Here is a 56,546-nt window from a genome sequence, read left to right as displayed (position 1 = left end):
CACGACGTGCACAGCCTGCCGGTCAACGACAACGTCAACCCGTACGCCTTCTCGGTGGACCTCAACGGTCCGTACTACCTGCAGAAGGGGAAGATGATCGCCTACTACGGCGACATCCGCTTCTCCGGCATCGGCCGGGGCGTGCTCGACCGGGTGCTGGAGCAGAACTTCAACTCCCCGCTGCACGCCTCCGACTGGGTGGTGGCCGAGGGCCGGGGCAAGCTGCTGCTGGCCGACCGGGCGTTCGACCTGAACTCCTACGACCTGGAGAACGGCAACCTGACGGTCCGTTCCGGCAACCTGCTGGCCTTCGAGCCCACGCTGGCCCTCAAGCAGTCGATCATCCCCGGGTTCCTCACCCTGATCGGCACCGGCAAGTTCGTCGCCGCCTCCAACGGCCCGGTGCACTTCGTGGAGCCGCCGATCCGGGTCGACCCGCAGGCGCTGGTCGGGTGGGCGGACTGTCCGGCCCCCTGCCACCACTACGACCACAGCTACCTGCACGGGGTGCTCGGTGGCATCCGGCACCTGACCGGAATCGGCGGGGCCTCCGGCGAGGAGCACCAGTTCGAGTTCATCGGGGCCGGGCAGGTCCTGCTGCAGTCCAGCGAGACGCTGATGGCCGAGCGCTCGGTGGGCGTGGTGGCGAGCGAGCCCGGGGTCCCCGGCGGCGGGGTGCCGCAGCAGCCCGGACACGGCGGGCAGCAGCTGCCCAACATCCCCGGACTGGGCAACCTGGGCAACCTCGGTGACCTGGGCCGACGGTTCGGGCTCTGACCCCCAGCACTTCTAAGAGTACTTATAAGTTTGTACAACATTTAACAACCTCGGTTATGCTTGTCCCATGGACATGCACAGCGCCGACACCGCGGTCTCCTCCTCCCCCCTCGGTGAGGAGGAGACCCCCTGGCTCTCCGCCAAGGAGCAGCAGTTCTGGCGTGCCCATCTGGAGGTGGCCAAGCTCCTGGACTACCAGCTGGGTCGCGAACTCCAGCCGCACAACCTGGCCAGCAACGACTACGAGATCCTGGTCGTCCTCTCCGAGTCCCCCGACCGGCGGATGCGGATGACCGACCTGGCCACCGCCACCCTCCAGTCCAAGAGCCGGCTCTCGCACCAGATCACCCGGATGGAGAGCGCCGGCCTGGTGCTCCGCCAGGACTGTCCCGGCGACCGCCGCGGCCTCTACGCGCACCTGACCGAACTGGGCTGGGAGACCATGCAGAAGGTCGCCCCGGACCACGTCCGCAGCGTGCGCCACCACTTCATCGACCGGCTCAGCCCCGAGCAGATCGACGCGATGTACGCCGCGCTCGCCCCGATCGCCGAACACCTCCGCGCCCTGCGCGGCCGGGCCTGACCCGCCCGGCGGCCCGCGCTTCGGGACGGCCCCGGCGGGCTCAGGCGCCCGTCAGCCCCGAGACCAGCTGATCGGCCGCTCCGTACGGGTCGAGCCGGCCGGCCGCGACCCGTTCGGCGAGCGCGTCCAGGTGCCGGTCGCCGTGCAGGTCGCCGATCCGGGCCCGGAGCGCGGCCAGCGCGATGGCCTCGATCTCGTCGGCGGCCCGGCGGCGGCGCCGGACGGCCAGCTCACCGGTCTCGGCCAGCCAGGCGCGGTGCTTCTCCAGCGCCTCGACCAGCTCGTCCACGCCCTCGCCACGAGCTGCGACGGTCTTGACGATCGGCGGCCGCCAGTCACCGGGCTCCCGGGCCTCGCCGAGGCCGAGCATGTGGTTGAGCTCCCGGGCGGTGGCGTCCGCACCGTCCCGGTCGGCCTTGTTGACCACGAAGACGTCGCCGATCTCCAGGATCCCGGCCTTGGCGGCCTGGATGCCGTCACCCATGCCGGGAGCCAGCAGGACCACCGAGGTGTCCGCCTGCGCGGCGATCTCCACCTCGGACTGGCCGACGCCCACCGTCTCCACCAGGATGACCTCGCACCCGGCACCGTCCAGCACCCGCAGGGCCTGCGGGGCGGCCCAGGAGAGGCCGCCGAGGTGGCCCCGGGTGGCCATCGAGCGGATGAACACCTCGGGGTCGGTGGCGTGCTCCTGCATCCGCACCCGGTCGCCGAGCAGCGCCCCGCCGGAGAACGGCGAGGAGGGGTCGACCGCCAGCACTCCGACCCGCTTGCCGAGCCGCCGGTAGGCGGAGACCAGCGCGGAGGTGGAGGTGGACTTGCCCACCCCGGGCGAGCCGGTCAGCCCGACCGTGTACGCCTGCCCGGTGTACGGGGCGAGGGCGGCCATCGCCTCGCGCAGCTGGGGAGCGGCGTTCTCCACCAGCGTGATCAGCCGGGCGACGGCGCGCGGCCGGCCCTCCCGGGCCTGTTCGACCAGCGTCGGCACATCGACCATCAGTGTCTGCTCCTCGATCACGACCTCGGCCACGGGTCCGCCGCTGGCGGGTGGCCGCAGGCAGGCGGGGCCGCCGGCCACTGGTGCCGGCCGACAGCCCCGACGCTACGTCGGACGGTCAGGCCTGCGGAACCCTGACGATCAGGGCATCGCCCTGGCCGCCGCCGCCGCACAGCGCCGCCGCGCCCACCCCGCCGCCGCGGCGCTGCAGTTCGAGCGCCAGGTGCAGCACGATCCGGGCGCCGGACATGCCGATCGGGTGGCCGAGGGCGATGGCGCCGCCGTTGATGTTGACCTTCTCCTCGGTGATGCCGAGGTCCTTCATCGACTGGTGGGCGACGGCCGCGAACGCCTCGTTGATCTCGATCAGGTCGAGGTCCTCGACCGCGATGCCCTCCTTGGCCACCGCGTGCCTGATGGCGTTGGACGGCTGCGACTGCAGCGAGTTGTCGGGACCGGCCACGTTGCCGTGCGCACCGATCTCGGCCAGCCAGGTCAGCCCCAGCTCCTCGGCCTTGGCCTTGCTCATCACGATCACGGCGGCGGCGCCGTCGGAGATCTGCGAGGAGGTGCCGGCGGTGATCGTGCCGTCCTTGGCGAAGGCGGGACGCAGCTTGGCCAGGCCCTCCACGGTGGTCTCGGCGCGGATGCCCTCGTCCTGGCTGAAGAGGACCGGCTCGCCCTTGCGCTGCGGGATCTCGACGGGGACGATCTCCGCCTCGAAGAGGCCGTTCTTCTGCGCGGCGGCGGCCCGCTGGTGGGAGAGGGCGGCGATCTGGTCCTGCACCTCGCGGCCGATCCCCAGGCGGGTGTTGTGCTTCTCGGTGGACTCGCCCATCGGGATGTTCTCGTACGCGTCGGTGAGGCCGTCGTAGGCCATCGCGTCGAGCAGCTCGATCGCGCCGTACTTGTAGCCCTCGCGGGACTTGGGCAGCAGGTGCGGGGCGTTGGTCATGGACTCCTGGCCGCCGGCCACCACGATGTCGAACTCGCCCGCGCGGATCAGCTGGTCGGCGAGCGCGATGGCGTCCAGACCCGACAGGCAGACCTTGTTGATGGTCAGCGCGGGCACGTTCATGGGGATGCCGGCCTTGACGGCCGCCTGCCGGGCCGGGATCTGGCCCGCGCCGGCCTGGAGCACCTGACCCATGATCACGTACTGGACCTGCTCGGCGGAGATGCCCGCCCGCTCCACGGCGGCCTTGATGGCGAATCCACCGAGATCCGCGCCGGAGAAGCCCTTGAGCGAGCCGAGCAGACGGCCCATCGGGGTTCGGGCACCGGCGACGATCACTGAAGTAGTCATGAGACGAGCCCCTTCGCGCGTCAAGGCCAGGTGGGGGTCCCCCGGGCCGGAGGCTGGGGGCGTGTGGGGATGCCGCTCAATGTACTGACCCGTAACCCGTGCGTCACCGCAGCGGCGGTGTGATCAGCAGCACTGGCACTCCCCAGTCAACACCGTGTCAGCACGCCGTGGGTGAAGTTTCGCAGGTGCGCGAATCCGGTACGCCGTGTGAGCAGACTCGCACGACGGGCTCTGGCGCGGCCGAACCCCGATGCGCTGCACTGGTGGCCACCTGACCGCGACCGCCCTCGGAGGACCCACCGTGCTGACCCGTATCGACCACATCGGCATCGCCTGCTTCGACCTGGACAAGACCGTCGAGTTCTACCGCAGCACCTACGGCTTCGAGGTCTTCCACAGCGAGGTCAACGAGGAGCAGGGGGTGCGCGAGGCGATGCTGAAGATCAACGAGACGGACGACGGCGGCGCCTCGTACCTCCAGCTGCTGGAGCCCACCCGGGAGGACTCCACGGTCGCCAAGTGGCTGGCCAAGAACGGCGAGGGCGTGCACCACATCGCCTTCGGCACCGCCGACGTGGACGGCGACGCGGCGGCGATCAAGGAGAAGGGCATCCGGGTGCTCTACCAGGAGCCGCGCCGGGGCTCGATGGACTCCCGGATCACCTTTCTGCACCCCAAGGACTGCGGTGGCGTGCTGACCGAACTGGTCACCTCCGCACACCCCTCGGAGCACACCGAGCACTGAACGACTCATCAGTAACCTTGGAAAGGACCCACGCACCCGTTCCCCCCGGAGCCGCGCACACTACAATGCCCAGGTGCACTGAGGCTCCGGGGAGGACCGGTTCCGAATGGGCACGGCCAAGGGCGGGAGTAGCCGAGCAGCTGACGGCTGGTCCTGTTGTCGGGGAGTCCACTACGCGGGCACGGGCTGAACAGTCACAGTTCGGATCTGTCACCATTCTCCACTAGGCAAGAGTTCGCTCAGGAGTCCACCCGGACGGCGGAGCGCGGATCTCCGCGCGCCCACCTGCCGAAGGCTCCGACCGCGGCACCCGCCGCGGCAGCAAGGACCAGTCGGTCCGGTCCCCAGCAGGAACGGGGACGGGACGGACCGGGTCGAGGACGCGACCAGGGGACGGATGGACCGCGGAGTGCGGGGCAACGACCGCTACGAGGGTGACGATCACCTCTCCCAGTTCGAGGCCGAGATGGAGCGGACTCGCAAGGAGCGGGACAAGTCCATCGAGCATGCCGAGGACCTCGCCTACCAGGTGGAGGTGCTCCGGGCCAAGCTGCACGAGTGCCGACGGCAACTCGCCCAGCCGCGCGCCTTCGACGCCGTCTCCGGCCAGGCCGAGCAGATCCTGCAGACCGCGGAGATGCAGGCGCAGGCGTTGCGCGCCGAGGCCGAGCGCCAGCTCCGCGAGTCGCAGGCGGCCACCCAGCGCCTGATGGCCGAGGCCGCCGAGCGCACCGCCCGGCTCGAAGCCGAGCTCGCCGCCCGCCGCCGCCAGCTCGACGACGAGCTCGCCGAGCTCCGCCGCAGCGCCGAGCGGCACGTCAGCGAGAACGTCAGCTGGGCCGAGCAGACCCGGGCAGGCACCGAGCAGGAGGCCCAGCGCCTGCTCCAGGACGCCCGCGCCGAGTCCGACCGCCTGGTCGCCGCCGCCCGCGCCGAGGCCGCCGCCCTCGCCGACCAGGCCCGCGCCCGGACCGCCGCCGACGTCGACGCCGCCCGCGGCGAGGCCCAGGCCGCCGCCGAGGCCGCACTGCTGCGCGCCCAGAACGACGCCGAGCGCCTGCTCCGCGCCGCCTCCGAGCAGGCCCAGCAGGCCAGCGCCCAGGCCGAGGAGCTGCGCGACAGCGCCGCCAGCGAGGCCGGCCAGCAGCTGGCCGCCGCTCACGCCGAGATCGACGAGCTCAAGCGGCGCGCCGCCGCCGACCAGGAGCGGGCCGCGGCCGCCCTGGCCCAGGCCCAGGCGGAGATAGAGCGGCTGCGCGCCGAGGCGCTGACCGAGGCCGAGCGGGCCCGCCGGGAGGCCGCCGACCTGCACGCCCAGGCCGAGGCCGCCGCCAACCGCCTGCACGCGGAGGCCGTCGCCGCCGCCGAGCAGAAGGCCGCCGACGGCGACGCCGCCAACGAGCAGCGCTCGCAGACCGCCAAGGCCGAGATCTCCCGGATGGTGGCCGCCGCCAGCCGCGAGGCCGAACTGATCAAGGCGGAGGCCGCCAACGCCACCGCCCAGGCCGAGGCTGCCAAGGCCGCCGCCGCCGAGGAGAGCGAGCGCCTGCGCGGCGCCGCCGAATCCGTCGCCACCCAGCTGCGCACCGAGGCCGAGGCGGCCATCGCCGAGCTGCGCGCCGAGGCCGAGCGCGAGGTCGCCGACCTGCGGGCGCAGGCCGAGTCCGCCGCCGAGGCGCTGCGCGCCGAGGCTCTGGAGCAGGGGCGCGCCGAGGCCGCCAAGGACGCCACCGTCCAGCTGTCCAAGGCCGCCAAGCAGGCCGAGGAGGTGCTCTCCAGCGCCTCCGAGGACGCCAGGACCACCGTCGAGGCGGCCGCCGCCGAGGCCGAGCGGATCCGCACCGAGGCCGGTGCCGAGGTCGAGCTGCTCCGCGAGCAGGCCAAGGCCGCCGTCGAGCAGGCCCAGAACGCCGCCCTGGACGACGCCGCCGGGATCCGCCGCGAGATGGAGCGGATGCACGACGAGGCCGCCCGGCTGCGGGCCGAGGCCGAGGAGCTCCGGGCCCAGGCCGCCGCCGAGGCCGAGCGCGTCCGCAACGACGCCCGCCGCCAGGCCGTGGTCCAGATCGAGGAGTCCGCCAAGCAGGCCGAGGAACTCCTCACCAAGGCCAAGTCCGACGCCGACGAGCTGCGCGGCGGGGCCGCCGGCGAGGTCGAGAAGATCCGCGAGCAGGCCAAGGCGCAGGCCGCCGAGATGCAGGGCCGGGCCGAGCAGACCCTCGCCCGGTCCCGTACCGAGGCCGCCAAGCTCGCCGCCGCCGCCGAGCAGCACCACCGGGAGGCCGTCGCCGCCGCGAAGGCCGCCGCCGCCGAGAACCGCGCCGCCGCCGAGCGGGAGACCGCCGAGCTGCGCCGCGAGGCCGCCGAGTACGACCAGCGGGTCCGGGCCGAGGCCACCGGCGTGGCCGAGAAGCTCCGCACCGAGGCGGTCGCCGCCGCCGAGGCGCTGCGCACCGACGCCGCGCACAACGCCGAGACCGTACGGGCCGAGGCCGAACGCTCCGCCGTCGAACTGCGCACCGAGACCGCGCGCGCGGCGAAGGCCGTCCGGGCCGAGGCCGCGCACGCCGCCGAGGCGCTGCGCACCGAGGCCGAGGACTGGGCCCACTCCCAGCGCTCCGAGGCCGAGAACTGGGCGCAGGCCCACCGCACGGACGCCGAGAGCTGGGCGCGCCGGGAACGCGGCGAGGCCGAGGCCGCCGCCGCCGCACTGCGCGAGGAGAGCCGCCGGGCGTACGACGACGCCGCCGCCGGGCTCGAGCGCGAGCGCGAGGAGACCGCCGAGCAGCTCGCCGCCGCCCGCGCCGCCCGGGAGACCGCCGAGGCCCGGGCCACCGAGCTGACGGAGCGTACGGCCGCCGAGACCACCGCCCTGCGGGAGTCCGCCGCACAGGCCGCCGCCGACCTGCGCGCCGAGGCCGAGCAGACGCTGGCCACCGCCCGCACCGACGCCGCCGAACAGCTGGCCGAGGCGGAGAGCGCTGCCCGGACCCTTGGGGCGGAGGCCGCGAGCGCGGCCGAGGCCGTCCGCACGGAGGCGGCGGACGCCGCCGAGGCGCTGCGTACCGAGGGCGCCGAGGAACTGGCCCGTGCCCAGGAGCACGCCGCCGAACTCCGCCGCGAGGCCGAGGAACTGCGCGCCCAGGCCGACACCGAGGTGGCCGAGCTCCGCGAGCGGGCCACGGCCGAGACCGACGAACTGCGCGAGCGGACCGCCGTCGAGGCCCGGGAGACGGCCGCTGGGGCCGCCGCCGAGGCCGAGCAGCTGACCACCGCCGCCGAGCGCCGGGCCGCCCAACTGGTCGGCGCCGCCGAGGACGAGGCCGCCGAGGTCCGCCAGTCCGTCGCCGGGCTGCACGAGGCCGCCTCCCAGCAGATCGCCGAACTGCGGGCCACCGCCGACCGCGAGACCGCCGAGCAGCGCGAGCAGGCTGAGGCGTACGACCGCGAACTGCGGGCCACCGCCGAGCACGAGAGCGCCGAACTCCGCGAGCAGGCCGAGGCCGAGGTCGCCGAGCTGCGCGAGCGGACCGCCACCGAGCTGGCCGACAACCGGGAGGTCGCTGCTGCGGAGATCTCGCAGCAGCGGGCCGAGGCGCAGGCGTACGAGGAGCAGCTGCGCGCCGAGGCCGGGGCCGAGCGGCAGAGCGCCCACGAGTGGGCCGAGCAGCACCGGGCGGAGGCCGAGGCCCAGGGCCGCCGGACCGTCGCCGAGGCCGAGGAGCGGGCGGCGGCCGCCATCGCGGAGGCCGAGGAGTTCACGGCCGCGCTGCGCACCGAGGCCGAGGAGTACGCCCTCGCCACCCGTACCCTCGCGGAGGACTACGAGGCGGCCACCCGGAGCCGGGCGGACGCGTACGACGCGGAGACCCGCGAGGCCGCCGAGGAGTACGACAGGTCCACCCGCGATCAGGCCAACTCGGTGCTGGAGAAGGCGTTCGCGGACGCCGAGGCGCTCGCCGAGGACGCCCAGACCGCTGCTCTGGCCACCACCGCGGCAGCCGAGGAGCAGGCGGACGCGATGGTCGCCGCCGCCCGCAAGGAGGCCGACCGGCTGGTCGCGGCCGGTGAGGCGGCCGGGCAGGCCGAGGTGGAGCGGGCGCGTTCGGACGCCGACGCCCTGCTGTCCGAGGCCCGCCGGGACTCCACCGCGATCCGGGAGCGCGCGGAGGAGCTGCGCGAGCGGACCGACAGCGAGATCGAGGCGCTGCACGAGCGGGCCCGCAAGGAGAACGCGCAGGCCATGAAGTCGGCCGGCGAGCGGGTGGACGCGCTGGTGACGGCCGCTCAGGAGCAGCTGACCGAGGCCGAGGAGCAGGCTTTCGCCACCGTGGCCGAGGCCGAGGAGCGGGCGGTCGGCCTGGTCACGGCGGCGGAGGAGCGGGCGGCCGAGCTCACCTCGGAGGCGTCCGCGGAGGCCAGCAAGGTCCGGATCTCCGCCGTGCGCAAGGCCGAGAGCCTGATCAAGGGCGCGGAGCAGAAGCTCGCCGACTCGACCGCCAAGGCCGAGCAGCTGCGGGCCGAGGCGGAGAGCACGCTCAAGTCCGCGCAGGACGAGGCCGAGGAGCAGATCGAGGCGGCGTCCGGCGAGGCGGAGAAGCGGCTCCAGCGCGCGGACGAGAGTGCGGACGAACAGCTGCGCCTGGCCAAGGAGGAGGCGGAGCGGCTGCTCGCCGAGGCCAAGGCCGAGGCTCAGCGCGTGACCGACCAGGGTCGCCGGGAGTTGGAGGAACTGGTCCGCCGGCGCAAGGACATCAACACCGAGATTTCCAGGGTGCAGGACGTCCTGTCAGCTCTGGAGGCGTTTGAGGCACCTTCACCTGCTCCCCAGGAGAAGGCCAACGGGGGATCGAACGGCAAGAAACCCGGCCCTGGTGGCCGTGACAGCGGCTCGAAGGCAAGGGCCGGAGTGGGTGCTCCCCGTTCGGGTGGCAATCGCTCCGGAAACGCACCACCCGATTGAGCGGACATTGTCCGCGAAGCATCGGCATTTCGCCGATGACACTCCGGTAACGTGTCAGGATTCCCTCAACCACCTCAGCGGTCTGACGACAGGAAGCCCAAAGTCCCATGAGCGACAGTCACTCCCCTCACGGCTTCGACCTGGTGCGCCGTGGGTACGAACGTGCCCAGGTCGACGAGCGGATCACCAAGCTGGTGGCCGACCGTGACAGTGCATTGGCCCGGATCAGCGCCCTCGAGAAGCGAATCGAGGAGCTGCACCTGGAGACGCAGACCGCCCAGGCCGCGGTGACCGAGGCCGAGCCCTCGTACGCGGGTCTCGGCGCCCGGGTGGAGAAGATCCTCCGGCTCGCCGAGGAGGAGGCCAAGGACCTGCGCGAGGAGGCGCACCGCGCCGCCGAGCAGCACCGGGAGCTGGCCGAGGCCGCCGCCCAGCAGGTCCGCGCCGAGGCGGAGAACTACGCCAAGGACCGCAAGGCGAAGGCCGAGGACGAGGGCCTGCGGATCGTCGACAAGGCCAAGAACGACTCGGCCCAGCTGCGCGCCGAGGCCAACAAGGACGCGCAGAACAAGCGCGAGGAGGCGGACGCCCTCTTCGAGGAGACCCGCACCAAGGCCGCCCAGGCCGCGCTGGAGTTCGAGACCAACCTGGCCAAGCGCCGCGAGCAGTCCGAGCGCGACCTCGCCGCCCGTCAGGCCAAGGCCGAGAAGCGCCTGGCCGAGATCGAGCACCGCGCGGAGCAGCTCCGCCTGGAGGCCGAGAAGCTCCGTACGGACGCCGAGCGCCGCGCCCGTCAGACGGTGGAGACGGCCCAGCGCCAGTCCGAGGACATCGTGGCCGACGCCAACGCCAAGGCCGACCGGATCCGGAGCGAATCCGAGCGCGAGCTGGCGGCGCTCACCAACCGCCGCGACTCCATCAACGCCCAGCTCACCAACGTCCGCGAGATGCTCGCCACGCTGACCGGTGCGGCCGTCGCCGCCGCGTCCCTCCCGGCCGACGACACCCTGGGCGTCCCGGCCCAGCAGTCCCGCTGACACCACCGCACGCGTCGCGGCCCCTGCCCGGATGGGCGGGGGCCGTTCACGTTCGGGCGGGGGACGAATGGCCGGGGCGGGGGAGCCGCTCGAACCGGAAGGCGCCGGACCGTACTTGGACACCGTGGAGCAGGCCGCACCACCCCGCCGGGACGCGACGAAGCGCACCCGGCCGGCCGGGCAGCCCTCCGATTCGCCGCCCCGTGTCCTGAGGGCCCCGGGGCAGGCCCTAGCGTCCCACCCGGCGGAGCAGTCCCCGGACGGCCGCGTTGAACGTCTCCGGGGCCTCCAGGGAGCTGAGGTGGCCGACGCTCGGGATGACCGTCAGCTGGGCGTCCCCCAGCGCGTCGGCCATCAGCCGCGCCTCGGCGAGCGGGGTGATGGCGTCGAACTCACCGACGACGACGGCGGCGGGGACGGTGACCGCGGCGAGGACGTCGAGCGAGTCGGGCCGGTCGGCCATCGCGCGCTGCGCCCAGGCGACCGCCTGCGGGGTCGATTCGGCGATCATCCGCCGTACCCGGGCGGCGAGTTGGGGATCGGCCGCGGGGCCGAGCAGGCCCTCCTCGATCTTCTCCTCGGCGAGCAGGTGCACACTGTCGCGGGCCAGTACGGTCCGGGCGATCCGCTCCCGGTTGGCGCGGGCCGGCTCGGCGTCGACGGTGGCCTTGGTGTCGGCGAGCAGCAGGCCGGCCAGGCGGTCGGGGTGGCGGCGCGTGAAGGCCATCGCCACGTAACCGCCCATGGACAGGCCGCCGATCACCGCCCGGTCGATCCCGGTGGCGTCCAGCAGCCGGACGACGTCGTCCGCGACCAGGTCGAGCGACGGGGCCTCGTCGCCCAACGCCTCGGCGCCGAAGCCGCGTTGGTCCATCGTCAGCACCCTGGCTTCGTCCCCGCTCGGGCCGGGTAGCAGCTCCAGTTGGGCGTCCCACATCCGGGCCGAGAGCGGGAAGGCGTGCAGCAGGACGAGCGGGACACCGGTGCCGTTCTCGCGAACGGCCGGGATGCTGGGGAACGTCATACCGCAACCGTAGAGCGGCGCGCCGAGCCGCCGCGACCAACGCACCCTTATGACCGATTTGTCATACCCTGCACGGAGAGTGAGGGAGCAGACCATGATCGAGTTGCATGAGCTGACCAAACGCTACGGCGACACCCTGGCCGTGGACGGGCTGAGCTTCCAGGTGCGACGGGGGGTCGTCACCGGCTTCCTGGGGCCGAACGGCGCCGGCAAGTCCACCACGATGCGGATGATCCTCGACCTCGACCGGCCGACCAGCGGCCGGGTCACCATCGACGGCAAGCACTACGGACAGCTCAGCGAACCGCTCAAGTACATCGGTGCCCTGCTGGAGGCCAAGGCCGTCCACCCCGGCCGCACCGCCCGCGACCACCTGCGCTGGCTCGCCCAGAGCAACCGCATCCCGCCCAGGCGGGTGGACGAGGTACTCGGCCTGGTCGGCCTGAGCCCGGTGGCGGGGAAGCGCTCGCGGGGCTTCTCGCTCGGCATGGGCCAGCGCCTGGGCATCGCCTCCGCGCTGCTGGGCGACCCGGAGATCGTGATGTTCGACGAGCCGGTCAACGGGCTCGACCCCGAGGGCATCCTGTGGATCCGCAACCTGATGAAGAGCCTGGCCGCCGAGGGCCGGACCGTGTTCGTCTCCTCGCACCTGATGAGCGAGATGGCGCTGACCGCCGACCACCTGGTGGTGATCGGCCGGGGCCGGCTGCTGGCCGACCTGCCGATGCCCGAGTTCATCAGACAGAACTCCCGCTCCGCCGTGCGGATCCGCACCCCGCAGGTGGAGCAGCTGCTGACCGCCCTCGACCGGGCGGGCCTGCGCGCCGAGGCCGGCCCCGCGGGCACCTACGAGGTCGTGGACGGCGACCCGACGAGGATCGGCGAGCTGGCCGCCGCGCACGGCGTCGTCCTGCACGAGCTCAGCCCGCAACAGGCTTCTCTGGAGGAGGCGTTCATGCAGATGACTGCGGACTCGGTGGAGTACCACGCCGGTGACGGCGAGGGACGCGACGCGGCGGGCGCCTGGGGCGCCACCTGGCAGCCCAAGGCCCCTCGGCAGGAGGCGAACTGAGATGACGTCCTTCCCCGCGATCCTGCAGTCGGAGTGGACGAAGATCCGCAGCGTCCGCTCCACGGTCTGGACCCTGGCGCTGACCTTCGTGGTCACCCTGGGCCTCGGCGCGCTGCTGTCCTTCCTGACCGACAACAACTTCGAGCAGTTCGGCGAGAACGGCCGCACTCCGTTCGACCCGACCGGCACCGCCTTCTCCGGGATCATGCTGGGCGAGCTGGCCATCATCGTCTTCGGCGTGCTGGCGGTCGGCAACGAGTACAGCACCGGGATGATCCGGGTCAGCCTGGCCGCCGTCCCGCAGCGCGGCACGCTGCTCACCGCGAAGGCGGTGGTGCTCGGTGCGCTGGCGCTGGCGGTCGCGCTGGTGACGGCCTTCCTGACGTTCTTCGTCGGCCAGTCGCTGCTCGGCGACCACGCGACCACCGTCGGCGCCCCGAACGTGCTGCGCGCGGTCCTCGGCGCGGCGCTGTACCTGACCATGATCTGCCTGTTCGCGGCCGGGATCACCGCGATGCTGCACAACCAGACGCTGGCGCTGGGCGTCCTGGTGCCGTTCTTCTTCCTGCTCTCGCCGATCCTCTCGGCGGTCCCGAAGGTCAAGACCCTGGCGCGCTACTTCCCCGACTACGCGGGCCAGCGCATGCTGCTGGTCTACCAGCAGCACGGCCAGCCGTACGGGCCGTGGGCGGGCTTCCTCATCTGCCTGGCCTGGACCCTGGCGGCCCTGGTCGGCGGCGCGCTGGTGCTCAAGAACCGCGACGCCTGACCGGCCCCCGGGGGCCCTCGGGCGAGCCCCGCGCCCGGCCGGTCAGGAGCGCGGGGCTCTCAGTAGCCCGGCCCTCAGTAGCGCGGGGCGCCGCGTCCGCGCTGGAGGTTGGCGGTGCGCCGCTCACGGGCGCTCCAGCAGGCCCGGTGCCAGTGCCGCCGGTCGTCCACCCCGGCGCCGTAGCCCGGCCAGGCGACCACGTGGCCGACGCCCGGCGGGATCTCCTGGTCGCAGCCCGGGCAGCGGTAGTGGCGCCCCGCCGTCCCGGCGACCGTCTGCACCACCCACTCCTCGCCCGCGTAGCTCTCGGTGCGCCGCAGCGCACCGCCGAGCGGCACCGACGGGGGCGCCTCCTCGGCGCTGCTCTGACTCCGGCTGCTGGGGATCCGGTTACGGCGGGGCGACACGTCAACTACCTCTCGGCGGCGGGGCTCGGTGTGCTTCCGGGGTGTTCCACGGCCTTCCAGGGTACGGCTCCGCGGAACTCCCCGACTCATCCAAAGACGCCACTATCACGGCCAGGACGGGTACTTCGGTGTTTCCCCCGAGATCCACCCCTTCCTCCGCGAATTTCGGGGATCCGCGTGCCATTGGCACATGACATCGGTTACTCACGAGGTGACAAGGCGGGGCTCGCAGACCCTGCGGCACCCGAGGAGGCACCCGATGACCATGACCAGCCCGCGACCCGACACCTGCCCGTCGGCCGGAACGGCCCGCAGTCCCCTCCCCGAGCCCTCGGACGGGCACCCGGCGGCCACCGACGAGATCCGGGTCGGCGCCTTCCTGCTCTCGGCCCAATTCCCCGGCCAGAGCCACGCCGAGGCGCTGGAACGCACCGTGGGCACGGCGGTCGCCGCCGAGCGGGCGGGCCTGGACAGCGTCTGGCTGGCCGAGCACCACTTCGTGCCGTACGGGGTCTGCCCGAACGCCGTGACGCTCGCGGCGCTGCTGCTCGGCCGCACCCGCCGGATCGGCGTCGGCACGGCGGTCAGCGTGCTCTCCACCGCGCACCCGGTGGCCCTCGGCGAGCAGGCCGCGATGCTGCACCTGATCTCGGGCGGCCGGTTCACCCTCGGGGTCGGACGCGGCGGCCCCTGGATCGACCTGGACGTTTTCGGCAGCGGGCTGGCCGCCTTCGAGCAGGGCTTCCCCGAGCGCCTCGACCTGCTGCTGCGCTGGCTGCGCGGTTCCCGGGTGGGCGCGGACGGGCCGCAGTTCAGCTTCCCCGAGGTGGCCGTGGTGCCCAGGGCCGCCGAGGCCGCCACCGCCACCGGGCCGGCCAGGGTGCCCGACCTCGCCGACTGGCTCGGCCTCGACCCGGAGACCGGCGCGCTGCTGCGCTTCCCCCGCCAGCGCCGGGACGGCGTGAGCACCGGCGCACACCCGCAGGGCGGCCCTGCGGTGATCGTCGCCTGCACCTCCCCTAACGGTGTCCGGACGGCCGCCGAGCGCGGTCTGCCGATGCTGCTCGGCATGCACTCGGGCGACGAGGACAAGCAGCAGATGCTGGCCGCCTACCGGGCCGCCTGGCGGGCCTGCGGACGCGGTGAGGAGCAGCTCGCCAGGATCGAGCGGGAGCACGTCGCGGCCGGGGTGGTACAGGTCGAGGACCGCACCTCGGCGGCGCGCGACAGCCTGCTGCGCACGATGCCCGGCTGGTTCGAGTACGGGCTCGGCGCGCACCGCACGGTGGACGGGCGGGAGCGGCGGATGCGCGACCCGTACGAGTACACCGAACTGCTCTGCGACCTGCACGCGGTGGGCACCCCGAAGCACTGCGCGGACCGGCTGCTGGCCACCGCCGAGCGCACCGGCATCCGGCGCTTCGCACTGCTCGCCGAGGGCTCGGGCGAGCGCGCGGCGACCCTGCACAACGTCGCCCGCCTCGGCGCCGAGGTACTCCCGCAACTGGGCTGAACGGCAAGGGCGCGGGGAGCCGTGCGGACCACCGTCCACCTGGATGGAGGATCTGTCGCACCGTCCCCGCGCCCGAAACTCTGCCAGGACCTCCGGCAGCGCGGTTCAACAGTCGCGCAGCTCCGGCGACTGGTTGAGCAGCTGGGCCCGGACGGAGGTGAAGCGCCGGTAGCGCTCCTCGCTGTCCTCGGTCGAGGTGAAGACCGCGACCCGGTGGCAGTTCTGGAACGCCAGCTTGACTCCGAAGTGGCGCTGCAGGGCGCCCCGGATCGAGTCGCTGGCCATCGCCCGCAGCAGCTGGCCCCGCTCCTGCTCACTGGGCGGCGGTACCTGGTTGTCGGCGAAGTCGGTACCGTCGACCTTGACCTGGGCGACCAGCGAGCTGATCAGCTCCCAGGCGTACGGCAGGGAGACGCGGACACAGTCCACGAACTCCCGCTCGTCGACCTCTCCTCTCTCGGCCTTCTCCAACAGGGCCGGTGAGACGTCGAGCGACATGGGTTCTCCTCTCGCGGTCCACCACGGCGCGGCCGCCGCGGTGGTCGTGCGGTTGGTGCGAATGGTGCCGTTCCGTGCCGTGCTCGGCTGACGCCCGGCGGTGCGGGGTCGCGCGCGGTGGCTCCGCCCCGGGCCGGTCGGTCTCCGGTCGGGCCGGCGCATGAATGACGCTGTGACGCTTGGGTGCTGCAGGAACCGACGCGGGAACTGACACATGCTCAGGCCGTGACGGCCCGCATCACGCTCCGACGGGCCGTGGCGGCCCCGGGGTGCGACGGACGACCCGGCGGCCCACCGGATCGAGCGACGACCGCTCACCACAGAGTGACAGGCGATTGTCAGCGCGGCTGGCGAATCCGCCGCATTGCACCGGAATAACAGCCCGGAGGGCCAGAATGGCCGGATCCCATCGGATCGTTCATCTCACATCTCCGTCCCCGTTGAGTGGACCCGGGCGGCCGTACCGGCAACTGCCGCAGGACGGGCGCGCGGGTGCCGGACTCCATGGTTCGCCGTGTCCGGGGTTTCTTCACCCGGCTGTCGCGGAATCGCTTCAACTGGCCTCGGTGGGCTAGCGTGGTCGACCGTGCGTCTCGTAATTGCCCGTTGCTCAGTCGACTATGCCGGTCGGCTCTCCGCCCATCTCCCGTCCGCGACCCGGCTGATCCTGGTCAAGGCCGACGGCAGCGTCAGCATCCACGCCGACGACCGCGCCTACAAGCCGCTCAACTGGATGTCGCCGCCGTGCAGTCTCAAGGAGGCCGACAGCACCTGGACGGTCACCAACAAGGCCGGCGAGAAGTTGATCATCACCCTGGAAGAAGTGCTGCACGACTCCTCGCACGAGCTCGGGGTCGACCCCGGTCTGGTCAAGGACGGCGTCGAGGCCCACCTCCAGGAGCTGCTCGCCGACCGGATGGAGGTGCTCGGTGCCGGCTGGTCGCTGATCCGCCGCGAGTACCCGACCGCCATCGGCCCGGTCGACATCCTCTGCCGCGATGCCGACGGCACCACGGTCGCCGTCGAGATCAAGCGGCGCGGCGAGATCGACGGCGTCGAACAGCTGACCCGCTACCTGGAGCTACTCAACCGCGACCCGCTGCTCGCCCCGGTGAAGGGCATCTTCGCCGCCCAGGAGATCAAGCCGCAGGCCCGGGTGCTCGCCACCGACCGTGGCATCGGCTGCGTCGTCCTGGACTACGACGAGCTGCGCGGCATCGACGACGACAAGCTCAAGCTCTTCTGAGACACCCCTCGTAACCGCACCCCGGGGGCGCGGGGACCCGCACGGCAAGGCCGGCTTCACAGCGGCCCGCTCGCGCGGCTCCTCGCGCCCCCGGGTGCTTCACGGGGTCCCGCCCGAGGTGGCGCTGCCGGTCTGCGCCGTCGGGGGCGTGGACGGCGTCGAGGGTGTGGACGGCGGATCGGTCGGCGGCTTCGGGCTCGGCGAATCGGTCACCGGCGGCGGCACGGACGCGGAGGGCGCCGGGGAGGACGGACCGTCCGACGGCCGGCCGGCGGTCGGTGACGGCCCGCCGCCGCCCGTCCTGCTGTGGCTCGGCGACGGCACCCCGGGGTCCTCCGAGGGCGGATCGGGCACCGGGGAGCCGTGCCAGTCCCAGCCGGTCGTCGGCCGGCTGCTGCTGCTGCTGCTGCGACCCGTACCGCCGTCCGACGTGGGCGAGTCGGCCCCGCCCGGCGCGGGGGCCGCCGAGGTCGGGGCGCCGCCCGACGGCGATCGGCTCCCGCTGCCCGCCGTGCTCCCCGCCGTGGGCAGGTTCTCGGTGAGCGAGTTCTCCTCCAGCGACCCGCCGGGCTGCACCGTCCTGGTACGGCCCTGGTGCGGCCCGGCCAGGCTCAGCCCGACCGCCGTACCGAGCACGGAGAGCGCCAGCACCGCCGTACCGACGGCCAGCACGGCACGCCGGGTGCGCTCGGGCACCCGGGTGCTCCCGAACCGCCGCGGGACCTGCGCCGCGATCGCCCGGATCGAGGGCCGTCGGACGCCGGCCGAGGGTGCCTCCTGGGCCGCGGGGAGCTGCACGGTCTCGTCCTGCAGCAGGTCGAGCATCCGGCCGGCCGCCGCACTGCCCCGCGGCTCGCCGAAGGCCGCCCGCAGCGCCGCGGCCGCAGCCAGCTCGGCCCGCGCCCGCTCCGGCGCCCCCTCGCACAGCGCCAGCACGCCCAGCTCCTGCCGGAACCAGGCCTCGTCCGCCGTCGAGCCGAGCAACGCGGCGGCCTCCCGGCCGAGTTGCAGGGCCCGCTCCCAGGCTCCCCAGCGCAGCGAGAGGGCGAAGGCCGGTGCCGCGGCCCGGGCCAGCCGCAGGACGGCCTGCGGTCGGTCCGCCGCCCGGTCGGCCAGCAGCGCACTTATCACCACCTCGGCCTCGGCGGCGATCTGGCCGAGGTCCACCGAGCCGTGCCCGACCCACCAGGAGAAGTGCTGGGCCGCGCCGTCGGCGATCGTCCCGGGCTCCCAGTGCGGCGCCAGCAGCTCCAGCACGCCCGAGGAGAGCCGGTGGTGCCCGCCGATCGAGACCGCCAGCCCGCAGTCGGACAGCTCCCGCAGGGCGCTCTCGCCGAGGCCGACGTCGATCAGGGCCGGCAGGTGCGGAGCCGTCGGGAGTTCACCGCCGAAGGCCACCGCCAGCCGCAGTACCGCCTGCCCGGACTCGCTCAGCCCTTCCGCCAGGCGTACGGCGGGCGAGGCGCTCTCCGCGACCGAGGGCAGCGGGACGGTGCTCCGCAGCTCGCTCTCCAGCTCGGCCGGGTCCTCCGGCTCGGGCATCTCCTTCACCAGGCCGAAGACGCTGTGCCGGTCCTGCCGTGCGGCGACCAGGGCGTCGACCTCCGCATCGCGCTGCCGCAGCAGCGCGGCCGCCTGGACGAAGCGCAGCGGCAGCCCCTGCGACTCGAACCAGAGGTCCACCACCCAGGACCGCTCGGGCTCCTCCAGCGGCCGTCCCGCGAGCCGGGCCACCAGCCCGAGGCAGGCCGGACGCGAGAGCCCGGCCACCGGGCGGTCCTCCAGCCGGGACCCGGGTGCCGGGACCGGGCTGTCCGCGGTGACGGCGATCAGGAAGGCGCAGTCGGGCGCGGTGGCGAGCAGCTCCTCCAGCTCCTCGCCGGACGGCTCCACGTCGTCGATCACCACGATCGCCCCGACCGGGGCCAGCAGGGCGGGCAGTTGGCGGCGGTCGGGGCGGTAGCCGGGGTTCCGGTAGGTGGCGGCGAAGAGGTCCTGGAGCAGGTCCTGCGCGGTCCTGCGGTAGCCGGCCAGCCGGACCACACCGTCCGGGGCTATCCCGGCGGCCGCCTCGGCGACGGCCGCCAGCAGCACGCTCCGGCCCGAACCGGGCCGGCCGGCCAGGCGGACCGAGCGGCCCTCGGAGAGCAGCTCCAGCAGCTCCGCGATCTCCGAATCCCGCTCCAGCAGCGGCAGATCGGCCGGGGCCCGGCCGAGCGCCAGCGGGCCGACCGCCGCGCCGGGGCCCGGCGCGCCACGGCCGTGCGAGCCGCCACCGCCGTTGCGGCGGCGCAGCACCGGACGCCACTCGTCCGGGCATGGACGGGCCTCGGAACCGTCCGGGGTGCCGACGGTCAGCAGCAGATCGCCGGATACCACCTCACCGGTCCTGGGCCGCAGTCCGTCCTGCCGGAAGTCTCCGGTTGGCTGTGCCACGTCTTCCGCTCCGCCCCTGCTCTGCCGTCACAGTCCTGTGCGAGACTCTCGCACATTCGACCGGTCCGAGCCCAGACCGGCCCCGGAGCGGAAAACAACTACCCCGGGGGCGCGCGGAACCGTGCACCCGGCGCGCTGCGGGCGATCCGGGTCTCCCGCGCGGGTGCGCGCCCTCCGCAGTGCCCAAGCGGCCCTCAGAGGTACGGCGCGACCAGCGGGTTGGGCTGGGTGACGCCAAGGGCCGGGAGGCTGGTGCCGTACGGGTCGGGGACGGTGCCCTCGACGGCCAGGATGCGGTGCAGGCGGGTGGCCACCAGGAGCCGCTGCAGCTGGGCCGGCACGGCCCGCAGGACGAGTCGGCGCCCCAGCCGGCCGGCCCGCCGGTGGGTGCCCATGATCACACCCAGACCGGTGGCGTCCCAGGACTCCAGGCGGGACAGGTCGAGCACCAGGTCCCCCTGGCCGCCGTCCACCGCCTGGTGCAGCCGGACCCGGGCGTCGGCGGCGCTGCGGACGTCGAGGCGGCCCTCAATGGCCAGACCGCCGTGGTCGCCGGTGATGCGCACGCTCTCCTCCTCCGCTCTGCCGGTGGGGGTTGCCGGGGCTCCGGTCCGGGCGGGCGCCCGATCGCGCCCACGCCGGGGGCCACGCCGGTGCTCCCCCTCGTCTGACGGTGAAGCAGCTGTGCAGGTTGCTGGTCACTGTCAGATCTGAAGCAACTTCACTCGTCCGAGGGAATATACGCAGTCGGACCCCACACCCACGCTCGATTACCGCCCAAATCACCCGTCTGCGGCAGAGGCGTGAGCAAACTCACCCGTCGCCCCCGCCGCAGGTCGGCCGATCGGCCTGCTGCCCGTCCTACTTGTCGTACCCGTAGAAACCCCGGCCACTCTTGCGGCCGAGATCCCCGGCGGTGACCATCCGGGCCATCACCTCGGGGGCGGCGAACTTCTCGTCCTTGGTCTCGGCGTAGATGTTGTGCGCGGCGTGCAGCAGGATGTCGACGCCGGTCAGGTCGGCGGTCTGCAGCGGGCCCATCGGGTGGCCGAAGCCGAGGCGGCAGGCGGTGTCGATGTCCTCGGCGGTGGCGACACCCGACTCGTACAGCTTGGCGGCCTCGACGACCAGGGCGGTGATCAGGCGGGTGGTGACGAAGCCGGCCACGTCGCGGTTGACCACCACGACCTCCTTGCCGACGCCCTCGGCGTAGGCGCGGGCGGTGGCCAGCGTCGCGTCACTGGTCTTGTAGCCGCGCACCAGCTCGACCAGCTTCATCAGCGGGACCGGCGAGAAGAAGTGCACGCCGACCACGCTCTCCGGACGCGAGGTCGCGGCGGCGATCCGGGTGATCGGGATGGCCGAGGTGTTGGAGGCCAGCACGGCACCGTCCTTGGCCAGCTTGTCGAGCTCGCGGAAGACGCCCTCCTTGACCTCCAGCTGCTCGAACACCGCCTCGATCACGATGTCGGCATCGGCGACCGCACCCAGGTCGGTGGTGGTGGTGATCCGGCCGAGCGCGGCCTCGGCGTCCTCGGCGGTCAGCCTGCCCTTGGAGACGAACTTGTCGTACGAGGCACGGATGCCGTCCAGACCGCGCTGCAGCGCAGCGTCCGTCACATCCCTCAGCACCACCGGGTGGCCGGCCTGGGCGGAGACCTGGGCGATGCCGGCGCCCATCAGTCCGGCGCCGATCACGGCGATCTGCTGGGTGGATGCGTTGCTCATGGCTGTCTCCCGAGTGCCGTCCTGATGGCGGCTCAGGGCAGGGGTCACCCCCCGGAGCCGCGCCGCTCACGCGCCGGACTCTAATGCCCCGGGACGCTCCGTGGTGAACTTGTGCAGTGTGATCTGCGCCCGACCCCCGAGAGGCTGAACCGTGCGCACCCTGGCGTTGATGCTGATCTCCTTCGCGGTGGTCGGGGTCCTGGTCCTGCTGCTGCGCTGGACCTACGGCTCGGGGAAGTCCCTGGTCGCCCGGCCGCCCCGCAGCGGCACACCGGAGGAGTACGGCCTGCTGGTGCCGGTGGCCTCCCCCGCCGACCGGGACGAAGCCCTCCGGCTGGCCGCGCTGCTGCACTCGGCCGGGCTCAGGTACACCCTGGCGAACACCAGCGACGGCCTGCGGCTGATGGTCTGGCCCGGCGACGAGCAGGCCGCCCGCCGGGTCCTGTCGCACAGCTGACCGGCGCTGCCGGAGCAGGCTGCGCAACCGAGCGGGCTACTCGGCGACCAGGCCCAAGTCCTGCGCCAGGATGGCCGCCTGGACCCGGCTGCGCAGTTCCAGCTTGGCCAGGATCCGGCTGACATGGGTCTTGGTGGTGGCCTCGGCCATCTCCAGGCGGGCGGCGATCTCGCCGTTGGAGAGTCCGGCGCCCAGGCAGGTCAGCACCTCCCGTTCACGGGGTGTCAGTCCCTCGACGGCGGCCCTGGCCCAGGGCTGGTCGGGGCGGTCGGAACGGGCGAAGGTACCGATCAGCCGCCGGGTGACGGACGGCGCGAGCATGCCGTCGCCGCGCGCGACGGTCCGGATGCCCTCGATCAGGGCGTCCGCCTCCAGGTCCTTGAGCAGGAACCCGGCCGCGCCCGCCCGCAGCGCGCCGTAGACGTAGCCGTCGAGGTCGAAGGTGGTCAGCACCAGCACCTGCGCCGCTCGGGCCGCGACCACCTGCCGGGTCGCCGAGACCCCGTCCAGTCGGGGCATCTGGACGTCCATCAGCACCACGTCCGGCCGCAGCTCCAGCGCCAGCCGGACCGCCTGCTCGCCGTCGGCGGCCTCGCCGACCACCTCCAGGCCGGGTTCGGCCCGCAGGATCATCACCAGCGCGGCCCGTACCGCCGCCTGGTCCTCGGCCACCAGTACCCGGATCGTCACGACTCCTCCTCGCCCCTGGGCTCCCTGGGAAGTACCGCCCGCACCCGCCACCGCTCACCGTCGGGGCCCGCCTCCAGGCTGCCGCCGAGCAGACCGGCCCGCTCCCCCATCCCGACCAGGCCGGCCCTGGCCCCGGGGGCGGCAGGCGTCTCGCCGTCCCGGTACGGGCTGTCGGTGACGATCTCCAGGCGCTCGGGACGGTAGGTCAGGCCGAGCCGGACGGTGCCGGGGGCGGCGTGCTTGAGCGCGTTGGTGACCGACTCCTGGACGATCCGGTAGGCCGCCAGCTCCACGGGGGCGGGCAGTTCGCCGCGCTCGCCGTCCTCGGTCAGTTCGAAGGACAGCCCGCCGTCCCGGCCCGCCGCCCGGGCCCGGGTCAGCAGGGTGTCCAGGGCCTCCAGCTTCGGCGCCTCGTAGGAGCCCTCGTCCTTCTCCCGCAGCAGGCCGATCATGCGGCGCATCTCGGCCAGCCCCTGGACGCTGTTCTCCCGGATCACCGCCATCGCCACCAGCAGCGGGTCCTCCGGCGAACGCTCCTGGCGGCGCGCCAGGGACTGCGCACCGGTGGCGTGGATCGCGATCGCGGAGAGGTGGTTGGCCACGACGTCGTGCAACTCCCTGGCCATCCGCGCCCGTTCGCCGACCACCGCCTCCCGGCGGTCCAACTCGGCGAGCAGGGCGGTCTGTTCGGCCCGCAGGCGTTCGGTGTCGGCGCGTTCGCGGTGCTCGCGCAGGATGTCGGCGGTCCACACCGGGGCGATCAGGACCAGCCCGGCGAAGCAGGCCGTCAGCAGTGCGTCCGCCACCGTGCCGTACATCAGCACCAGGGTGGACAGCACCATCGTCGTCGCGCCGCCGGTGAGGTGCAGGACGGTGGCCATCCGGCGGCTGCCGTAGAGCGTGGCGGCGTAGAGCAGATCGGTGTACATGATCACCGTGGCCAGGTTGGACCCGGCGAAGAGGTTCGCGACGAACAGCGCCCCGCCGACGCCCACCGTCCACCACGGGCGGGTGCGCCGCAGCAGTTCGAGACCGGCCATCGCCACCAGCGGCAGCAGGCTGACCCCGGCCGGGACCCGGGTGCGGTCGTACGCGCCGAACGCCGCCAGCACCAGGCCGCCGAGCAGCCCGGCGGCGGCGATGAGCAGGTCCTCCTGACGCGGGCCGAGACTGATCTTTCGCACCCCACCATCACACCATCCGCCGCCGGGGCCGGGGAGCACCGGATGGCGGAGAGCGTGTACATCGAAGGTTGCAGCCGCGGATCGTCGGCTGCGACGACGCCCCGCCCGCGCGCACCGGCCAGGCTCGGTGCCGTACCCGCCGAGAGGAGCCGTCCCGTGATCGTGTCCGTTGTCATCGCCGGCGAGGTCGGCTTCTGGGTGGCCCTCGCGCTGGCCCTGGCCGTCCGGTACCTGTTCAGGTGGCGGCGGGTCGGCACCGCCCTGCTGCTGACCGTCCCGCTGATCGACCTGGTCGTGCTCGGCGCGACCGTCCTCGACCTGCGGCGCGGTGCCACCGCCGACTGGGCGCACGGACTGGCCGCCGTCTACGTCGGCTTCTCGGTCGCGTACGGCCACCAGCTGGTCCGCTGGGCGGACGGCCACGCCGCCCACCGCCTCGCGGGCGGTCCGGTGCCCGTGAAGCCGCCGAGGTACGGCACCGCCCGCGCCGTCCACGAGTGGAAGATCTTCGCCCGGACCCTGCTCGCCGCCGTGATCACGGCCGCCCTGATCACCGCCATGATCGCCCTGGTCGGCGACGCCGCCCGGACCGCCGCCCTCACCCAGTGGTACGGCACCACGGCCTGGATCACCGGCATCAGCCTGGTCATCGCCGTCAGCTACACGGTCTTCCCCAAGCGCCGGTGAGCCCGGCCCGGGTCGGGCCGGCCGCTAGCGGTTCTCCCCCGGCACCCAGAGCACGTCGCCGCGCTCCTTGTTCGCCGCCCGCGCCAGGATGAACAGCAGGTCGGACAGCCGGTTCAGGTACTTCGCGGTGAGCGGGTTCACGCTCTCCCCGTGCACCTCGATCGCCGCCCAGGTCGAACGCTCGGCCCGCCGGACCACCGTGCAGGCCAGGTGCAGGTACGCGGCTCCGGCCGTGCCGCCGGGCAGGATGAAGCTGCGCAGCTTCTCCAACTGCTCCAGGTAGTGGTCGCAGTCGCCCTCCAGCCGGTCGATGTAGCTCTGCAGCACGCGCAGCGGCGGGTACTTGGGGTCCTCCACCACCGGCGTCGCGAGGTCCGCCCCCACGTCGAAGAGGTCGTTCTGGACCCGGGTCAGCACGGCCACCACGTCCTCGGGCAGCGCTCCCGCCGCGATGGCCACCCCGAGCGCGGCATTGGCCTCGTTCGCGTCGGCGTACGCGATCAGCCGGGGGTCGGTCTTGGTGGTACGGCTCATGTCACCGAGCGCGGTGGTGCCGTCGTCGCCGGTACGGGTGTAGATACGCGTGAGATTGACCATGCGCGGCAGCCTACTCAGCCGTCCGGTTCTGCTCCAGGACGCAGCAGAACCGCCCGTTCGGGCGGTCTGCGGTAGGACGGCGGGTCACTCGAACGGGGACCGGCCGCTCGGGCGGGGCGATCACTCAGGCCACGTTGACCCGCTGGCCGGGCGGGGCCGCCTCCAGCCAGGCCAGGAAGCCGGTGAGGGCGTCCTCGCTCATGGCCAGTTCGAGCGGGGCGCCGTTGTGCAGACAGCGCAGGACGACCGAGTCGGAGAGCAGGGCGAGCTCCTCCTGGCCCTCCGGATAGCGACGGCCGAGCACCTCGATCTCCCGCCGGGGGAGGATCTTGCGCGGGCGCGGAGCGTAGGAGAAGACCCGGAACCACTCGATGGAGTCACCGCTGTACCGGCCGATACCAAAAACCCACCCCTTGCCGTCTGCCCCGGACTTCTGCGGGGTGGAGGCTGGAGTGGGTCGGCCGTTCTCGTCGAGGTCTGGCTGCGTGGAGGCGTCGGCCGGCATTTTGAGGCGGTAGCTGCAGTCGAACGTTCCGCCCACCCGCTGGATCACGCGGCGTCGTACCGCGAAGGCCACCAGTCCGACCACCCCGAGGGCCACGACCGCCGCACACACCACAAGGGCGAGGACCATGCTCACCGACCTCCTCGCTGACCTGCGTTCCCCGTATCGGTCGTATCAAGCGACCGCACTGACCTACCAACTGATACGACAGTCCCGGGGTCACGCTCTCGCGTCCCCGGGACCGTCGGTCAAGCTACGCTCAGGCGGCCTTCAGGCCGCGGGCCGCGACGAGGCGGACCTCGGCGCGACGCTCCGCGTGGGCGTCGAGCTCGCTCTTCGCGTTCTCCAGCGCCCGCTCGGCACGGGCGACATCGATCTCGTCCGCCAGCTCGGCGATCTCCGCGAGCAGAGACAGCTTGTTGTCGGCGAAGGAGATGAAGCCACCGTGCACCGCGGCGACGACGGTGCCGCCCTCGGTGGTGCGGATGGTGACCGGACCGGACTCCAGCACGCTCAGCACCGGGGTGTGGCCCGGCATGATGCCGGTGTCACCGGAGGCCGTACGGGCGACAACGATGGTGGCCGCACCGGACCACACCTTGCGGTCGGCTGCGACCAGCTCGACGTGCAGCTCAGCCAACGTGGGCTCCTAGGCTCTTGCCGAGAAATCGGAGCAGGCCCGATTACTCGGTAGTTTCGGTAAGAATAACGGGCCCGTGCCCCCGAAAAGAAACGAAGGACACGGAGATGACCGGGATCACAGCCGTTTGCGCGTGAGGGGCGGTCCCCAGGATGCGGGGACCACCCCTCACGGTCAGTCAGCCATCAGCCGGTCTGGTTACTTCTTGGCCAGCTCGGCGGCGTTCTTCTCGAGGTCCTCGATGCCACCGCACATGAAGAAGGCCTGCTCCGGAACGGCGTCGTACTTGCCGTCCGCGATCGCGTTGAAGGCCTCGATGGTCTCCGACAGCGGAACGGTCGAGCCCTCGACGCCGGTGAACTGCTTCGCCACGTAGGTGTTCTGCGAGAGGAAGCGCTCGATGCGGCGGGCGCGGTGGACGGTGATCTTGTCCTCCTCGCTCAGCTCGTCGATACCGAGGATCGCGATGATGTCCTGGAGGTCCTTGTACTTCTGCAGGATCCCCTTGATACGGACGGCCGTGTCGTAGTGGGTCTGCGCGATGTACCGGGGGTCCAGGATGCGGGACGAGGAGTCCAGCGGGTCCACGGCCGGGTAGATGCCCTTCTCCGAGATCGGACGGGAGAGAACCGTCGTCGCGTCGAGGTGGGCGAAGGTGGTGGCCGGGGCCGGGTCGGTCAGGTCGTCCGCGGGGACGTAGATCGCCTGCATCGAGGTGATCGAGTGACCGCGGGTCGAGGTGATGCGCTCCTGGAGGAGGCCCATCTCGTCGGCCAGGTTCGGCTGGTAGCCCACCGCGGAGGGCATGCGGCCGAGCAGGGTCGACACCTCGGAACCGGCCTGGGTGAACCGGAAGATGTTGTCGATGAAGAGGAGCACGTCCTGCTTCTCGACGTCACGGAAGTACTCCGCCATGGTCAGCGCGGAGAGCGCGACGCGCAGACGGGTGCCCGGGGGCTCGTCCATCTGGCCGAAGACCAGCGCGGTCTTGTCCAGGACGCCGGAGTCGACCATCTCGTGGATCAGGTCGTTGCCCTCACGGGTGCGCTCGCCGACACCGGCGAACACCGACACACCACCGAAGTTCTCGGCGACGCGGTAGATCATCTCCTGGATCAGAACGGTCTTGCCGACACCGGCACCACCGAACAGACCGATCTTGCCACCCACGACGTACGGGGTGAGCAGGTCGATGACCTTGATGCCGGTCTCGAACATCTCGGTCTTGGACTCGAGGTCCTTGAAGGCCGGCGCCTTGCGGTGGATCGGCCAACGGGTCGTGACCTGGGCGTTGAACTCGTCCTGGTCGGCGTTCAGCACCTCACCGAGGGCGTTGAACACCTTGCCCTTGGTGATCTGGCCGACCGGGACGGAGATGGCCTCGCCCGTGTCGGTGACCTGCGTGCCACGGACCAGGCCGTCGGTCGGCTGCATCGAGATGCCGCGGACCATGCCGTCGCCGAGGTGCTGGGCGACCTCGAGGGTCAGGGTCTTCTTGCCCGAGCCGTCGGGGTTGTCCACCTCGACCTGCAGGGCGTTGAACATGTCCGGAATCGCGTCGACGGGGAACTCCACGTCGACGACCGGGCCGATGACCCGCGCGACGCGGCCCGTCGCCGTGGTCGGCTCAACAGTGGTGGTCATTCTCATTCGCTCCCCGCGCTAGCGTCGGCCAGCGCGTTGGCGCCACCGACGATCTCGCTGATTTCCTGGGTGATCTCGGCCTGACGGGCCGAGTTGGCAAGCCGCGTCAGCGACTTGATGAGCTCGCCGGCGTTGTCCGTCGCGCTCTTCATCGCGCGCCGGCGAGCGGCGTGCTCCGAGGCGGCCGACTGCAGCAGCGCGTTGTAGATCCGGCTCTCGACGTAGCGCGGCAGCAGGGCGTCCAGGACGCCCTCGGCCGACGGCTCGAAGTCGTAGAGCGGGAAGATCTCGTGCTTGGCCTTCGACTCGTCGCTGAGCTGGACCTCGTCCAGCTTCAGCGGCAGCAGCCGGGCGTCCACCGCGGTCTGAGTCAGCATGGACTCGAACCTGGTGGAGACCAGGTGCAGCTCGTCCACGCCACCGGTCTCGGCCACGAAGGCCTCGATCAGGTCGCTCGCCACGGCCTTCGCGTCGCCGTACGTCGGCTTGTCGGAGAAGCCCGTCCACGACCCCGCGACCACGAGGTCGCGGAAGTTGTAGTACGAGACACCCTTGCGCCCGACGATGTACGTCACCACGTCCTTGCCCTCGGCACGGAGCTGCGCGGAGAGCGCGACCGCCTGCTTGATGGCGTTGGTCGAGTAGCCGCCCGCCAGACCACGGTCGGCCGTGATCAGCAGGACCGCGGCGCGCGAGGCGCCCGGCTTCTCGGTGGTGAGCGGGTGCTTGGCGTTGGACCGGGTGGCCACCGCCGTCACCGCCCTGGTGAGCTCATCGGCGTACGGAGTGGAGGCGGCCACCGCGCGCTGCGCCTTGACGATGCGCGACGCGGAGATCATCTCCATCGCCTTGGTGATCTTCTTCGTCGCGGTGACAGAGCGGATCCGGCGCTTGTAGACCCGAAGCTGTGCTCCCATGGGTCGTTACGTCCTTTCCCTCGCTACCGGACTCAGGCCTGCTCGGAGAGCAGCTTGCCGTCAGCCGTGGTGAAGCCCAGCTTGAAGGCGTTGATCGCCTCGGTGAGGGCGTCGATGGTGCCGTCCTCCAGCTTGGCGGTCTCGACGATCGCGGCCAGCAGGTCCTTCTTCTCGATGCGCAGGTGGTCCAGGAACTCGCGCTCGAAACGACGGATGTCGGCGACCGGGACGTCGTCCAGCTTGCCGGTGGTGCCGGCCCAGATGGAGACGACCTGCTCCTCGACCGGGAACGGCTGGTACTGGCCCTGCTTCAGCAGCTCGACCATGCGCGCACCGCGCTCCAGCTGGGCCTTGGAGGCCGCGTCCAGGTCGGAACCGAAGGCGGCGAACGCCTCCAGCTCGCGGTACTGGGCCAGGTCCAGGCGCAGGCGGCCGGCGACCGACCTCATGGCCTTGATCTGGGCGGAGCCACCGACGCGGGAGACCGAGATGCCGACGTTCACGGCCGGGCGGATGCCGGCGTTGAACAGGTCGGACTCCAGGAAGCACTGGCCGTCGGTGATGGAGATGACGTTGGTCGGGATGTACGCCGAGACGTCGTTGGCCTTGGTCTCGATGATCGGCAGACCGGTCATCGAGCCGGCGCCCAGCTCGTCGGAGAGCTTGGCGCAGCGCTCCAGCAGGCGGGAGTGCAGGTAGAAGACGTCACCCGGATAGGCCTCACGGCCCGGCGGGCGGCGCAGCAGCAGGGAGACGGAGCGGTAGGCCTCGGCCTGCTTCGACAGGTCGTCGAAGATGATCAGGACGTGCTTGCCGTCGTACATCCACTCCTGGCCGATGGCCGAACCGGTGTACGGGGCGAGGTACTTGAAGCCGGCCGGGTCCGAGGCGGGAGCAGCCACGATGGTGGTGTACTCCAGCGCGCCGGCCTCCTCCAGGGCGCCGCGGACGGACGCGATGGTGGAGCCCTTCTGGCCGATGGCGACGTAGATGCAGCGGACCTGCTTCTTCGGGTCGCCGGAGCGCCAGTTGTCCTTCTGGTTGATGATCGCGTCGATCGCCACCGCGGTCTTGCCGGTCTGGCGGTCGCCGATGATCAGCTGACGCTGGCCACGGCCGATCGGGGTCATCGCGTCGATGGCCTTGATGCCGGTCTGCATCGGCTCGTGGACCGACTTGCGGACCATGACGCCGGGGGCCTGCAGCTCAAGGGCGCGACGACCGCTGGAGGCGATGTCGCCCAGGCCGTCGATCGGGTTGCCCAGCGGGTCCACGACGCGGCCGAGGTAGCCCTCGCCGACCGGGACGGAGAGGACCTCGCCGGTGCGGCGCACCGTCTGGCCCTCCTCGATGCCGCCGAACTCACCGAGGATGACAACACCGATCTCGCGGCTGTCGAGGTTCAGCGCGAGGCCGAGGGTGCCGTCCTCGAACTTCAGCAGCTCGTTGGCCATGACCGAGGGCAGACCCTCGACATGGGCGATACCGTCTGCCGCGTCAGTGACCGTGCCGACCTCTTCACGCGAGGCGGCGTCCGGCTGGTACGACTGGACAAAGTCGGCCAGCGCGTCCCGGATCTCCTCCGGACGGATCGTAAGCTCCGCCATCAGGCTTCCCTGCTCTCCTAGTTTGCGATCCTCGGCCCGCCATTGAGGGCCGCAAGTACTCGACTCTCGGCCGGGTCGTATGAACCGGCCGTACGATTTACCGACTCTTGTTGAGTCGGCGCCCGACCGAGGGTCGGATGTGCTGGTGTTCAGCCTTCGAGGGCCTGGCGAGCGCCTTCGAGGCGGCTCGACACGGTGCCGTCGATGATCTCGTCACCGATCTGCACCCGGACACCGCCACGGACCTCGGGGTCGATGTCGATGTTCAGGTGCACCTGGCGGCCGTACAGCCCGCTCAGGGCAGCGGCAAGCCGCTCCTTCTGGCTGTCCGACAGCGGGACGGCCGTGGTGACCAGGGCCACCACGCGGCCCCGCCGGGCGGCGGCGAGCTTGGAGTAGGACTCCAGGCCCAGCTCCAGGCTACGGCCACGCGGGTTGGTGACCAGGGACGTGACCAGCCGGACGGTGCCGGGGTTGGCGCGACCGCCGAGCAGCTTCCCGATCAGCGCCGCCTTCTCGGCGGTGCCGGCCTTCGGCTCGGTGAGCGCGGAACGCAGCTCGTGCGAACCGGCGACCACGCGGCCGAAGCGGAACAGCTCGTCCTCGACGTCGTCCAGCGAGCCGGCCTTCTCCGCCGCGATGATCTCGGCGTAGGCGGCCAGCTCCTCGGTCGCGTCCACCAGGTCACGGGAACCGGACCAGCGGGACCGGACCAGGCCGGAGACCAGGTCCACCGTCTCACCGGAGACCTGGCCGGACAGCAGCGAGGCGACCAGCTGGGCCTTGTCCTGGCCCGACCGCGAGGGGTCGGTCAGCACCCGGCGCAGCGAGACCTCGCGGTCCAGCAGGGCGGTGACGGCGGCGAGTTCCTCGGCGAGCTTGGCCGCGTCCACCGAAGTGTTGTCGGTCAGGCTCTCCAGGCTCTCCCGACCGGCGGCCAGGGCCTCACGGCTGGCGCCGATCACTTGGCAGCGCCCTGGGCAACGGCGGCCTTGGCCTCCAGGTCGTCCAGGAAGCGGTCGATCACGCCGCTCTGGCGGGCGTGGTCCTCCAGGGACTCGCCCACGATGCGGGACGCGAGCTGCGAAGCGAGCGCGCCGACGTCCTGGCGCAGGACGGCAGTCGCCTGCTTCTTGTCGGCCTCGATCTGGGCGTGACCGGCGGTGACGATCGCGTCGCGCTGGCGCTGGCCCTCCTCGCGCATCTCGGTGATCAGGGCAGCGCCCTGCTCACGAGCGTGCTCGGTGATACGGGCGGCCTCGTGACGCGCCTCGGCAAGCTCGGCGCGGTACTGCTCAAGCAGCGCCTGAGCCTCGGCCTGGGCGGTCTGCGCACGCTCCATACCGCCCTCGATGGCGTCCCGACGCTCCGACAGCACCTTCTCGATGCTGGGGAGGAGCTTCTTGCCGAGGAGACCGAAGACGATGAAGAAGCAGAGCAGGCCGATGATGACCTCGGGCCATGCGGGGAGAAGGGGGTTCATCTTCTCCTCTGCCGCAAGGGCGACCACGGGGCTCATATCTGAACCTTTCGTCGAAAAGGGCTACCGGTGTGCCGGACTTACTGGCCGTACACAAACGGCATGACGATGCCGATCAGCGCCAGCGCCTCGGTCAGTGCGAAGCCGATGAACATGTTGGAGCGGATCAGGCCGGCAGCCTCGGGCTGACGGGCCATCGCCTGCACGCCGTTGCCGAAGATCAGACCGACACCGATGCCGGGGCCGATCGCGGCGAGGCCGTAACCGATGGAAGCGACGGAACCGGTAACACCAGCGGCGAGAACGGACATCTCAGCGAATCCTTTGCGGGATGGAGAACCGGTGGTGGTTGGCCACCGGACAATCGGGGAGCAGCCGCGGGGCTGCCTTGCTCAGTGCGCCTCTTCGAGGGCACCGGCGATGTAGCTGCTGGCGAGCATCACGAAGATGTACGCCTGCAGGAACTGGACCAGCAGCTCGAACGCGGTCAGGGCGACGGCCACCACGAAGGACACCGAGCCGTAGAGGGCGCCGATGCTCGGGCTGAGCAGGTACCAGGAGGCGACCGAGAACACCACGATCAGCAGGTGGCCGGCGAACATGTTCGCGAAGGCTCGGACCGCGAGGGTGAAGGGACGCACGAAGATGTTCGAGAAGAACTCGATCGGCACCAGGATGAACATGACCCAGCCGGGGATGCCCGACGGCCAGCAGAGGTTCTTCAGACCGCCCACGAAGCCGTGCTTCTTGAAGGTGAGGGTCATGTAGGTGATCCACACGATCGCCGCCAGGCCGGCCGGGAAGGCGATCTTCGACATCACCGGGAACTGGGCGAACGGGATGATGGACATGATGTTCATGATCCATACGAAGAAGAACATCGAGACCAGCATCGGGACGTACTTCTCGCCCTTTTTGCCGATCGTCTCAAGCACGATGCTGCGCTTGACGAAGTCGTAGCCGATCTCGCCCACCAGCTGCAGCTTGCCCGGGAGCAGCTTCGGCTTCGCGAAGGCAGCCCAGAAGAAGCCGACCACGAGCAGGGCGCAGATGATCGAGAGCAGCATCGGCTTGCTGAAGTCGACGCCGCCGACCGAGAAGATCGGCTTGAAGTCGAACTCGTTCAGGCCGGGGGCGGGGAAGCCGCAGCCGGAGTTCAGGTGGCATCCGGCCTCAGAGGCGAGCTGTACGTCAGCACCCACCACAGACTCCTTCGTCATGACGCATGGTTACGGCAACCTCGGTGTGTCGGCGTGGCCTGCGGCCACGTAGCGGCACTGGAACTAGTTGGGTTTCTCGCGGGCCCTGCGCTGCGCTTGGCGCTGCGGAGCCTTCGAAGACTTCACGAGTCCGGGGGGCGATCCGTCCGACGACCGGAGGGACCTGGCCGCATCCCGCACTCCGTTGCTGCGACGGACGATAGCAGTCCGTCAGTACCGCATAAACACCGCCCCCCTCGGTCGGGGGACAGCAGACGCTTGTCACGGTTGACGCCCCGGCTTCGAGTCCTTCTTGTCCCCGGAGTCGGTGTGGACGTAGTAGATCTTGGCCTTCATCCCGGCGCGCACCTGGAAGCCCGTCCAGATCAGGGCGCAGCCCAGCAGTGTGAAGCCGAAGACCTTGGTGTCGAAGAGGGTGGTGTGCTTGAACACCGCCAGCACGATGCCCACCAGCAGGATCTGCGTCGTGTAGACCAGCAGCGCGCCGGCCATCAGCATCTGCGGGTTGTTCCTGGTCATCCGGTCGAGAGCGACCTGCCCGGAGGCGAAGAAGGCCAGCACCAGGGCGGTCGCGAGAAGTGCACCGATCAGCCCCTTGGACCCCACCAGCACGGTGGAGATCGCAAGGGCGACAACTCCGGCGGCCGCAGTGGGGATTGCGGCGCCACGGAGAGGAATCCGGGCGTCGTGGGACGGCATGTCGGCAGCTCCGGCGGCATGTCGGTGAAACAGGGACGGGCACAGGGTACGCAGTGGTGACACCGCACCGAGAACGTCCGCCGGAGTTCGGCAGCTCGACAGCGGACCGTCGAGGGAGACCGACCAGGGACAGAAGTCCTACACCTGTCAGGTCTTTCGGCGTGTTCTCGGTACTCGTGAACGGTATCACAAACTATTTGATTAGAGCTTTACCATGATGGTGTGGTGCCTGTCACACCGACGGCTCAACAGTACCGCCTTACGAGTGACGCCAGTTGACGGTACGTCAGTTCATCCGGTCGCCGTGGCCGCCGACCGCGGTGGCCCCGGTGCCGATCCGCCCGAGCAGCTCCTTGTCCTCGGCCGACAGCTCCGCCATCGCCGGCAGCTCGGCCTCGGTCTCGGTCTCGGCCCGGACACCCGCGGCCTTGCGGTACCGGGGCGGGACGAACGCCTGTACGGCGCGCGGCGCGTGCGGGCGGAAGCGCGGCATCAGCAGCACCACGATGCCGACCAGGCAGAGTCCGGCGATGCTCAGCACCAGCGCGCCGCCGGCGCCCGGCACCGAGGAGGCCACCGTGCCGAAGGCGATCAGCGCGGCCCAGAAGTACATGATCAGAACGGCCCGGCTGTGCGAGTGGCCGACCTCCAGCAGGCGGTGGTGCAGGTGCTGCTTGTCGGCGGCGAACGGCGACTTGCCGGCCCAGGTGCGGCGCACCACGGCGAGCAGCAGGTCCGCCAGCGGCAGCGCGATCACGGTCAGCGGCAGCAGCAACGGGATGTAGATCGGCACCAGTTCGTGCACGGTGGTGGTCTGCGAACCGGTCTGGTCGGTGATCAGGTCGGGGTCGACACGACCGGTGATCGAGATGGCGGCGACGGCGAGCATCAGGCCGAGCATCATCGAGCCCGAGTCGCCCATGAAGATCCGCGCCGGGTGCAGGTTGTGCGGCAGGAAGCCCAGGCACATCCCGATCAGCACCGCGCTGAACAGCACGGCGGGGGCGGCGTCGTTGATGCCGTAGCCGTACCAGAGCCGGTAGGAGTAGATGAAGAAGGCGGTCGCGGCGATGCAGACCATCCCGGCCGCCAGGCCGTCCAGGCCGTCGATGAAGTTCACCGCGTTCACCATGACGACGACCAGTGTTACCGAAATGATCATCCCCATGGTCGGGGTGACCGAGACCGTGCCGAAGCCGGGGACCGGGATCGAGATCACCGTCACGCCCTGCCAGACCATGACACCGCCCGCGATCATCTGACCGCCGAGCTTCACCAGGGCGTCCACGCCCCACTTGTCGTCCAGCACGCCGAGGATCCACATGATCCCGGCGCCGGAGAGCAGCGCCCGCACATCGGCGGTCTGGATGAACAGGTGTCCCAGGTTGGTCAGTTGCGAGGCCACCAGCAGCCCGGCGCAGAGACCGCCGAACATCGCGATCCCGCCGAGCCGGGGCGTCGGCTCCCGGTGCACGTCGCGCTCGCGGACCGCCGGCATCGCGCCCGCGACGATGGCGAACTTCCGTACCGGTCCGGTCAGCAGGTAGGTGACGGCCGCCGTGACGAACAGCACCAGCAGATACTCACGCACCACTGGCCTCCAGCGCGACGGTCCGACGGTCGAGTACCGAAGGTACTCCCGTGCTTGTCAGGGGTTCGAGGTGCGACGCCACGGTGCACACCTTATTGAGTTGGACGAGCGCCGTGTGCACCGCGGTTCGCCCTACGGCCGATTTACCCCTCGCACACTCCGTCGAGGCGGTGCTCAGCGCCCCCCGAGGGCCGCTGCCAGCTGCCGCACCCGTTCGCCGATCCGAGGGTCGGGGCCCTCGGTCAGCAGGCGCCCGATCAACGTCCCGACCTCGGCGAAAGCGCTCTCGCCCAGACCCTGGGCGGCCAGCGCACCGGTGCCCAGCCGGATCCCGGAACCGTCCGCGACGGGGGCCGGGTCGTACGGCAGTGCGCACTTGCCGAGCATCAGCCCGGCCGCGGCGCAGCGCTGCTCGGCCTCGCGGCCGGTCAGGCCCAGCGGACTGACGTCGGCGGTCACCAGATGGGTGTCGGTGCCACCGGTCAGCAGCCGGGCGCCGGTGGCCGCCAGCGCCTCTGCCAGGGTACGGGCACCGTCCACCGCGCGGCGCAGGTACGCCCCGAACGCCGGGGTCCCGGCTTCGGCGAAGGCCACCGCCTTGCCCGCCACCTCGTTCATCGCCGCCCCGCCCTGGCTGAACGGGAACACCGCGCGGTCCACCCGCTCGGCCAACTCGGCCGAGCAGAGCAGCAGTCCGCCGCGCGGGCCGCGGAGCAGCTTGTGCGTGGCGGCGACGGTCACATCCGCGTACGGCACCGGGGAGGGCGCCGCTCCCCCGGCGATCAGACCGGTCACCTGGGCGACGGAGGCGATCAGGTAGGCGTCCACCTCGTCCGCGATCTTCCGGAACTCGGGCCAGTCCAGGTGTCTGGGGTAGGAGATGCCGCCCGCGATGATCGCCTTCGGCCGGTGCAGCCTGGCCAGCTCGCGCACCTGGTCGAAGTCGATCAACTGATCGTCCTCGCGGACGCCGTAGCCGATGAAGTCGAACCAGCGACCGGAGAAGTTCGCCCGTGAGCCGCAGCTCAGGTGGCCGCCGTGCTGCAAGGACATCGCCAGCACCGCGTCGCCGGGCCGCAGCAGCGCCGCATAGGCCGCGAGCATCGCCGAAGTCCCCGACCTGGGCTGGACGTTGGCGTGCTCGGCGGCGAACAGCCGGCTGGCCCGGTCGATCGCCAGCAGCTCGGCGGCGTCCGCCAGCGCACAGCCCGCGTGGTGACGGCGCCCGGGATAGCCCTCGGCGTACTTGTCGATCAGCGGCCCGGTCAGCGCCGACAGCACCGCCGGGCTGGTGACGTTCTCCCCCGCCAGCAGTTGCAGGCTCTCGGACCGGCGGGTGGCCTCGGCGGCCAGCAGATCGGCCAGCTGGGGATCGGCCTGCCGCAGGGCCGCTGCGGCTTCCCAGTGCACCTGTGGGGCGTCGGTGACGGTCATGGCGGGGCTCCCGGGCAGCGGCGGGCGGACTCCCTCCAGCGTAGGACGGCGCCCCGCTCCAGGCCCGCCGACGCGAACCCACTACTCCACACGCGGTCGGCACCGCACTCCGGATGACCGGGCGAGCCGGTCCAAGGCCGGGGTGCACCGCCCCACCGGGAGCCTGCCGGGCACGCCGGACCCACTCGGCCCGGCCGAGCGGCTCAGTGGTGTCCGGAGACGCCGGTCAGGGCGGTGACAACGGGTTCGAGGGCGTCGAATATCTCCTCGCCGCAGTTGCGGAACATCCCGATCGGCGCGCCGTAGGGATCGTGCACCTCGTCCGCCTCCGGGGAGGCGGCGAGCAGCCAGCCGCGCAGCGCGGCCGCCGAGCGGACCAGCGCACGGGCCCGCTGGGTGACGTCCGCGCCCGTCCGGGGATCCGGCAGCGTGCTCGGGTCGATCCGCCGTACCAACCGGGTGAACTCCTTCAGGGTGAAGGTCCGCAGCCCGGCCGTGTGGCCCATCGAGATGACCTGCGCCCGGTGGTCCAGGGTGGCGGTGAGCACCAGGTCGGCTTCGACCACGTGCTCGTCCAGCAGCTCACGGCCGACGAAGTCCGCGCTGTCCGCGCCGTACTCGTCGAGCACCGTCGCCGCATGGGCCTCCATCGGCGCACCCTCGTGGCCCCAGGTACCGGCGCTCTCGACCACGATCCGGCCGACGGCGGCGCCGCGCAGCCGGACGTCCAGTTCGTGCCTGGTCAGCCGCTCGGCGATCGGCGACCGGCAGATGTTGCCGGTGCAGACGAACAGGATCCGGAAGGTGTCCAGCGGCCGGGGCGAGATGGTGAGGAACCCCGGGAACTCGGGTATGCCGGAGGCCGGGCCGGCACCGCGCAGTGAGGCCGCCGTCAACTGCCGGCCTCCAGGTCCGGAACGACCTCCCTCAGCTGCTCGACGCTGACCGCGCCCGCCCGCAGCAGGACCGGGACCTTGCCCGTGACGTCCACGATGGTGGAGGCGGTGGCGTGGTCGGCCGTGCCGCCGTCCAGGTAGACCGCGACCGACTCGCCGAGCTGGGCGAAGGCGTCGTCGCAGGTGGCGGGGGCCGGACTGCCGCTCTTGTTGGCGCTGGAGACGGCCAGCGGGCCGGTGCTGTTGAGCAGCTCGATGGCGACCGGGTGCAGCGGCATCCGGACCGCCACGGTGCCCCGGGTCTCACCGAGGTCCCAGCGCAGCGAGGGCTGGTGCTTGGCGACCAGGGTCAGACCGCCCGGCCAGAACGCGTCGACCAGCTCCCAGGCCTGCTCGGAGAAGTCGGTGACCAGACCGTGCAGGGTGGTCGGCGAGCCGACCAGCACCGGCGAGGGCATGTTGCGGCCCCGGCCCTTGGCGGCCAGCAGGCCCCCCACGGCCTCCGGACTGAAGGCGTCGGCACCGATGCCGTACAGGGTGTCCGTGGGCAGCACGACGAGCTCGCCGCGGCGAATCGCCGAGGCGGCCTCACGCAGGCCCGTGGCGCGGTCCCCGGCATCGGCACAGTCGTATCGGCGGCTCATCGGTACGGTCCCCTTCCAAGATGGCTCAGGTCAGTCCGGACAACATGCTTCTGCGCTCGGCGGCTCACAGCGGCACCCCCGCGCGGTCGTACTCTGCTCGACCGTTCACAACGACGCCCTTCGGGCGGTCGTACTCTGCTCGACCGTTCACAACGACGCCCTTCGGGCGGTCGTACTCTGCTCGACCGTTCACAACGACGCCCTTCGGGCGGTTGTGAAGCGCGGCCGGTTGTTGAGGTCGCGGTGGTCGGCCGCGTCCGTCCAGCCGGCTTCCTCGTTGAAGATCCACGGCACCTGCCCGCCCTGGGTGTCGGCGTGCTCGATGACGACGGCGCCACCGGGCCGCAGCAGCCGGGCCGCGACCCGTTCGATGCCGCGGATGGTCTCCAGCCCGTCCTCCCCGGAGAACAGCGCCAGCTGCGGGTCGTGGTCGCGGGCCTCCGGTGCGACGTACTCCCACTCGGTGAGCGGGATGTACGGCGGGTTGCTGATCACCAGGTCGAAGCGGCCGTCCCAGGAGCGGTCGTCCTCGAAGGCCCGGGTGGCGTCCCCGGCGTGCAGGGTAACCCGGGCCCGGTCGGAACTGGCCTCGATGTTGCGGCGGGTGTACTCCAGCGCGCGTTCGTCCAGTTCGAAGGCGTGCACGGTGGAGCGCGGCAGCTCCTGGGCGAGCGCCAGCGCGATCGCGCCGGAGCCGGTGCACAGGTCGACCACCAGCGGCTCGGCGACGTCCATGTCACGGACCGCGTTTATGGCCCACTCGACGACCGTCTCGGTCTCCGGCCGGGGTACGAACACCCCGGGGCCGACCTCCAGTTCGAGGTAGCGGAAGAACGCCCGCCCGGTGATGTGCTGCAGTGGCTCACGGGCCTCACGGCGCGAGATCGCCTCCCAGTACCGGGCGTCGAAGTCGGCGTCCTTGACTGTGTGCAGCTGGCTGCGCTTGACGTTGTGGATGTACGCCGCGAGCTCTTCCGCGTCGAAGCGCGGCGACGGCACACCGGCCGCGGCCAACCGCTGGGTGGCCTGGGCCACCTCGGCGAGCAGCAGGTTCATCCGACCGACCCCTTAGGTACTCAGTTCTCCTGGGCGACGGCCAGCTTGGCTGCCGCGTCGGCGTCCACGCAGGACTGGATCACCGCATTGAGCTCGCCGTCCAGGACCTGGTCCAGGTTGTACGACTTGTAGCCCGTGCGGTGGTCCGAGATGCGGTTCTCCGGGAAGTTGTACGTCCGGATCCGCTCCGAGCGGTCCACCGTGCGGACCTGGCTGCGGCGTGCGTCCGAGGCTTCCTGCTCGGCCGCCTCCACCGCAGCGGCAAGCAGGCGCGACCGCAGGATGCGCATCGCCTGCTCCTTGTTCTGCAGCTGGCTCTTCTCGTTCTGGCAGGAGGCCACGATACCGGTCGGCAGGTGGGTGATCCGGACCGCCGAGTCGGTGGTGTTGACGGACTGGCCGCCGGGACCCGAGGAGCGGTAGACGTCGATCCGCAGGTCGTTCGCGTGGACCTCGACCTCGACCTCCTCGGCCTCGGGGGTGACCAGCACGCCGGCCGCCGAGGTGTGGATCCGGCCCTGCGACTCGGTGGCCGGCACCCGCTGCACGCGGTGCACGCCGCCCTCGTACTTCAGCCGGGCCCAGACGCCCTGGCCCGGCTCGGCGCCGCCCCTGGTCTTCACGGCGACCGAGACGTCCTTGTAGCCGCCGAGGTCGGACTCGTTGGCGTCGATGATCTCGGTCTTCCAGCCCACCCGCTCGGCGAAGCGCAGGTACATCCGCAGCAGGTCGCCGGCGAACAGCGCGGACTCCTCGCCGCCCTCACCCGCCTTGACCTCCAGGATGACGTCCTTGTCGTCGTTGGGGTCGCGCGGGACCAGCAGCAGCCGCAGCTCCTCGGTCAGCTCCTCGCGGCGGGCCTCGGACGCCTTCACCTCGGCGATGAAGTCGGAGTCCTCCAGTGCGAGTTCGCGGGCGGCCTCGATGTCCTCCCCGGCCTGCTTCCAGGAGCGGTAGGTCCGGGTGATCGGGGTCAGCTCGGCGTAGCGCTTGGCCAGCTTGCGGGCGTTCGCCTGGTCGGCGTGGACGGACGGATCGGCCAGCCGCTCTTCGAGGGCGGCGTGCTCGACGAGGAGCTCTTCGACTGCCTCGAACATGGGATGGGCCTACTTCCGTGAGAGACGCGCCTGCCGTGGGTGGGCGCGGGTGACGGCTGCGGAGGAGAGACACGAACGGCGCCGACCCCGGACGCCCCCGCCGTGTACGGGGACGCCAGAGACCGGCGCCGTGTGAGCGCTAGGCCTTCGCGCTGTGCTGCTTGCCGAAGCGGGCCTCGAAGCGGGCCACGCGGCCACCGGTGTCGAGGATCTTCTGCTTGCCGGTGTAGAACGGGTGGCACTGCGAGCAGACCTCGGCGCGGATCTCGCCACTGGTCTCGGTGGACCGGGTGGTGAACTCGGCGCCACAGGTGCAGGTCACCTTGGTGAGCACGTACTCGGGGTGAACGTTGGGCTTCAAGGGGTTCTCCTAGTGTTCGGGAGGGCACCGGGTCGGCAGCAGGGCGCTGCTCGTGAACCGGGACCGACGGACCAGTCTGCCAGGACCGACCGCTTCTTCCCAAACCGAGTTGCGTCCCCGCTTATTCCGCGGCTCAGCCCGTCCCGCTGCTCGTCCCGCTGCCCGCCGTGCCGCCCGCACCCGCGCCGGCCGGGTTGGCGGGCTGCGAGCTCACGATGGAGTGCGGTACGGCCTGGTCGGACTTGAGGGCCGCCCACAGCCGGTCGGCCTGCGGCTGCTGCGGTATCACCCGGTTCGGGTCGCCGGGCGCCGTGCCCACCGGCAGGGTGACCATCGTCAGATCGTTCGGGCCGAGCTTCTTGAGGGTGTCGGCCATCCCGACCAGCGAGTTGACCGAGGCCAGGTCGGAGTCGGTGGTGATGCTCCGGGTGAGGCGGTCGGCCACCGACCAGAGCTTGGTGGGGTTGGAGGTCAGCCCGATGCTGCTGGCCTGCGCCATGATCGACTTCACCATCTGCTTCTGCAGCTCGATCCGGCCCAGGTCGCTGCCGTCGCCGACACCGTGCCGGGTACGGACGAAGGCGAGCGCCTGGTCACCGCCCAGGTGGTGGTCGCCGGCCGCGAGGTCGAGGCCGCTGTCCTTGTCCTTGATGTTCACCGTGGTGGTCACGTCCACCCCGCCGATCGCGTCTATGAAATTCGCGAAACCGGAGAAGTCGATCTCCACGAAATGATCCATCCGCAGCCCGGTCAGCCGTTCGGTGGTCTTCACCGCACAGGCTGGACCGCCGGTCTCGAAGGCGGAGTTGTACATCGCGCTCTTCACTGCGGGAACGGTTTTCCCGCTGGTGGTAAGGCATTCGGGACGGGCCACCAGAGTGTCCCGGGGAATGCTGACCACACTGGCCGCGGTATGGCTCTGGTTGACGTGCACGACCATCGCGGTGTCCGAACGCGCGGTGCCGTCGGTGTCGCCGCCGGCCAGGCTGCCGTTGTTGCCGCTGCGCGAATCCGAGCCCAGCACCAGAACGTTGAACGAGCCGTCGGTGGCCGCGGGCGGACGGGCGGTGCCGAGCTGGGCGTTGATGTCCACGCCCGTGATGTTGTGGTTCAGCCGCCAGTACGCATATCCGGCGGCCCCGCCGCCCAGAACGAGCAGACCGGCCAATGTGAACAGGGCGATCCGCAGCCATCTGCCGCGCCGCCCGCGATTCTTCCGGTGGTCGGCCATATCGCCCCCCGCTCCTTGACTGCAGTCATTTCGAGCATAAGCGAAGCAGAGGCTGATAAGCCTTTCTCTTAAGTTCTCCTTAGAACGCGGGCGAGCCCCGGACCGCCAGTGCGGTCCGGGGCTCGTGTCGAACGGATCGTCAGTCGCCGGAGCCCGGCGTGGTCTTGGCGATCTGCATCAGGAACTCGGCGTTGCTCTTGGTCTGCTTCATCTTGTCCAGCAGCAGCTCGATCGCCTGCTGCGAGTCGAGCGCGTGCAGCACCCGGCGGAGCTTCCAGGTGATGGCCAACTCCTCGTTGCCCAGCAGGATCTCCTCCTTGCGGGTGGAGGACGCGTCGACGTCGACGGCCGGGAAGATGCGCTTGTCCGAGAGCTTGCGGTCGAGCTTGAGCTCCATGTTGCCGGTGCCCTTGAACTCCTCGAAGACCACCTCGTCGGCCCGGGAGCCGGTCTCCACGAGGGCCGTGGCGAGGATGGTGAGCGAGCCGCCGTTCTCGATGTTGCGCGCGGCACCGAAGAACTTCTTCGGCGGGTACAGCGCGGTCGAGTCGACACCACCGGACAGGATGCGGCCGGAGGCGGGCGCCGCCAGGTTGTAGGCGCGGCCCAGGCGGGTGATCGAGTCCAGCAGGATCACCACGTCGTGGCCCAGCTCCACCAGGCGCTTGGCACGCTCGATGGCGAGCTCGGCGACCACGGTGTGGTCCTCGGCCGGGCGGTCGAAGGTCGAGGAGATGACCTCGCCCTTCACCGACCGCTGCATGTCGGTGACCTCTTCCGGACGCTCGTCCACCAGGACGACCATCAGGTGGCACTCGGGGTTGTTGTGGGTGATCGCGTTGGCGATCGCCTGCATGATCATCGTCTTGCCGGTCTTCGGCGGGGCGACGATCAGACCACGCTGACCCTTGCCGATCGGCGACACCAGGTCGATGATGCGGGTGGTCAGGACGCCCGGGTCGGTCTCCAGGCGCAGGCGCTCCTGCGGGTACAGCGGCGTCAGCTTGCCGAACTCGGGGCGGTTGCGGCCGCTGTCCGGGTCCATGCCGTTGACCGAGTCCAGCCGCACCATGGCGTTGAACTTCTCCCGGCGCTCACCGTCGCGCGGCTGGCGCACCGCACCGGTGATGGCGTCACCCTTGCGCAGGCCGTGCTTGCGGACCTGGGCGAGCGAGACGTAGACGTCGTTCTGGCCCGGCAGGTAGCCGGAGGTCCGGACGAACGCGTAGTTGTCGAGGATGTCCAGGATGCCCGCGACCGGGATCAGGACGTCGTCGTCGCCGATCTGCGGCTCCGGGGTACCACCCTCGAAGCCCTCGCGGCGGCCACGGCCACGGCGGTCGCGGTAGCGCCCGCGGCGGCCACGACGGCCGTCGCCGAACTCGTCGTCCTCGAAGCCGCCCTGCTGGGCGGGCTGGGCGGCGGGCTGACGGCCCTGGCCGCCGTCCTGCACGGCCTGCTGGCCCTGCGGCTGCGCCGGCTGGCCGCCCTCACGGCGGTCCCGGCGGCTGCGGCGCTCACGGCGCGACTCGCGGCCGTCGCCGTCCTGCCCGGCCTGGGCCTCTCCGGCCTCCGGGCGCTCGCCGTCACGGCGGTCACGGCGCTCACGGCGGTCGCGACGGGTGTCGGTGCGCGCCTCGGCGTCGAAGCCGCGGCCCTCGGCGGGCTTGCCGTCGGTGCGGGGCTCGGTCCGGGTCTCGGCCTTGGCCTCGGCGACCACGGTGGCGGTCGGCTCGGCGGCGGCGGCCTCGGCGGTCGGCGCACCGGCCGCCGAGGTGGCCCGGCGACGGGTCCGCTCGGCCCTGGCGGGGGCGGTCGTGGTCTCGGCGGCGGCCTGGACCGGGATCTCGATCTGGGCGGCCGGCTCGGCGGTGGCGGCAGCGGCGGCCCGCGTGCGGCGGACCGGCTTCGCCTCCTCCGCGGCCGGGGCCGCAGCGGCGGGAGCGGCCTTGGCGGCCCGCTTGGCGGCCGGCGCGGCCGAGGCCGCGGCACCGGCGAGCAGCGGGTCCCCGCCGCTCTTCTCCTTGATGGCCTCGATCAGCTGGCTCTTGCGCATGCGTCCGGTACCGCTGATTCCGAGGGTCGAGGCGAGCTTCTGCAGCTCGGCCAGGACCAGGCCGTCCAGGCCCGCGGCAGCGGTACGACGGCGCCGCGCCGGAGCCGCGGGGGCGGCGGCTGCGTCCGACGCCTCGGCGTCCGGGCGCGCGCCCATCAGATCGGTGGTGTCGCTCACTAAGGGTCCTTCCCTGGAGCGGACGTCGGCCTGTCTGGCTCGGCGACCGGTTGTGCTGTCCTGACCAACGCTCGACTGCGTCGGTCCGAGGCGGTGATCCCCCGAATGGCGGAGCCAGTCTGGGGAGAGCTGCGATGTGCGATGCACTGTGGTGCGGAGTGCGCGGCGGGTCGGTCTGCTGCCGACCTCGCTGCCTGCGATACCCGGGCCCCCGTCGCGCGGCGGTACCCCGGGCCCCGTCCGGTCATGCCGCTAGGGGCGAGTCCGGAAGAGCGGGTCAGGTGCCGTCACGGCTTCGGGATGCGGCCGCAATCGCGCAGGCAGGCTGCGTACGCGCTGTGGCGGGCTCCCGGAGAATCGTGGTCCCGTACTTCCGGCTCCCGCTACTGCGGACTGCTCCACAGTGCCGGGGCGGGCTCGGGACGCGGCGCACCGGGCCCCGGAGGGCAACTGGTGCAGCAATGAGATTAACACTACCGACCCCCTGACACATTCCCCAGCCCTGATCTCGTCAATCGTGTCTGTCTCACGAATCGCGCCCCCGCGTTCCTTGCAGTGCGGTATTCCGGGAAGTGCCGCATTCACGCTGCCCAACGCGTGACACAGACGGAACGTGTCACATGTCCAGCGGCAGTACCGCGGCTCCGGCCCGGTCGAGCTGGAGCCGGTGGACGGCGAACGCCGGGCCCGCGAACTCCGTCAGCTTGTCGGCGCCCGCCTCGTCGCACAGGGCGAGCACGGTCGGTCCGGCGCCGGAGATGACGGCCGGGACGCCCTCCGCGCGCAGTGCGGCGACCAGGGCGGCGCTGTCCGGCATCGCGGCGGCGCGGTAGTCCTGGTGCAGCCGGTCCTCGGTGGCGGCGAGCAGCAGCTCGGGCTGCCGGGTGAGGGCCTCGACCAGCAGCGCGGAGCGCCCGGCGTTGACCGCGGCGTCGGCCAGCGGGACGGTCTTCGGCAGCAGGCCGCGCGCCGTCTTGGTGAGCACCTCGGTGGACGGGATGAAGACGACCGGGACGACCTGCTCGGACGGGTCGAGGCGGATCGCGCGGGCCGACTCCTCGTCGGTCCAGGCGATGGTGAAACCGCCGCGCAGACAAGCGGCGACGTTGTCCGGGTGGCCCTCCAGCTCGGTGGCGAGGGCCAGCAGTGCGTCGTCGTCCAGGGCGGTCGGACCGCCGATGGTGACGGCGCGCGCCGCGACGATGCCGGCGCAGATCGCGGCGGAGGAGGAGCCCAGGCCGCGACCGTGCGGTATGCGGTTGGCGCAGACCACTTCGAGGCCGCGCGGCTGGCCGCCGAGCCGGTCGAAGGCCGCCCGCATCGAGCGGATCAGCAGGTGGTTCTCGTCCCGGGGCAGCGTCTCGGCGCCCTCGCCGGCGATGTCCACCGCGAGACCGGACTCGGCGACCCGGACCACGACGTCGTCGTAGAGCCCCAGAGCGAGTCCGAAGGCGTCGAAGCCGGGGCCGAGATTGGCGCTGGAGGCCGGGACTCGGACCCGGACGGCGGCAGCACGGAACGCAGGACCAGCCATGTGCTCGGACTCTCCTGGGGGAAATCGGGCGCTGCCACGCAGGGCGCGGCGCGTCCCGCGTGGCGGTCGGTGTGCGGCCCGGTGGCGTTCGGGCCTACGGAGTGGGGGTACCCGGGCGGGGTCGGTGCGACAAGCCCCGGCGAGGCGGGCGGTCACGTCAGCGCGCGGCCCGCCGACTCCAGACTATCGAAGAGAGGTTCCACAGCGGTACACCCCACACCCCCCGATCTGCCGTGTTGCCTGTTCTGGCCGGAAACTGCACGGAAAAGGGGACGAAAAGGATCGACCAATTGACACAAAAGGTGTCACGGGCGGACGCCAAGTGGGCCGACCCCCGAAAGGGGTCGGCCCACTGTTGACAGAGCGTCAGCCTCCGCGCAGGGTGGACCGGGTCAGTCCAGCAGCCCGAGGCTCCGGGCCGCGGTCTCCGGGTCGACCGGGACGATCTGCGGCTGCGGCGCACCGGCCACCGCCCAGTCCGGGTCCTTCAGGCCGTTGCCGGTCACGGTGCAGACGATCCGCTGGCCCGGGTCGACCAGTCCGGCCTCCGCCTTGGCCAGCAGGCCGGCCACACCGGCGGCCGAGGCGGGCTCCACGAAGACGCCCTCCTGGGCAGCCAACAGGCGGTAGGCGGAAAGGATCTGACGGTCGGTCACCTTGTCGATGAGGCCGCCGGACTCGTCCCGGGCGGCCAGCGCGTAGTCCCAGGAGGCCGGGTTGCCGATCCGGATCGCGGTGGCGATGGTCTGCGGGTGCAGCACCGGGGCGCCGTCCACGATCGGGGCCGAACCGGCCGCCTGGAAGCCCCACATCCGCGGCCTGCGGGTGGCCAGGCCGTCCTCGGCGTACTCGCGGTAGCCCTTCCAGTACGCGGTGATGTTGCCCGCGTTGCCGACCGGCAGGACGTGGATGTCGGGGGCGTCGCCCAGCATGTCCACGATCTCGAAGGCGGCGGTCTTCTGGCCCTCGATCCGCACCGGGTTCACCGAATTGACCAGCGCCACCGGGTACTTCTCGGACAGCGCACGCGCCAGGGTGAGGCAGTCGTCGAAGTTCCCGTCGACCTGGAGGATCCGCGCGCCGTGCACCAGCGCCTGGCCCATCTTGCCGAGCGCGATCTTGCCCTGCGGCACCAGCACCGCCGAGACCATCCCCGCCCGCACCGCGTACGCGGCGGCGGAGGCCGAAGTGTTGCCGGTGGAGGCGCAGATGACGGCCCGGGCGCCGTCCTCCTTGGCCTTGGAGATGGCCATCGTCATACCGCGGTCCTTGAAGGACCCGGTCGGGTTGGCGCCCTCGACCTTGAGGTAGACCTCGCAGCCGGTGCGCTCGGAGAGCACCTGGGCGGGGACCAGCGGCGTGCCGCCCTCCAGCAGCGTGACCACGGGGGTGGTGTCGCTCACCGGCAGGCGGTCGCGGTACTCCTCGATCAGGCCGCGCCACTGGTGGGTGTGGGCGGTGACTCGCCCACTCGCCTCCGGGCGCTCGGGGCTGTCGGCGATGCGTGCGTTCATCTCTGTGTTACTCCCCTTCGACCCGCATGATGCTGGCCACGTCCCGCACGCTGTCCAGCGCGCGGAGCTTGTCGACCGTCGCCGACAGCGCGGCGTCGGTGGCGCGGTGGGTCACCACCACGAGCGAGGCGTCGCCGTCACGGCCCTGCTGGCGCACGGTGTCGATGGAGACGCCGTGCTCGGCGAAGACCGACGCCACCTGGGCCAGCACACCGGCGCGGTCGTCCACGTCCAGGCTGACGTGGTAGCGGGTGACGACCTCGCCCATCGGCATGGCCGGCAGTTCGGTGTAGACCGAGTCGCCGGGGCCGGTGCCGCCGTTCAGCTTGTTGCGGCAGACCGCCACCAGGTCGCCGAGCACCGCCGAGGCGGTCGGCGAGCCACCGGCGCCGGGCCCGTAGAACATCAGCCGACCGGCCGCCTCGGCCTCGACGAACACCGCGTTGTACGCCTCGCGCACGGAGGCCAGCGGGTGCGAGAGCGGGATCATCGCCGGGTGGACCCGGGCGGTGACGGACTCGCCGTCGGCGGCGCGCTCGCAGATCGCGAGCAGCTTGACCACACAGCCCATCGCCTTCGCCGAGGCGATGTCGGCGGCGGTGACCTCGGTGATGCCCTCGCGGTAGACCTCGGCGGCGGTCACCCGGGTGTGGAAGGCGATCCCGGCCAGGATGGCGGCCTTGGCGGCGGCGTCGAAGCCCTCCACGTCGGCGGTCGGGTCGGCCTCGGCGTAACCGAGCGCAGTGGCCTCCTCCAGCGCCTCGGAGTACCCGGCGCCGGTGGAGTCCATCTTGTCGAGGATGAAGTTGGTGGTGCCGTTGACGATGCCCAGCACCCGGTTGACCTTGTCGCCGGCCAGCGACTCGCGCAGCGGGCGGATCAGCGGGATCGCCCCGGCCACGGCGGCCTCGTAGTACAGGTCCACCCCGGCCTCGGCGGCGGCCTCGTGCAGCTCGGCGCCGTCCTTGGCGAGCAGCGCCTTGTTGGCGCTCACCACCGAGGCGCCCTGCTTGAACGCCGAAAGGATCAGGTGCTTGGACGGCTCGATGCCACCCACCACCTCGACCACGACGTCGATGTCACCCCGGTTGACCAGGGCCTCGGCATCGGTGGTGACCAGGTGCTCGGGCACCCCGGGGCGCTGCCGCCCGGCGCGGCGCACCGCGATGCCGGCCAGCTCGACCGGCGCGCCGATCCGCGCGGCGAGGTCGTCGGCCGTCGTCGTCATGATGCGCGCCACCTCGGAGCCCACCACACCACAGCCCAGCAACGCCACCTTCAGCGGGCGCGTACGCATCATCCGACTCCGCTCTGCTTTCTCGGTCTCCGCCGGGCTTTTCCTGGCGCCCGGCGGTATTCGGTCATTACCAGTCTCGGGGACTTTCCGCACGGATCTACCGCCGGTCCATGATCTGAGACAAGGATTTCGTCAGCCGATATCAAGACGCAGGAGATCCTCCTCCGTCTCCCGGCGGACGATCACCCGGGCCGCGCCGTCGCCGACGGCCACCACGGGGGGCTTGAGCGCGTGGTTGTAGTTGCTGGCCATCGAGCGGCAGTACGCCCCGGTGGCCGGCACCGCGAGCAGGTCGCCGGGCGCCAGGTCGGCGGGCAGGAAGGCGTCCCGCACCACGATGTCACCGGACTCGCAGTGCTTGCCCACCACCCTGACCAGCATCGGCTCCGCCGCGCTGGCACGTGAGACCAGGGCGACGGAGTACTGGGCGTCGTACAGCGCGGTGCGGATGTTGTCCGACATCCCGCCGTCCACGCTGACGTAGGTGCGCAGGCCCTCCAGCGGCTTGACCGTGCCGACCTCGTACAGCGTGAACGCCGTCGGTCCGACGATCGCGCGGCCCGGCTCCACGCTCAGCCGGGGAGCCTGCAACTCGGCCGCCCGGCACTCCCGGCGGACGATCTCGGCCAGCGCGGTGGCGATCTCGGCCGGCTCGCGCGGGTCGTCCTCGCTGGTGTAGGCGATGCCCAGGCCGCCGCCGAGGTCGATCTCCGGCAGCTCGATGCCGTGCTCGTCCCGGATCTCGGCCAGCAGGCCGACCACCCGGCGGGCGGCCACCTCGAAACCGGCCGTGTCGAAGATCTGCGAGCCGATGTGCGAGTGGATGCCGCGCAGCTCCAGGCTCGGCCGGGCCAGCACCCGGCGGACCGCCTCGGCCGCGGCGCCCCCGGTCAGCGAGAGGCCGAACTTCTGGTCCTCGTGCGCCGTCGCGATGAACTCGTGGGTGTGCGCCTCCACCCCGACGGTGACCCGGATCAGCACCGGCTGGCGCACCCCGTGCCGCCCGGCGACCTCGGCGAGGCGCTCGATCTCCTGGTACGAGTCGACCACGATGTGCCCGACGCCCGCCGCGACCGCCTGCTCCAGCTCGTCCGGCGACTTGTTGTTGCCGTGCAGGGCGATCCGGTGGCCCGGCATCCCTGCGGCCAGCGCGACGGCCAACTCGCCGCCGCTGCACACGTCGACGTTCAGGCCCTCCTCGTGCAGCCAGCGGACCACCGCCTTGGAGAGGAACGCCTTACCCGCGTAGTACACGTCCGCGTCGTCGCCGAAGGCGTGCCGCCAGGCGCGGGCACGGCTGCGGAAGTCGTCCTCGTCCATGACGTACGCCGGGGTGCCGAACTCGGCCGCCAGCGCCCGCACATCGAGTCCGCCGACGGTGACCGCGCCGTCGGCGCCGCGCGCCACCGTCCGGGACCAGACCTTGGGGTCGAGCGCGTTCAGGTCGCTCGGCGGGGCCTGGTAGTGGCCTTCGGGCAGCACATCACCGTGACGCGGACCTGCGGGGTGTGCGGAGCGGCTCATCTCGGCTTCTCTCCCTGGCACTTTCGGGTGGGCGCGGTGGTGCGCCGCCTCAACAGCGGGGGGCGGTGACAGCCCGACCGGACCGTCACCGCCCCCCGACGGCGCGGGGGCCTCGGCTACATCCGCTCGGGCGCGGACACGCCGAGCAGGGCCAGACCGTTGGCCACCACCGTGCGCGTGGCGTCGGCCAGCCAGAGCCGGGCGCGCGTGAGGTCCGTGACCTCCTCGTCGCCCTTGGGCAGGATCTGGCAGTTGTCGTAGAAGCGGTGGTACTTGCGGGCCACGTCGTCCTCCAGGTACCGCGCCACGTGGTGCGGCTCGCGCAGCTCGCCGGCCTTGGCCACGACGCGCGGGAAGTCGGCGAGGGCGCCGAGCAGTTCGGACTCCCACTCGGTGCTCAGCAGCTCCGGCTTGAAGTCCTCGGCCGAGCCCTTGGTGATGCCCATGCTCTCGGCCTTGCGCTGCACGCCGCACATCCGGGTGTGCGCGTACTGGATGTAGAAGACCGGGTTCTCGCTGGTCTGGCTGGTCAGCACGTTGATGTCGAGGGTGATGGTGGAGTCCGTGGAAGAGCGCGCCAGGGTGTAGCGGGCGGCGTCCACGCCGATCCAGTCGACCACGTCGTCGATCGTGATGATGTTGCCGGCCCGCTTGGACATCCGGACCTCTTCGCCGTCGCGAAGCATCTTCACGAACTGGCCGATCTTCACCTCGATGTTGCGGTCCAGGTCGTCGCCCGCGCAGGCCGAGATGGCCTTGAGGCGGTTGACGTAGCCGTGGTGGTCGGCCCCGAGCATGTAGACCGAGACCTCGCTGCCCCGGTCCCGCTTGCTCAGGTAGTAGGCGGCGTCGGCGGCGAAGTAGGTGGTGTCGCCGTCGGCCTTGATCAGGACGCGGTCCTTGTCATCGCCGAAGTCCGTGGTGCGCAGCCAGATCGCACCGTCCTGGTCGAAGACGTGGCCCTGCTCGCGCAGCCGCTCGATCGCCTTCTCGACCGCACCGGACTCGTGCAGCGACTTCTCCGAGAACCAGACGTCGAAGTGGGTGCCGAACTCCTCCATCGAGCGCTTGATCTCGGCGACCATGAGCGCCAGGCCCTGCTCGCGGAAGGCCTGCAGCTGCTCACCCTCGGGCAGGTCGAGCACGCCGGGGACGGCGTCGGTGATCGCCTTGGCGATGTCCACGATGTACTCGCCGACGTAGCCGTCCGCCGGGACCGGCCGGCCGTTGGCGGCGGCCTGGAGCGAGGCAGCGAACTTGGAGATCTGCACCCCGGCGTCGTTGAGGTAGTACTCGGTGGTGACCTCGGCGCCGGTGGCCTTGAGGATCCGCGCGAGCGAGTCGCCTACGGCCGCCCAGCGGACACCGCCGATGTGGATCGGGCCGGTCGGGTTCGCGGAGACGAACTCCAGGTTGATCCGCAGGCCCTTGAGGGCCTCGTTGCGGCCGTACGCCTCACCCGCCGCGACGACGGTGCGGGCCAGCTCGCCGGCGGAGGCGGCGTCCAGGGTGATGTTCAGGAAGCCCGGTCCGGCGATGTCGACCTTGGAGACGCCGGTGACCTCTCGCAGGCGGGCGGCCACCAGTTCGGCCACGGCTCGCGGCGGCATACCGGCCGGCTTCGCGAGCTGGAGGGCCACGTTGGTCGCGTAGTCGCCGTGGTCCCTGTTCTTGGGCCGCTCGACCGTCACGTGCTCGGGCACGGCGACGGCCAGCTCGCCCGCCTCGACGGCGGCGCTCACTGCGGCCTGGACTGCCTGGGAAAGCTCTGCGGGGGTCACGACGCCAAGCCTAGGCGAGAGGGGCGGCGGGCCCGTACCCGGTTTACCGGTTAAGACGTCCGTGCCGCGCCCGGCGGCCGTTCGGCTCTCCCTCAGGAGAGGTCTGTTCGCCGATAGCGAAACCCGCCGAAGTGGTCGCCGAAGCCGTACGCGAAGCCGCCCGGGCCACCGGAGCCCCCGCGGTCACGCAGCGCCATCAGCCGCCGCACCAGTGCCACCAGATCCGCCGGGTCGAACGGCTTGCCGAGGTAGCCGTCCACCCCCACCGACTCGCCCCGGTCCAGATCGGCCGGGGTGCAGGCACTGACGATCGCGATCGGCAGCCGGCAGGTGGCGGCGGACGCCCGCAGTCGGGCCGCCGTGCGCAGGCCGTCCAGTCTGGGCATGACCACGTCGAGTGTCACAACGTCCGGCTGCACCCGGCGGACCACCTCCAGACACTCGGCCCCGTCGGCGGCGGTCACCACCTGAAAGCCCTCGAGCTCCAGGTTGACTCTGATCAGCTGGCGGATCACCTCGCTGTCATCCACCACGAGGACCCGCCCGGACGTCCCGGCCACCTCACCGAGGGTAGCCGCGCCCGCACCGGCCCGTCCGAGCTTTCCGGGACTTGCACCACCCCGTCCGCCGACCGCCCGCCACCCCCGCCGCCACCCCAGTGCCGAAACCCGTGCACGGAGCACTGCTGCGGCCTGGTAGTGTTCTCCACATCGCAGCGGGAACGCGGCGAGACCAAGCAGGCCCCCGTAGCTCAGGGGATAGAGCACCGCCCTCCGGAGGCGGGTGCGCAGGTTCGAATCCTGCCGGGGGCACTTCGCAGGAAGTGCAGATGAGGTCCAGGTAAGCGGAGTTGATCCGCCGACCTGGACCTTTTTCGTTCTCCCGCGCCAACTGCCGTGAGCCCCACGCCGCTTCCCGTCCTCCCTCGCCCGAGCGACCTGCCGTACCGGAAAGTTGACACCCCGTAGGAACGGCCGGACGGACGGCGGCCGTGCCTTCGAGCCGGGCTGAGCCGGTTTCCCCGCCGGGCCCGCGTTGACTCCGCGATTGGGAAACGGTCAACCCGTGTGAGCGCACCGGACCCCGGCTAGGTCTGGAGCACCGCACCGGCGCGATCCGCCGCCGGAGGCCAGGAACAACCGGGAAGGACCACCCCATGCGCTCTCTCCTCCGCAGGACCGTCGCCGCGCTGGCGGTCGCCGCCGCCGTGGCCGGAATCGGCGTCACCGACGCGGTGGCCGCACCCGCTCCCAGGGCCGTGCCGGCCGCCGTCCGGGCGCCCGCCGGACCGGCCGACACCGTGCCGTCGCCGAGCTGCAACGACAACAACAACACCGTCCCGTGCTGGGAGTACCAGACCTGGTACTGGACCTACGAGAACTGCAACGACGCCGGTCCCGGCCGGGTGAACTCCAGCGGCGGCCGGTACGACCACTGGGTCTGCGTGCTGACCGGCAACGGCGTCGGTGTCGGGCTGTGGCTGCACAAGGTCCGCGACTGAGCCGGGTCCCGGCCCCGCCGTGAAATCCACCTCCGAGTGGAGCCGTTCCACCCGCCCCCGGTGGGACCTTCGAGGTAGCTCAGCGGGTGAGTGTCCCGGCTTCCGAGAGGGGTTCGGCCATGGTGGACCGGGTCCGTACGGCCTTCACCGTCACGCTGTGGGCCTGGCTGGCCGCAGAGGGGTTCCTGCAGGTCCGCCAGCTGCGGCAGAGCGGGCGGACGGAGCAGAACGAGTGGCGGAGCCTGCTGGTGCTCGCCGGGCTGGCCGCCGCGGGTTTCGCGCTCGCCGGGCCGGTCGGGCGGGCGCTGCCCGCGCTGTCCTACCCGGTGGACGGGGTCACGGCGGTGGCACTGCTGCTGGCCACCTGGGCCGGGATCGGACTGCGGCTGTGGTCGATCCACACGCTCGGCCGGTACTTCCGGGGCACGGTGCACATCCAGGAGGGCCACCGGGTGGTGGAGTGGGGGCCGTACCGCCGATTGCGGCACCCGGCCTACACCGGGGCCCTGCTGGCCGCGGTGGGCCTGACCGCGGCCTTCGGCAACGTGGCCTCCCTGCTGCTGGTGACGGCTCTGCTCGGGCTCGCCGTCGGGTACCGCATCCGGGTGGAGGAGCGGGTCCTCGCCGCGGCGCTGGGCGAGGCCTACACCTCGTACGCGGCCCGGACGCACCGGCTGGTCCCCGGCGTCTGGTGACACCGGGGACCGGCGGTGCAGAGCTCAGGTGTTGTCGGCGACGGCCTGCTGGTAGAGGTCTCCGATGGTCTTCTCGAAGGTGGCGCTGTAGGAGATGTCGTCGGTGTCGCCGCCCTGCTGGTAGCCGCCGATGACGCCGATCACCTGGCTGGTGTCGGTGTCGATCCACGGGCCGCCGCTGGTGCCGCCGGGGAACGCCGGGCAGTCGATGCGGCGCTGGTGGTCGTTCTGGCGGGTGGTGTCGTTGGTGCACAGGATGGGCGCCTCGGTGTTGGCCGGGTAGCCGTAGAGGCGGACCTGGGCACCGAAGTCCACGTTGAGACCGAGGTTGTTGGCACCGACGACGTCCTCGATGGACCGGCCGTTGATCTGGGCGACCTGGAGGATGGCGAAGTCCTCGTCCTGGTTGCCGTTCTGGGTCCAGCCGGTGGTCTGGTAGAGCTTGGTGACCTGCCAGGTGCCGAACGGGCTCTGGCCGTTGCGGTAGCCCGGCGCGAAGTACAGGTTGTCGGTGCTGGAGGCGCAGTGGGCGGCGGTGAGCAGCAGGTTCCTGCTGCCGCTGTGCAGCACGCTGGCGGTGCAGAAGTGGTTGCCGCTGGGTCCCGAACCGCTGTAGAGCGCGCCGACCCGGGAGGACTCGTCGGTGACGGGGGCGATGCCGGTGGTCCCGGGGGCGGGACGCAGGGACGGCAGGTCGGTGGGGACGGCGGTGGGCGAGGACGGTCCTGCGGCGGAGGACTCGTCGGGGGCGCCCTGGCTCTGGGGCGTCTTGGCCGCGGGGGCGGGGACGACGGCGGCCTGGGTGGTGGCGCCACGGCTCGGGGCGGCCGCGATGTGGTGGCCGAAGGCGGTGGTCTCGCTGGTGATGGTGGTGGCGCCCGCTATGGCGGCGGCCGTGCCGAGAATGAGGAGGGTGGTCAGCGCCAAGGGGCGACGGTTCATGCGCCGGCCTGTCCTTCGATGACGGCTCATCAGGTAGGTCACTCCTGCCCAGCATACGGTTGCCACACGCCCGGATCTCTGCGCGTACGTTCCGACTATGCGGTGATCAACTGGAAATCCCGTGATCCTATGCTGGGAAAGGGGTGAGAATCACCGGTCCGGCGCCGCCCGTTCGAGGCCGTGGCGGCCCGCCGGAGGGCCCCGGGCGGCGGGCGGGCCCGACACCGGAGGCCAGCCGCACGGCACGATCCCCCTCCGGAGGAGTTCCGCAGGGGGATCGGAGATTGACGGAGCGTCAGGCGACGGCGCGGGCGGTGGCTCCGTCCCCTTCGCGCCGGCCGCCTCGCCCGGTGCGGGGCGGTGGTCGGGAGCGTGCGGGGAGGCATGCGGGGATGACACGGTCGGCCGCCTTCCGTCGAGGAGCTGGAGGTGGCGTGCGCAGCGCTCTCTCACAGGGAAGCCCGCCGATCGGCGACGGGCAAGAAGGCGGACGGAAATTTGTCCGAATTTGGGACTGGTCTCCCGGCCCCGGGGCCACCGGTGGGGCTGCCGGGGCGCCGGGGGGGGTGCGCGGACCGGCCCCGCGCCGTCGCAGGGCCGGTCGTTCGGCACCCCGGGTGGGCCCGGACCGCGGCTCAGAGCGCGCTGAGCTCCGCGACCAGGTCGTCCAGGCCGAGCGAGCCCTGGGAGAGGGCCGCCATGTGCCACGCCTTGAGGTCGAACTCGGCGCCGCGCGCCTCGGCCCGGGCCTTGGCCTCGGCGCGGCCCTGGAGCCAGGCGCGCTCGCCGAGCTTGTAGCCGATCGCCTGGCCCGGCATGCCGAGGTAGCGGACCAGCTCGCTGTCCAGGAAGTCGGTCGAGAGGCCGCAGTACCGGCCGAAGAACTCCCGTGCGTCGTCCGGCAGCATCCGCTCGCCCGGCTTGAACGGCGAGTCGGCCGGGAAGTCCAGGCCCGCGTGCATGCCGATGTCCACGATCACCCGCAGCGCGCGCATCATCTGCGCGTTCAGGTAGCCGAGGCGGTGGCCGGGGTCGGTGAGGTAGCCGAGCTCGTCCATCAGACGTTCGGCGTACAGGGCCCAGCCCTCCAGGTTGGCGCTGACGCCGCCGAGGCTGACCTGGTAGGTGGAGAGCCGGTCGGCGACGTACGTCCACTGCGCAAGCTGGAGGTGGTGGCCGGGGACGCCCTCGTGGTACCAGGTGGAGACCAGGTCCCAGACCGGGAAGGTCTCCCGGCCCAGCGTGGGCAGCCAGGTCCGGCCCGGGCGGGAGAAGTCCAGCGAGGGCGCGGTGTAGTACGGCGCGGCGGCGCTGCCGGGCGGGGCCAGCCGCGACTCCACCTTGAGAAGCGGCTCGGCCAGGTCGAAGTGCCTGCCCTGCAGGTCGTTGATCGCCTGGTCCATCAGGCCCTGGAGGTACGTGCGGGCCTCCTCCGCGCCCTTGATCGACGGGCCGTCGCTCTCCAGCCACTTCATGGCCTGCATCGGGGTGGCGCCGGGCCGCACCTTCTCCGCCTCGGCCCGCATCTGCGCGTCCAGGTCGCGGAACTGGCCCCAGGCCCAGCTGTACGCCTCGTCCAGGTCGAGCTCGGCACCCGTCCAGTAGCGGACCCAGCGGCTGTAGCGCTCCCGGCCGACGGCGTCCGGAGTCTCGGCGGCGGCCGGACCGTAGACGTCGCGCAGCCAGTCGCGGAGCTCGGTGATGGCGGCGGTCGCCGCGACGGCGGTGGCGCCCAGGGCCTCGCGCTGCGCCTCGGGGGCGTCCTGCACGAAGGTGCCGAACCAGCC

General features: G+C 71.7%; 51 protein-coding genes and 1 tRNA gene (2 of these 52 running past the window's edge). 14 read left to right on the top strand and 38 right to left on the bottom strand.

What is annotated here, in order from left to right; translation table 11 throughout:
* Positions 1-777, top strand: the 3' portion of a protein-coding gene (locus tag UK12_RS02380; RefSeq protein WP_197084477.1) for an AIM24 family protein. 207 nt of this gene lie to the left of the window's left edge; 777 of the gene's 984 nt are visible here — the last part of the coding sequence; the start codon falls outside the window, past its left edge; it ends in the stop codon at positions 775-777.
* Between the two features lie 67 nt (positions 778-844).
* Positions 845-1,360, top strand: a complete 516-nt coding sequence (locus UK12_RS02375) for a MarR family winged helix-turn-helix transcriptional regulator (RefSeq protein WP_082119229.1) — start codon at positions 845-847, stop codon at positions 1,358-1,360.
* 40 nt (positions 1,361-1,400) lie between these two features.
* Here UK12_RS02375 and meaB read toward each other — a convergent pair whose 3' ends face one another.
* The gene (gene meaB / locus UK12_RS02370; protein ID WP_045298936.1) at positions 1,401-2,357 is read right to left on the bottom strand and encodes a methylmalonyl Co-A mutase-associated GTPase MeaB; all 957 of its coding nucleotides are present in this window, start codon (positions 2,355-2,357) and stop codon (positions 1,401-1,403) included.
* Between the two features lie 118 nt (positions 2,358-2,475).
* Positions 2,476-3,663, bottom strand: a complete 1,188-nt coding sequence (locus UK12_RS02365) for an acetyl-CoA C-acetyltransferase (RefSeq protein ID WP_045298836.1) — start codon at positions 3,661-3,663, stop codon at positions 2,476-2,478.
* A gap of 301 nt (positions 3,664-3,964) precedes the next feature.
* Here UK12_RS02365 and mce point away from each other — a divergent pair, with 301 nt between their 5' ends.
* The 3 genes from mce to UK12_RS02350 all read left to right on the top strand — a co-directional run bounded on the left by mce (position 3,965) and on the right by UK12_RS02350 (position 10,408).
* Positions 3,965-4,408 carry a methylmalonyl-CoA epimerase gene (gene mce, locus UK12_RS02360; RefSeq protein WP_045298834.1) on the top strand — a complete coding sequence of 148 codons (444 nt, stop codon included), beginning with the start codon at positions 3,965-3,967 and terminating at the stop codon, positions 4,406-4,408.
* 397 nt (positions 4,409-4,805) lie between these two features.
* Positions 4,806-9,371 (top strand): hypothetical protein, encoded by a 4,566-nt coding sequence (locus UK12_RS02355; RefSeq protein ID WP_052681370.1) that lies wholly within the window; start codon positions 4,806-4,808, stop codon positions 9,369-9,371.
* A gap of 107 nt (positions 9,372-9,478) precedes the next feature.
* A complete protein-coding gene (locus UK12_RS02350; RefSeq protein WP_045298832.1) occupies positions 9,479-10,408 on the top strand; it encodes a cellulose-binding protein in 930 nt (309 codons plus the stop codon).
* Between the two features lie 229 nt (positions 10,409-10,637).
* Here the strand turns inward: UK12_RS02350 and UK12_RS02345 are convergent, their stop codons facing one another.
* The gene (locus tag UK12_RS02345; protein ID WP_045298830.1) at positions 10,638-11,432 is read right to left on the bottom strand and encodes an alpha/beta fold hydrolase; all 795 of its coding nucleotides are present in this window, start codon (positions 11,430-11,432) and stop codon (positions 10,638-10,640) included.
* 94 nt (positions 11,433-11,526) lie between these two features.
* Here UK12_RS02345 and UK12_RS02340 point away from each other — a divergent pair, with 94 nt between their 5' ends.
* Both UK12_RS02340 and UK12_RS02335 read left to right on the top strand, forming a co-directional pair.
* Positions 11,527-12,504 carry an ABC transporter ATP-binding protein gene (locus UK12_RS02340; RefSeq protein WP_045298828.1) on the top strand — a complete coding sequence of 326 codons (978 nt, stop codon included), beginning with the start codon at positions 11,527-11,529 and terminating at the stop codon, positions 12,502-12,504.
* Between the two features lies 1 nt (position 12,505).
* The gene (locus tag UK12_RS02335) at positions 12,506-13,273 is read left to right on the top strand and encodes an ABC transporter permease subunit (RefSeq protein WP_045298826.1); all 768 of its coding nucleotides are present in this window, start codon (positions 12,506-12,508) and stop codon (positions 13,271-13,273) included.
* 74 nt (positions 13,274-13,347) lie between these two features.
* Here UK12_RS02335 and UK12_RS02330 read toward each other — a convergent pair whose 3' ends face one another.
* Entirely contained in the window at positions 13,348-13,680 is a 333-nt protein-coding gene (locus UK12_RS02330; RefSeq protein ID WP_045298824.1) for a hypothetical protein, read from the bottom strand.
* Positions 13,681-13,939: 259 nt separating this feature from the next.
* Between UK12_RS02330 and UK12_RS02325 the strand changes: the two genes are divergently transcribed.
* Entirely contained in the window at positions 13,940-15,193 is a 1,254-nt protein-coding gene (locus UK12_RS02325; RefSeq protein WP_197084475.1) for an LLM class flavin-dependent oxidoreductase, read from the top strand.
* 105 nt (positions 15,194-15,298) lie between these two features.
* Here the strand turns inward: UK12_RS02325 and UK12_RS02320 are convergent, their stop codons facing one another.
* Positions 15,299-15,691: an SCO5389 family protein gene (locus UK12_RS02320; protein WP_045298822.1), complete on the bottom strand. Its 393-nt coding sequence runs from the start codon at positions 15,689-15,691 to the stop codon at positions 15,299-15,301.
* A gap of 586 nt (positions 15,692-16,277) precedes the next feature.
* Between UK12_RS02320 and nucS the strand changes: the two genes are divergently transcribed.
* Positions 16,278-16,937 carry an endonuclease NucS gene (gene nucS, locus UK12_RS02315; protein ID WP_045298820.1) on the top strand — a complete coding sequence of 220 codons (660 nt, stop codon included), beginning with the start codon at positions 16,278-16,280 and terminating at the stop codon, positions 16,935-16,937.
* A gap of 99 nt (positions 16,938-17,036) precedes the next feature.
* Here the strand turns inward: nucS and UK12_RS02310 are convergent, their stop codons facing one another.
* The 3 genes from UK12_RS02310 to UK12_RS02300 all read right to left on the bottom strand — a co-directional run bounded on the left by UK12_RS02310 (position 17,037) and on the right by UK12_RS02300 (position 21,101).
* Entirely contained in the window at positions 17,037-19,373 is a 2,337-nt protein-coding gene (locus UK12_RS02310; protein ID WP_045298818.1) for a hypothetical protein, read from the bottom strand.
* Between the two features lie 194 nt (positions 19,374-19,567).
* A complete protein-coding gene (locus UK12_RS02305) occupies positions 19,568-19,939 on the bottom strand; it encodes an STAS domain-containing protein (RefSeq protein ID WP_045298817.1) in 372 nt (123 codons plus the stop codon).
* 295 nt (positions 19,940-20,234) lie between these two features.
* Positions 20,235-21,101, bottom strand: coding sequence for a 3-hydroxyacyl-CoA dehydrogenase family protein (locus UK12_RS02300; RefSeq protein WP_045298815.1), 867 nt, complete (start codon positions 21,099-21,101; stop codon positions 20,235-20,237).
* A gap of 169 nt (positions 21,102-21,270) precedes the next feature.
* Between UK12_RS02300 and UK12_RS02295 the strand changes: the two genes are divergently transcribed.
* Positions 21,271-21,558 (top strand): hypothetical protein, encoded by a 288-nt coding sequence (locus tag UK12_RS02295; protein ID WP_045298930.1) that lies wholly within the window; start codon positions 21,271-21,273, stop codon positions 21,556-21,558.
* A gap of 36 nt (positions 21,559-21,594) precedes the next feature.
* Here the strand turns inward: UK12_RS02295 and UK12_RS02290 are convergent, their stop codons facing one another.
* Positions 21,595-22,248 (bottom strand): response regulator, encoded by a 654-nt coding sequence (locus UK12_RS02290; protein ID WP_045298812.1) that lies wholly within the window; start codon positions 22,246-22,248, stop codon positions 21,595-21,597.
* Positions 22,245-23,432, bottom strand: coding sequence for a sensor histidine kinase (locus UK12_RS02285; RefSeq protein ID WP_045298810.1), 1,188 nt, complete (start codon positions 23,430-23,432; stop codon positions 22,245-22,247). The genes UK12_RS02290 and UK12_RS02285 overlap by 4 nt, the downstream gene beginning before the upstream one ends.
* A 156-nt stretch (positions 23,433-23,588) precedes the next feature.
* Here UK12_RS02285 and UK12_RS02280 point away from each other — a divergent pair, with 156 nt between their 5' ends.
* Positions 23,589-24,119 carry a hypothetical protein gene (locus UK12_RS02280; RefSeq protein WP_045298808.1) on the top strand — a complete coding sequence of 177 codons (531 nt, stop codon included), beginning with the start codon at positions 23,589-23,591 and terminating at the stop codon, positions 24,117-24,119.
* A gap of 24 nt (positions 24,120-24,143) precedes the next feature.
* Here the strand turns inward: UK12_RS02280 and UK12_RS02275 are convergent, their stop codons facing one another.
* From UK12_RS02275 to UK12_RS02150, 26 genes are all read right to left on the bottom strand, one after another.
* Entirely contained in the window at positions 24,144-24,716 is a 573-nt protein-coding gene (locus tag UK12_RS02275) for a cob(I)yrinic acid a,c-diamide adenosyltransferase (RefSeq protein ID WP_045298806.1), read from the bottom strand.
* Between the two features lie 124 nt (positions 24,717-24,840).
* The gene (locus UK12_RS02270) at positions 24,841-25,350 is read right to left on the bottom strand and encodes a DUF2550 domain-containing protein (RefSeq protein ID WP_045298804.1); all 510 of its coding nucleotides are present in this window, start codon (positions 25,348-25,350) and stop codon (positions 24,841-24,843) included.
* A gap of 130 nt (positions 25,351-25,480) precedes the next feature.
* Positions 25,481-25,861 (bottom strand): F0F1 ATP synthase subunit epsilon, encoded by a 381-nt coding sequence (locus UK12_RS02265; RefSeq protein ID WP_045298802.1) that lies wholly within the window; start codon positions 25,859-25,861, stop codon positions 25,481-25,483.
* 198 nt (positions 25,862-26,059) lie between these two features.
* The gene (gene atpD / locus UK12_RS02260) at positions 26,060-27,505 is read right to left on the bottom strand and encodes a F0F1 ATP synthase subunit beta (RefSeq protein ID WP_045298800.1); all 1,446 of its coding nucleotides are present in this window, start codon (positions 27,503-27,505) and stop codon (positions 26,060-26,062) included.
* A gap of 2 nt (positions 27,506-27,507) precedes the next feature.
* Positions 27,508-28,422: a F0F1 ATP synthase subunit gamma gene (locus UK12_RS02255; RefSeq protein ID WP_045298798.1), complete on the bottom strand. Its 915-nt coding sequence runs from the start codon at positions 28,420-28,422 to the stop codon at positions 27,508-27,510.
* Between the two features lie 32 nt (positions 28,423-28,454).
* Positions 28,455-30,029, bottom strand: coding sequence for a F0F1 ATP synthase subunit alpha (gene atpA / locus UK12_RS02250; protein ID WP_045298796.1), 1,575 nt, complete (start codon positions 30,027-30,029; stop codon positions 28,455-28,457).
* Positions 30,030-30,178: 149 nt separating this feature from the next.
* Complete coding sequence (locus tag UK12_RS02245) at positions 30,179-30,994, bottom strand: F0F1 ATP synthase subunit delta (protein WP_045298794.1); 816 nt, start codon at positions 30,992-30,994, stop codon at positions 30,179-30,181.
* Entirely contained in the window at positions 30,991-31,548 is a 558-nt protein-coding gene (locus tag UK12_RS02240; RefSeq protein WP_045298792.1) for a F0F1 ATP synthase subunit B, read from the bottom strand. Before UK12_RS02240 ends, UK12_RS02245 begins: the two co-directional genes overlap by 4 nt.
* A gap of 41 nt (positions 31,549-31,589) precedes the next feature.
* On the bottom strand, positions 31,590-31,820 hold the full coding sequence (gene atpE, locus UK12_RS02235; RefSeq protein WP_045298790.1) for an ATP synthase F0 subunit C: 231 nt from the start codon (positions 31,818-31,820) through the stop codon (positions 31,590-31,592).
* 81 nt (positions 31,821-31,901) lie between these two features.
* Positions 31,902-32,711, bottom strand: coding sequence for a F0F1 ATP synthase subunit A (atpB, locus tag UK12_RS02230; RefSeq protein WP_231590998.1), 810 nt, complete (start codon positions 32,709-32,711; stop codon positions 31,902-31,904).
* A 279-nt stretch (positions 32,712-32,990) separates the two neighbouring features.
* Positions 32,991-33,428: a hypothetical protein gene (locus UK12_RS02225; RefSeq protein WP_045298786.1), complete on the bottom strand. Its 438-nt coding sequence runs from the start codon at positions 33,426-33,428 to the stop codon at positions 32,991-32,993.
* Between the two features lie 286 nt (positions 33,429-33,714).
* The gene (locus tag UK12_RS02220; RefSeq protein ID WP_045298784.1) at positions 33,715-35,019 is read right to left on the bottom strand and encodes an MraY family glycosyltransferase; all 1,305 of its coding nucleotides are present in this window, start codon (positions 35,017-35,019) and stop codon (positions 33,715-33,717) included.
* A gap of 174 nt (positions 35,020-35,193) precedes the next feature.
* Positions 35,194-36,453, bottom strand: a complete 1,260-nt coding sequence (gene glyA / locus UK12_RS02215) for a serine hydroxymethyltransferase (protein ID WP_045298782.1) — start codon at positions 36,451-36,453, stop codon at positions 35,194-35,196.
* 203 nt (positions 36,454-36,656) lie between these two features.
* A complete protein-coding gene (locus UK12_RS02210) occupies positions 36,657-37,349 on the bottom strand; it encodes an arsenate reductase/protein-tyrosine-phosphatase family protein (protein WP_231590997.1) in 693 nt (230 codons plus the stop codon).
* Complete coding sequence (locus UK12_RS02205) at positions 37,346-37,993, bottom strand: L-threonylcarbamoyladenylate synthase (protein ID WP_045298780.1); 648 nt, start codon at positions 37,991-37,993, stop codon at positions 37,346-37,348. Before UK12_RS02205 ends, UK12_RS02210 begins: the two co-directional genes overlap by 4 nt.
* A 189-nt stretch (positions 37,994-38,182) precedes the next feature.
* Positions 38,183-39,049 carry a peptide chain release factor N(5)-glutamine methyltransferase gene (prmC, locus tag UK12_RS02200; RefSeq protein WP_045298779.1) on the bottom strand — a complete coding sequence of 289 codons (867 nt, stop codon included), beginning with the start codon at positions 39,047-39,049 and terminating at the stop codon, positions 38,183-38,185.
* A gap of 20 nt (positions 39,050-39,069) precedes the next feature.
* Entirely contained in the window at positions 39,070-40,146 is a 1,077-nt protein-coding gene (gene prfA / locus UK12_RS02195) for a peptide chain release factor 1 (RefSeq protein WP_045298778.1), read from the bottom strand.
* Positions 40,147-40,285: 139 nt separating this feature from the next.
* Positions 40,286-40,507 (bottom strand): 50S ribosomal protein L31, encoded by a 222-nt coding sequence (rpmE, locus tag UK12_RS02190; RefSeq protein WP_045298777.1) that lies wholly within the window; start codon positions 40,505-40,507, stop codon positions 40,286-40,288.
* Between the two features lie 133 nt (positions 40,508-40,640).
* Positions 40,641-41,738: an LCP family protein gene (locus UK12_RS02185; protein WP_045298776.1), complete on the bottom strand. Its 1,098-nt coding sequence runs from the start codon at positions 41,736-41,738 to the stop codon at positions 40,641-40,643.
* 139 nt (positions 41,739-41,877) lie between these two features.
* The gene (rho, locus tag UK12_RS02180; protein WP_156178496.1) at positions 41,878-43,950 is read right to left on the bottom strand and encodes a transcription termination factor Rho; all 2,073 of its coding nucleotides are present in this window, start codon (positions 43,948-43,950) and stop codon (positions 41,878-41,880) included.
* Positions 43,951-44,587: 637 nt separating this feature from the next.
* Positions 44,588-45,505, bottom strand: a complete 918-nt coding sequence (gene thrB / locus UK12_RS02175; protein ID WP_045298774.1) for a homoserine kinase — start codon at positions 45,503-45,505, stop codon at positions 44,588-44,590.
* A 392-nt stretch (positions 45,506-45,897) separates the two neighbouring features.
* Entirely contained in the window at positions 45,898-47,019 is a 1,122-nt protein-coding gene (gene thrC, locus UK12_RS02170) for a threonine synthase (protein WP_197084473.1), read from the bottom strand.
* 7 nt (positions 47,020-47,026) lie between these two features.
* Positions 47,027-48,319, bottom strand: coding sequence for a homoserine dehydrogenase (locus UK12_RS02165; RefSeq protein ID WP_045298772.1), 1,293 nt, complete (start codon positions 48,317-48,319; stop codon positions 47,027-47,029).
* Positions 48,320-48,448: 129 nt separating this feature from the next.
* Complete coding sequence (gene lysA, locus UK12_RS02160; protein ID WP_045298770.1) at positions 48,449-49,840, bottom strand: diaminopimelate decarboxylase; 1,392 nt, start codon at positions 49,838-49,840, stop codon at positions 48,449-48,451.
* A 116-nt stretch (positions 49,841-49,956) separates the two neighbouring features.
* Positions 49,957-51,621: an arginine--tRNA ligase gene (gene argS / locus UK12_RS02155; RefSeq protein ID WP_045298768.1), complete on the bottom strand. Its 1,665-nt coding sequence runs from the start codon at positions 51,619-51,621 to the stop codon at positions 49,957-49,959.
* Positions 51,622-51,713: 92 nt separating this feature from the next.
* Positions 51,714-52,181: a response regulator gene (locus tag UK12_RS02150; protein WP_045298766.1), complete on the bottom strand. Its 468-nt coding sequence runs from the start codon at positions 52,179-52,181 to the stop codon at positions 51,714-51,716.
* Between the two features lie 180 nt (positions 52,182-52,361).
* Between UK12_RS02150 and UK12_RS02145 the strand changes: the two genes are divergently transcribed.
* From UK12_RS02145 to UK12_RS02135, 3 genes are all read left to right on the top strand, one after another.
* Positions 52,362-52,433: transfer RNA gene (locus UK12_RS02145), tRNA-Arg, on the top strand.
* Between the two features lie 344 nt (positions 52,434-52,777).
* Positions 52,778-53,122: a hypothetical protein gene (locus tag UK12_RS02140; RefSeq protein ID WP_045298764.1), complete on the top strand. Its 345-nt coding sequence runs from the start codon at positions 52,778-52,780 to the stop codon at positions 53,120-53,122.
* Between the two features lie 119 nt (positions 53,123-53,241).
* Positions 53,242-53,817 (top strand): methyltransferase family protein, encoded by a 576-nt coding sequence (locus UK12_RS02135; RefSeq protein WP_045298762.1) that lies wholly within the window; start codon positions 53,242-53,244, stop codon positions 53,815-53,817.
* A gap of 24 nt (positions 53,818-53,841) precedes the next feature.
* Here the strand turns inward: UK12_RS02135 and UK12_RS44280 are convergent, their stop codons facing one another.
* Complete coding sequence (locus tag UK12_RS44280) at positions 53,842-54,759, bottom strand: trypsin-like serine peptidase (protein WP_052681368.1); 918 nt, start codon at positions 54,757-54,759, stop codon at positions 53,842-53,844.
* 635 nt (positions 54,760-55,394) lie between these two features.
* Positions 55,395-56,546, bottom strand: the 3' portion of a protein-coding gene (locus tag UK12_RS02125) for a DUF885 domain-containing protein (protein WP_045298760.1). Its footprint extends 561 nt past the window's final position; 1,152 of the gene's 1,713 nt are visible here — the last part of the coding sequence; its start codon lies beyond the right edge, outside the window; its stop codon occupies positions 55,395-55,397.

The sequence above is a fragment of the Saccharothrix sp. ST-888 genome (assembly GCF_000955975.1).
Lineage (GTDB): Bacteria > Actinomycetota > Actinomycetes > Streptomycetales > Streptomycetaceae > Kitasatospora.
This window is presented reverse-complemented; position numbering and strand designations above follow the sequence as displayed.

Excerpts from the sequence above, each read along its gene's own strand:
- atpA (WP_045298796.1), bottom strand. The coding sequence starts at position 30,029 with ATGGCGGAGCTTACGATCCGTCCGGAGGAGATCCGGGACGCGCTGGCC.
- UK12_RS02375 (WP_082119229.1), top strand. The coding sequence starts at position 845 with ATGGACATGCACAGCGCCGACACCGCGGTCTCCTCCTCCCCCCTCGGT.
- prmC (WP_045298779.1), bottom strand. The coding sequence starts at position 39,049 with ATGAACCTGCTGCTCGCCGAGGTGGCCCAGGCCACCCAGCGGTTGGCC.
- lysA (WP_045298770.1), bottom strand. The coding sequence starts at position 49,840 with ATGAGCCGCTCCGCACACCCCGCAGGTCCGCGTCACGGTGATGTGCTG.
- UK12_RS02350 (WP_045298832.1), top strand. The coding sequence starts at position 9,479 with ATGAGCGACAGTCACTCCCCTCACGGCTTCGACCTGGTGCGCCGTGGG.
- prfA (WP_045298778.1), bottom strand. The coding sequence starts at position 40,146 with ATGTTCGAGGCAGTCGAAGAGCTCCTCGTCGAGCACGCCGCCCTCGAA.
- UK12_RS02325 (WP_197084475.1), top strand. The coding sequence starts at position 13,940 with ATGACCATGACCAGCCCGCGACCCGACACCTGCCCGTCGGCCGGAACG.
- rho (WP_156178496.1), bottom strand. The coding sequence starts at position 43,950 with ATGGGCGCGCGCCCGGACGCCGAGGCGTCGGACGCAGCCGCCGCCCCC.
- UK12_RS02225 (WP_045298786.1), bottom strand. The coding sequence starts at position 33,428 with ATGCCGTCCCACGACGCCCGGATTCCTCTCCGTGGCGCCGCAATCCCC.
- UK12_RS02270 (WP_045298804.1), bottom strand. The coding sequence starts at position 25,350 with ATGGTCCTCGCCCTTGTGGTGTGTGCGGCGGTCGTGGCCCTCGGGGTG.
- UK12_RS02205 (WP_045298780.1), bottom strand. The coding sequence starts at position 37,993 with ATGAGCCGCCGATACGACTGTGCCGATGCCGGGGACCGCGCCACGGGC.
- atpD (WP_045298800.1), bottom strand. The coding sequence starts at position 27,505 with ATGACCACCACTGTTGAGCCGACCACGGCGACGGGCCGCGTCGCGCGG.
- glyA (WP_045298782.1), bottom strand. The coding sequence starts at position 36,453 with ATGACCGTCACCGACGCCCCACAGGTGCACTGGGAAGCCGCAGCGGCC.
- meaB (WP_045298936.1), bottom strand. The coding sequence starts at position 2,357 with ATGGTCGATGTGCCGACGCTGGTCGAACAGGCCCGGGAGGGCCGGCCG.
- UK12_RS02345 (WP_045298830.1), bottom strand. The coding sequence starts at position 11,432 with ATGACGTTCCCCAGCATCCCGGCCGTTCGCGAGAACGGCACCGGTGTC.
- UK12_RS02320 (WP_045298822.1), bottom strand. The coding sequence starts at position 15,691 with ATGTCGCTCGACGTCTCACCGGCCCTGTTGGAGAAGGCCGAGAGAGGA.
- UK12_RS02275 (WP_045298806.1), bottom strand. The coding sequence starts at position 24,716 with ATGGTCAATCTCACGCGTATCTACACCCGTACCGGCGACGACGGCACC.
- UK12_RS02340 (WP_045298828.1), top strand. The coding sequence starts at position 11,527 with ATGATCGAGTTGCATGAGCTGACCAAACGCTACGGCGACACCCTGGCC.
- UK12_RS02365 (WP_045298836.1), bottom strand. The coding sequence starts at position 3,663 with ATGACTACTTCAGTGATCGTCGCCGGTGCCCGAACCCCGATGGGCCGT.
- UK12_RS02240 (WP_045298792.1), bottom strand. The coding sequence starts at position 31,548 with ATGAGCCCCGTGGTCGCCCTTGCGGCAGAGGAGAAGATGAACCCCCTT.
- UK12_RS02295 (WP_045298930.1), top strand. The coding sequence starts at position 21,271 with ATGCTGATCTCCTTCGCGGTGGTCGGGGTCCTGGTCCTGCTGCTGCGC.
- UK12_RS02140 (WP_045298764.1), top strand. The coding sequence starts at position 52,778 with ATGCGCTCTCTCCTCCGCAGGACCGTCGCCGCGCTGGCGGTCGCCGCC.
- UK12_RS02185 (WP_045298776.1), bottom strand. The coding sequence starts at position 41,738 with ATGGCCGACCACCGGAAGAATCGCGGGCGGCGCGGCAGATGGCTGCGG.
- UK12_RS44280 (WP_052681368.1), bottom strand. The coding sequence starts at position 54,759 with ATGAACCGTCGCCCCTTGGCGCTGACCACCCTCCTCATTCTCGGCACG.
- UK12_RS02135 (WP_045298762.1), top strand. The coding sequence starts at position 53,242 with ATGGTGGACCGGGTCCGTACGGCCTTCACCGTCACGCTGTGGGCCTGG.
- atpE (WP_045298790.1), bottom strand. The coding sequence starts at position 31,820 with ATGTCCGTTCTCGCCGCTGGTGTTACCGGTTCCGTCGCTTCCATCGGT.
- UK12_RS02335 (WP_045298826.1), top strand. The coding sequence starts at position 12,506 with ATGACGTCCTTCCCCGCGATCCTGCAGTCGGAGTGGACGAAGATCCGC.
- UK12_RS02165 (WP_045298772.1), bottom strand. The coding sequence starts at position 48,319 with ATGATGCGTACGCGCCCGCTGAAGGTGGCGTTGCTGGGCTGTGGTGTG.
- UK12_RS02300 (WP_045298815.1), bottom strand. The coding sequence starts at position 21,101 with ATGAGCAACGCATCCACCCAGCAGATCGCCGTGATCGGCGCCGGACTG.
- thrC (WP_197084473.1), bottom strand. The coding sequence starts at position 47,019 with ATGAACGCACGCATCGCCGACAGCCCCGAGCGCCCGGAGGCGAGTGGG.
- thrB (WP_045298774.1), bottom strand. The coding sequence starts at position 45,505 with ATGGCTGGTCCTGCGTTCCGTGCTGCCGCCGTCCGGGTCCGAGTCCCG.
- UK12_RS02255 (WP_045298798.1), bottom strand. The coding sequence starts at position 28,422 with ATGGGAGCACAGCTTCGGGTCTACAAGCGCCGGATCCGCTCTGTCACC.
- UK12_RS02355 (WP_052681370.1), top strand. The coding sequence starts at position 4,806 with ATGGACCGCGGAGTGCGGGGCAACGACCGCTACGAGGGTGACGATCAC.